This is a genomic window from Lutibacter sp. B1 (assembly GCF_012524075.1).
Lineage (GTDB): Bacteria > Bacteroidota > Bacteroidia > Flavobacteriales > Flavobacteriaceae > Lutibacter.
Genome location: NZ_JAAZUI010000015.1, coordinates 1 through 57,671, shown reverse-complemented (window position 1 = coordinate 57,671; position 57,671 = coordinate 1). Strand labels below are relative to the sequence as shown.

Annotated in this window: 55 protein-coding genes, 2 tRNA genes and 1 pseudogene (1 of these 58 running past the window's edge); 26 read left to right on the top strand and 32 right to left on the bottom strand. The window is 30.1% G+C overall.

The genetic code is table 11. From position 1 onward, the window contains the following. Window positions 1-1,367 carry the 3' portion of an alanine--tRNA ligase gene (gene alaS, locus HGB55_RS10085; protein ID WP_168816771.1) on the top strand. 1,246 nt of this gene lie to the left of the window's left edge, so 1,367 of the gene's 2,613 nt are visible here — the last part of the coding sequence; the start codon falls outside the window, past its left edge; the stop codon is at window positions 1,365-1,367. A 71-nt stretch (window positions 1,368-1,438) separates the two neighbouring features. Next, window positions 1,439-2,383 (top strand): GSCFA domain-containing protein, encoded by a 945-nt coding sequence (locus HGB55_RS10080; RefSeq protein ID WP_168816770.1) that lies wholly within the window; start codon window positions 1,439-1,441, stop codon window positions 2,381-2,383. Between the two features lie 83 nt (window positions 2,384-2,466). On the opposite strand, the gene HGB55_RS10075 is transcribed toward HGB55_RS10080, so the two are convergent. The 6 genes from HGB55_RS10075 to HGB55_RS10050 form a co-directional block, all read right to left on the bottom strand. Next, the gene (locus HGB55_RS10075) at window positions 2,467-3,861 is read right to left on the bottom strand and encodes an efflux transporter outer membrane subunit (protein ID WP_168816769.1); all 1,395 of its coding nucleotides are present in this window, start codon (window positions 3,859-3,861) and stop codon (window positions 2,467-2,469) included. Window positions 3,862-3,871: 10 nt separating this feature from the next. After that, window positions 3,872-7,015 (bottom strand): efflux RND transporter permease subunit, encoded by a 3,144-nt coding sequence (locus HGB55_RS10070; protein WP_168816768.1) that lies wholly within the window; start codon window positions 7,013-7,015, stop codon window positions 3,872-3,874. Window positions 7,016-7,049: 34 nt separating this feature from the next. Further along, a complete protein-coding gene (locus HGB55_RS10065) occupies window positions 7,050-8,138 on the bottom strand; it encodes an efflux RND transporter periplasmic adaptor subunit (RefSeq protein WP_168816767.1) in 1,089 nt (362 codons plus the stop codon). A gap of 22 nt (window positions 8,139-8,160) precedes the next feature. Next, on the bottom strand, window positions 8,161-8,649 hold the full coding sequence (locus HGB55_RS10060; protein ID WP_168816766.1) for a GbsR/MarR family transcriptional regulator: 489 nt from the start codon (window positions 8,647-8,649) through the stop codon (window positions 8,161-8,163). A gap of 141 nt (window positions 8,650-8,790) precedes the next feature. Next, the gene (locus HGB55_RS10055; RefSeq protein WP_168816765.1) at window positions 8,791-10,065 is read right to left on the bottom strand and encodes an amidohydrolase; all 1,275 of its coding nucleotides are present in this window, start codon (window positions 10,063-10,065) and stop codon (window positions 8,791-8,793) included. Between the two features lie 168 nt (window positions 10,066-10,233). Next, window positions 10,234-10,545 carry a rhodanese-like domain-containing protein gene (locus HGB55_RS10050; protein WP_168816764.1) on the bottom strand — a complete coding sequence of 104 codons (312 nt, stop codon included), beginning with the start codon at window positions 10,543-10,545 and terminating at the stop codon, window positions 10,234-10,236. A gap of 211 nt (window positions 10,546-10,756) precedes the next feature. On the opposite strand from HGB55_RS10050, the gene HGB55_RS10045 reads away from it, so the two are divergent. Continuing rightward, window positions 10,757-11,527, top strand: a complete 771-nt coding sequence (locus HGB55_RS10045) for a M48 family metalloprotease (protein WP_168816763.1) — start codon at window positions 10,757-10,759, stop codon at window positions 11,525-11,527. A 48-nt stretch (window positions 11,528-11,575) separates the two neighbouring features. Here HGB55_RS10045 and HGB55_RS10040 read toward each other — a convergent pair whose 3' ends face one another. Continuing rightward, window positions 11,576-11,977 (bottom strand): ankyrin repeat domain-containing protein, encoded by a 402-nt coding sequence (locus tag HGB55_RS10040; protein WP_168816762.1) that lies wholly within the window; start codon window positions 11,975-11,977, stop codon window positions 11,576-11,578. Between the two features lie 270 nt (window positions 11,978-12,247). Here HGB55_RS10040 and gpmI point away from each other — a divergent pair, with 270 nt between their 5' ends. Next, a complete protein-coding gene (gpmI, locus tag HGB55_RS10035) occupies window positions 12,248-13,765 on the top strand; it encodes a 2,3-bisphosphoglycerate-independent phosphoglycerate mutase (RefSeq protein ID WP_168816761.1) in 1,518 nt (505 codons plus the stop codon). A 12-nt stretch (window positions 13,766-13,777) separates the two neighbouring features. Beyond that, complete coding sequence (locus tag HGB55_RS10030) at window positions 13,778-14,308, top strand: thioredoxin family protein (protein WP_168816760.1); 531 nt, start codon at window positions 13,778-13,780, stop codon at window positions 14,306-14,308. A gap of 58 nt (window positions 14,309-14,366) precedes the next feature. Here the strand turns inward: HGB55_RS10030 and HGB55_RS10025 are convergent, their stop codons facing one another. After that, window positions 14,367-15,638, bottom strand: coding sequence for an acetyl-CoA hydrolase/transferase family protein (locus tag HGB55_RS10025; protein WP_168816759.1), 1,272 nt, complete (start codon window positions 15,636-15,638; stop codon window positions 14,367-14,369). 161 nt (window positions 15,639-15,799) lie between these two features. Between HGB55_RS10025 and map the strand changes: the two genes are divergently transcribed. Together map and HGB55_RS10015 are read left to right on the top strand one after the other, a co-directional pair. After that, window positions 15,800-16,609, top strand: a complete 810-nt coding sequence (map, locus tag HGB55_RS10020; RefSeq protein WP_168816758.1) for a type I methionyl aminopeptidase — start codon at window positions 15,800-15,802, stop codon at window positions 16,607-16,609. Further along, entirely contained in the window at window positions 16,609-17,370 is a 762-nt protein-coding gene (locus HGB55_RS10015; protein WP_168816757.1) for a class I SAM-dependent methyltransferase, read from the top strand. The genes map and HGB55_RS10015 overlap by 1 nt, the downstream gene beginning before the upstream one ends. Window positions 17,371-17,376: 6 nt before the next feature. Here HGB55_RS10015 and HGB55_RS10010 read toward each other — a convergent pair whose 3' ends face one another. Beyond that, a complete protein-coding gene (locus tag HGB55_RS10010) occupies window positions 17,377-18,366 on the bottom strand; it encodes an FAD:protein FMN transferase (protein ID WP_168816756.1) in 990 nt (329 codons plus the stop codon). 144 nt (window positions 18,367-18,510) lie between these two features. Here HGB55_RS10010 and HGB55_RS10005 point away from each other — a divergent pair, with 144 nt between their 5' ends. Further along, window positions 18,511-19,356 carry an OmpA family protein gene (locus HGB55_RS10005; protein WP_168816755.1) on the top strand — a complete coding sequence of 282 codons (846 nt, stop codon included), beginning with the start codon at window positions 18,511-18,513 and terminating at the stop codon, window positions 19,354-19,356. Window positions 19,357-19,423: 67 nt separating this feature from the next. On the opposite strand, the gene HGB55_RS10000 is transcribed toward HGB55_RS10005, so the two are convergent. From HGB55_RS10000 to HGB55_RS09970, 7 genes are all read right to left on the bottom strand, one after another. After that, on the bottom strand, window positions 19,424-19,801 hold the full coding sequence (locus HGB55_RS10000) for a Na(+)-translocating NADH-quinone reductase subunit F (protein WP_168816754.1): 378 nt from the start codon (window positions 19,799-19,801) through the stop codon (window positions 19,424-19,426). 70 nt (window positions 19,802-19,871) lie between these two features. Next, window positions 19,872-21,182, bottom strand: a complete 1,311-nt coding sequence (gene nqrF / locus HGB55_RS09995) for an NADH:ubiquinone reductase (Na(+)-transporting) subunit F (RefSeq protein ID WP_168816753.1) — start codon at window positions 21,180-21,182, stop codon at window positions 19,872-19,874. Between the two features lie 2 nt (window positions 21,183-21,184). Continuing rightward, the gene (nqrE, locus tag HGB55_RS09990) at window positions 21,185-21,895 is read right to left on the bottom strand and encodes an NADH:ubiquinone reductase (Na(+)-transporting) subunit E (RefSeq protein WP_168816752.1); all 711 of its coding nucleotides are present in this window, start codon (window positions 21,893-21,895) and stop codon (window positions 21,185-21,187) included. Window positions 21,896-21,956: 61 nt separating this feature from the next. Continuing rightward, complete coding sequence (locus HGB55_RS09985; protein WP_168816751.1) at window positions 21,957-22,604, bottom strand: NADH:ubiquinone reductase (Na(+)-transporting) subunit D; 648 nt, start codon at window positions 22,602-22,604, stop codon at window positions 21,957-21,959. A gap of 3 nt (window positions 22,605-22,607) precedes the next feature. Then, window positions 22,608-23,354 (bottom strand): Na(+)-translocating NADH-quinone reductase subunit C, encoded by a 747-nt coding sequence (locus tag HGB55_RS09980; RefSeq protein WP_168816750.1) that lies wholly within the window; start codon window positions 23,352-23,354, stop codon window positions 22,608-22,610. Between the two features lie 3 nt (window positions 23,355-23,357). Further along, window positions 23,358-24,557 (bottom strand): NADH:ubiquinone reductase (Na(+)-transporting) subunit B, encoded by a 1,200-nt coding sequence (locus HGB55_RS09975; RefSeq protein WP_168816749.1) that lies wholly within the window; start codon window positions 24,555-24,557, stop codon window positions 23,358-23,360. A gap of 4 nt (window positions 24,558-24,561) precedes the next feature. Next, window positions 24,562-25,911 (bottom strand): Na(+)-translocating NADH-quinone reductase subunit A, encoded by a 1,350-nt coding sequence (locus tag HGB55_RS09970; RefSeq protein ID WP_168816748.1) that lies wholly within the window; start codon window positions 25,909-25,911, stop codon window positions 24,562-24,564. 191 nt (window positions 25,912-26,102) lie between these two features. Here HGB55_RS09970 and HGB55_RS09965 point away from each other — a divergent pair, with 191 nt between their 5' ends. Both HGB55_RS09965 and apaG read left to right on the top strand, forming a co-directional pair. Then, the gene (locus tag HGB55_RS09965) at window positions 26,103-27,347 is read left to right on the top strand and encodes a DUF5103 domain-containing protein (protein WP_211047381.1); all 1,245 of its coding nucleotides are present in this window, start codon (window positions 26,103-26,105) and stop codon (window positions 27,345-27,347) included. A 56-nt stretch (window positions 27,348-27,403) separates the two neighbouring features. After that, window positions 27,404-27,790 (top strand): Co2+/Mg2+ efflux protein ApaG, encoded by a 387-nt coding sequence (gene apaG / locus HGB55_RS09960; RefSeq protein ID WP_168816747.1) that lies wholly within the window; start codon window positions 27,404-27,406, stop codon window positions 27,788-27,790. Between the two features lie 13 nt (window positions 27,791-27,803). Here the strand turns inward: apaG and HGB55_RS09955 are convergent, their stop codons facing one another. Continuing rightward, complete coding sequence (locus HGB55_RS09955; protein WP_247649201.1) at window positions 27,804-28,508, bottom strand: NRDE family protein; 705 nt, start codon at window positions 28,506-28,508, stop codon at window positions 27,804-27,806. Between the two features lie 105 nt (window positions 28,509-28,613). On the opposite strand from HGB55_RS09955, the gene pruA reads away from it, so the two are divergent. Then, on the top strand, window positions 28,614-30,332 hold the full coding sequence (gene pruA / locus HGB55_RS09950) for an L-glutamate gamma-semialdehyde dehydrogenase (RefSeq protein ID WP_168816746.1): 1,719 nt from the start codon (window positions 28,614-28,616) through the stop codon (window positions 30,330-30,332). 295 nt (window positions 30,333-30,627) lie between these two features. Here pruA and HGB55_RS09945 read toward each other — a convergent pair whose 3' ends face one another. Both HGB55_RS09945 and rsmG read right to left on the bottom strand, forming a co-directional pair. Further along, window positions 30,628-30,807: a hypothetical protein gene (locus tag HGB55_RS09945; RefSeq protein WP_168816745.1), complete on the bottom strand. Its 180-nt coding sequence runs from the start codon at window positions 30,805-30,807 to the stop codon at window positions 30,628-30,630. 65 nt (window positions 30,808-30,872) lie between these two features. Beyond that, window positions 30,873-31,499: a 16S rRNA (guanine(527)-N(7))-methyltransferase RsmG gene (gene rsmG / locus HGB55_RS09940; RefSeq protein WP_168816744.1), complete on the bottom strand. Its 627-nt coding sequence runs from the start codon at window positions 31,497-31,499 to the stop codon at window positions 30,873-30,875. Between the two features lie 151 nt (window positions 31,500-31,650). Between rsmG and HGB55_RS09935 the strand changes: the two genes are divergently transcribed. The 5 genes from HGB55_RS09935 (at window position 31,651) to HGB55_RS09915 (ending at window position 36,595) form a co-directional block, all read left to right on the top strand. Next, window positions 31,651-32,748: an acyl-CoA desaturase gene (locus tag HGB55_RS09935; RefSeq protein WP_168816743.1), complete on the top strand. Its 1,098-nt coding sequence runs from the start codon at window positions 31,651-31,653 to the stop codon at window positions 32,746-32,748. A 10-nt stretch (window positions 32,749-32,758) separates the two neighbouring features. Then, entirely contained in the window at window positions 32,759-33,946 is a 1,188-nt protein-coding gene (locus HGB55_RS09930) for a pyridoxal phosphate-dependent aminotransferase (protein ID WP_211047380.1), read from the top strand. 447 nt (window positions 33,947-34,393) lie between these two features. After that, the gene (locus HGB55_RS09925) at window positions 34,394-34,699 is read left to right on the top strand and encodes a hypothetical protein (protein ID WP_168816742.1); all 306 of its coding nucleotides are present in this window, start codon (window positions 34,394-34,396) and stop codon (window positions 34,697-34,699) included. A 108-nt stretch (window positions 34,700-34,807) separates the two neighbouring features. Then, window positions 34,808-36,124, top strand: coding sequence for a phosphoribosylamine--glycine ligase (locus HGB55_RS09920; protein ID WP_371807813.1), 1,317 nt, complete (start codon window positions 34,808-34,810; stop codon window positions 36,122-36,124). 15 nt (window positions 36,125-36,139) lie between these two features. Continuing rightward, window positions 36,140-36,595: a GNAT family N-acetyltransferase gene (locus HGB55_RS09915; RefSeq protein WP_168816741.1), complete on the top strand. Its 456-nt coding sequence runs from the start codon at window positions 36,140-36,142 to the stop codon at window positions 36,593-36,595. A 46-nt stretch (window positions 36,596-36,641) separates the two neighbouring features. Here the strand turns inward: HGB55_RS09915 and HGB55_RS09910 are convergent, their stop codons facing one another. Beyond that, on the bottom strand, window positions 36,642-37,385 hold the full coding sequence (locus tag HGB55_RS09910; protein WP_168816740.1) for a DUF2490 domain-containing protein: 744 nt from the start codon (window positions 37,383-37,385) through the stop codon (window positions 36,642-36,644). A gap of 126 nt (window positions 37,386-37,511) precedes the next feature. Here HGB55_RS09910 and HGB55_RS09905 point away from each other — a divergent pair, with 126 nt between their 5' ends. The 7 genes from HGB55_RS09905 to HGB55_RS09875 all read left to right on the top strand — a co-directional run bounded on the left by HGB55_RS09905 (window position 37,512) and on the right by HGB55_RS09875 (window position 44,535). Beyond that, window positions 37,512-37,712 carry a dodecin family protein gene (locus HGB55_RS09905; RefSeq protein ID WP_168816739.1) on the top strand — a complete coding sequence of 67 codons (201 nt, stop codon included), beginning with the start codon at window positions 37,512-37,514 and terminating at the stop codon, window positions 37,710-37,712. A gap of 186 nt (window positions 37,713-37,898) precedes the next feature. Next, on the top strand, window positions 37,899-38,774 hold the full coding sequence (locus HGB55_RS09900) for a site-specific DNA-methyltransferase (RefSeq protein WP_168816738.1): 876 nt from the start codon (window positions 37,899-37,901) through the stop codon (window positions 38,772-38,774). A gap of 50 nt (window positions 38,775-38,824) precedes the next feature. Further along, window positions 38,825-39,925 (top strand): hypothetical protein, encoded by a 1,101-nt coding sequence (locus HGB55_RS09895; protein WP_168816737.1) that lies wholly within the window; start codon window positions 38,825-38,827, stop codon window positions 39,923-39,925. Then, window positions 39,926-40,846 carry a DNA adenine methylase gene (locus HGB55_RS09890; protein ID WP_168816736.1) on the top strand — a complete coding sequence of 307 codons (921 nt, stop codon included), beginning with the start codon at window positions 39,926-39,928 and terminating at the stop codon, window positions 40,844-40,846. A gap of 84 nt (window positions 40,847-40,930) precedes the next feature. Beyond that, the gene (locus HGB55_RS09885; RefSeq protein WP_168816735.1) at window positions 40,931-42,976 is read left to right on the top strand and encodes a thioredoxin domain-containing protein; all 2,046 of its coding nucleotides are present in this window, start codon (window positions 40,931-40,933) and stop codon (window positions 42,974-42,976) included. A gap of 24 nt (window positions 42,977-43,000) precedes the next feature. Further along, window positions 43,001-43,807 (top strand): mechanosensitive ion channel family protein, encoded by an 807-nt coding sequence (locus HGB55_RS09880; protein ID WP_168816734.1) that lies wholly within the window; start codon window positions 43,001-43,003, stop codon window positions 43,805-43,807. A gap of 56 nt (window positions 43,808-43,863) precedes the next feature. Then, on the top strand, window positions 43,864-44,535 hold the full coding sequence (locus tag HGB55_RS09875) for a hypothetical protein (RefSeq protein WP_168816733.1): 672 nt from the start codon (window positions 43,864-43,866) through the stop codon (window positions 44,533-44,535). Here the strand turns inward: HGB55_RS09875 and tsaB are convergent. The 10 genes from tsaB to cyoE all read right to left on the bottom strand — a co-directional run bounded on the left by tsaB (window position 44,532) and on the right by cyoE (window position 51,749). Further along, window positions 44,532-45,209: a tRNA (adenosine(37)-N6)-threonylcarbamoyltransferase complex dimerization subunit type 1 TsaB gene (gene tsaB / locus HGB55_RS09870; RefSeq protein ID WP_168816732.1), complete on the bottom strand. Its 678-nt coding sequence runs from the start codon at window positions 45,207-45,209 to the stop codon at window positions 44,532-44,534. The two genes, HGB55_RS09875 and tsaB, sit on opposite strands and share 4 nt — an antisense overlap. Before the next feature lie 106 nt (window positions 45,210-45,315). Beyond that, complete coding sequence (locus HGB55_RS09865; RefSeq protein ID WP_168816731.1) at window positions 45,316-46,686, bottom strand: TolC family protein; 1,371 nt, start codon at window positions 46,684-46,686, stop codon at window positions 45,316-45,318. Between the two features lie 91 nt (window positions 46,687-46,777). Next, on the bottom strand, window positions 46,778-46,987 hold the full coding sequence (locus HGB55_RS09860; RefSeq protein ID WP_168816730.1) for a hypothetical protein: 210 nt from the start codon (window positions 46,985-46,987) through the stop codon (window positions 46,778-46,780). Window position 46,988: 1 nt separating this feature from the next. Further along, window positions 46,989-47,504 carry a DUF420 domain-containing protein gene (locus HGB55_RS09855; protein WP_168816729.1) on the bottom strand — a complete coding sequence of 172 codons (516 nt, stop codon included), beginning with the start codon at window positions 47,502-47,504 and terminating at the stop codon, window positions 46,989-46,991. 3 nt (window positions 47,505-47,507) lie between these two features. Beyond that, on the bottom strand, window positions 47,508-48,137 hold the full coding sequence (locus HGB55_RS09850) for an SCO family protein (RefSeq protein WP_168816728.1): 630 nt from the start codon (window positions 48,135-48,137) through the stop codon (window positions 47,508-47,510). A 2-nt stretch (window positions 48,138-48,139) separates the two neighbouring features. Continuing rightward, window positions 48,140-48,793, bottom strand: coding sequence for a hypothetical protein (locus tag HGB55_RS09845; protein ID WP_168816727.1), 654 nt, complete (start codon window positions 48,791-48,793; stop codon window positions 48,140-48,142). A 59-nt stretch (window positions 48,794-48,852) separates the two neighbouring features. Beyond that, window positions 48,853-49,206, bottom strand: coding sequence for a cytochrome C oxidase subunit IV family protein (locus HGB55_RS09840; protein WP_168816726.1), 354 nt, complete (start codon window positions 49,204-49,206; stop codon window positions 48,853-48,855). A gap of 18 nt (window positions 49,207-49,224) precedes the next feature. Further along, entirely contained in the window at window positions 49,225-50,205 is a 981-nt protein-coding gene (locus HGB55_RS09835) for a cytochrome c oxidase subunit 3 (protein WP_168816725.1), read from the bottom strand. Between the two features lie 54 nt (window positions 50,206-50,259). Then, window positions 50,260-50,841: a cytochrome c oxidase subunit 3 gene (locus HGB55_RS09830; RefSeq protein WP_168816724.1), complete on the bottom strand. Its 582-nt coding sequence runs from the start codon at window positions 50,839-50,841 to the stop codon at window positions 50,260-50,262. Window positions 50,842-50,843: 2 nt separating this feature from the next. Next, entirely contained in the window at window positions 50,844-51,749 is a 906-nt protein-coding gene (gene cyoE / locus HGB55_RS09825; protein ID WP_168816723.1) for a heme o synthase, read from the bottom strand. A 178-nt stretch (window positions 51,750-51,927) separates the two neighbouring features. Between cyoE and HGB55_RS09820 the strand changes: the two genes are divergently transcribed. Both HGB55_RS09820 and HGB55_RS09815 read left to right on the top strand, forming a co-directional pair. Further along, a tRNA-Gly gene (locus HGB55_RS09820) sits at window positions 51,928-51,999 on the top strand. A gap of 20 nt (window positions 52,000-52,019) precedes the next feature. Further along, window positions 52,020-52,105 (top strand) — tRNA-Leu (locus tag HGB55_RS09815). 233 nt (window positions 52,106-52,338) lie between these two features. Here HGB55_RS09815 and HGB55_RS15590 read toward each other — a convergent pair. Next, complete coding sequence (locus HGB55_RS15590) at window positions 52,339-52,500, bottom strand: hypothetical protein (RefSeq protein ID WP_371807814.1); 162 nt, start codon at window positions 52,498-52,500, stop codon at window positions 52,339-52,341. A 4-nt stretch (window positions 52,501-52,504) separates the two neighbouring features. Continuing rightward, window positions 52,505-52,891 (bottom strand): annotated as a pseudogene (locus tag HGB55_RS15510) (type I restriction endonuclease subunit R); the annotation flags it as partial. A 546-nt stretch (window positions 52,892-53,437) separates the two neighbouring features. On the opposite strand from HGB55_RS15510, the gene HGB55_RS09805 reads away from it, so the two are divergent. Then, window positions 53,438-57,671: PKD domain-containing protein (locus HGB55_RS09805; RefSeq protein WP_168816722.1), on the top strand; the 4,234-nt coding region annotated here is incomplete at its 3' end.

Sequence of the window (57,671 nt, the reverse complement as noted above, 5' to 3'; positions counted from 1 at the left end):
TGTCAGAAAAAGGTATGACACTAAATGAAGTTGAATTTTCTGCTGAATTAGAAAAACAAAAAAATCGTTCAAGAGCCGCTGCTGTAGTTGAGACTGATGATTGGGTTATTTTAAATGAAGATGACGAAGAAGAGTTTATTGGCTATGATACGCTTGAAGCAAATGTAAAAATTATACGATACAGAAAAGTATCTTCTAAAAAAGAAGGAGATTTATATCAATTAGTTTTTAACATGACTCCTTTTTATGCTGAAGGTGGCGGACAAGTTGGTGATAAAGGTTATATTGAAGCACCTAACGGAAATGTTATTTACATTGTTAATACAAAAAAGGAAAACAATTTAATAATTCATTTTGCTGAGAATTTACCTAAAGACCCAACTCAAACTTTTAGAGTTGTTGTAGATGAAAAACAACGTTTTAGAACCGCTTGCAATCATTCTGCAACACATCTTTTACATCAAGCTTTGAGAGAGGTTTTAGGAACTCATGTAGAGCAAAAAGGTTCGGCAGTACATTCAAAAAATTTACGTTTTGATTTTTCTCATTATGCTAAATTAACTGTTGATGAGCTTCGTGAGGTTGAAGATTTTGTAAATGCGCGTATTGAAAGTAAAATTCCACTGCAAGAATACAGAAACATACCAATGGAAACAGCTTTAAATAAAGGCGCAATGGCTTTATTTGGCGAAAAATATGGCGATACGGTTCGTGCTATTCAATTTGGAAATTCAATAGAACTTTGTGGTGGTACTCATGTGCAAAATACAGGAGATATCTGGCACTTTAAAATTGTATCGGAAAGTGCAATTGCTGCAGGTATTAGACGTATTGAAGCCATTACCGGTGATGCAACCAAAGATTTCTATTTTGAAACCAACAGAGCCTATTATGAAATAAAAGATTTACTTAAAAACGCTCAAAATCCGCAAAAAGCAATTATTGATTTACAAGAAGAGAATGTAACACTTAAAAAACAAGTTGAAGCACTTTTAAAAGAAAAAGCTAAAAACTTAAAAGGAAGCTTAATTAACGAAGTTGAAAGCATTAACGGCGTTAACTTTTTAACTAAAAAACTGGATTTAGACCAAAATAGCATTAAAGATTTATGTTTTGATTTAGGCAATGCTATTGATAACCTATTTTTATTAATAGGAACTGAATCTGAAGGTAAAGCCTTATTAACGTGTTATATTTCTAAAAATTTAGTTGAAGAAAAACAATTAAATGCAGGACAAGTAGTTCGTGAGCTTGGAAAATTAATTCACGGTGGTGGAGGCGGACAATCTTTTTATGCTACCGCAGGCGGTAAAAACCCGGAAGGAATTGAACAAGCTTTAAAAGAAAGTAAGAGATATATTGTTTAATTATTAAAACAGTTAAACGCATAAAAACCGTCATGCTGAACTTGTTTCAGCATGACGAAAATTGTCTATATATGAATTTCAGAACCAATATACAACTTCAAAAAGAACGTAATTTAATAGATTACAATTCAAAAATAGTATTAATTGGTTCTTGTTTTTCTGAAAATATCAGCAATAAATTACGATATTTTAAATTCAATACATTTAGCAATCCGTTTGGCATTTTATACAATCCAAAAGCCATAGAAAACGTAATTACCAATGCTATAAATCAAAAAATATATACTGAGAAAGATATTTTTCAGCTAAATGAACGTTGGCATTGCTTTGAGGCACATTCCGATTTAAGTAATACAAACAAAACTGTATTACTAAACAATTTAAATACTGCGATTAACCTAACAAACAAACAATTAAAAAATTCAACTCACCTTATAATTACTTTAGGAACTGCTTGGGTGCACCGATTTATTGAAACAGACACCTTTGTTGGTAACTGCCATAAAGTTCCTCAAAAAAAGTTTTTAAAAGAGTTGCTTTCAGTTAAAAAAGTTATTGAAAGTTTAGAAAATTTAATCGAACTTATTAAAAGTATAAACCCAACTATTAACATTATTTTTACGGTAAGTCCTGTTAGACATCTAAAAGATGGTTTTGTTGAAAATACACAAAGTAAAGCGCATTTAATTTCAGCAATTCATCAAGTTAAAGATAAAAGAAATCAGGTTTACTACTTTCCTTCGTATGAAATTATGATGGATGATTTACGTGATTATCGTTTTTATAATAACGATATGGTTCACCCAAATGAAACGGCTGTAACTTATATTTGGGAACAATTTCAACACGTTTGGTTAAATGAAAATACAACTTCAATTATGAAAGAAGTTGATACTATTCAAAAAGGATTGGCGCACAAACCTTTCAATCCAAATTCTGAACAACATCAACTATTTTTAGCAAATTTACATCAAAAAATAACTGTACTTGAAAAACAATTCGGTATTCATTTTTAAGAATGTAAAACAAAAAAGAAGAGGGAATTACATACGTAATTTCCCCCTCTCAACATCAATCAACTATGATTTTTTAGTATACTTTAATAACCGCCACCCAATGAACGATATAATGTTATTATAGCATTCATTTGGTTGTATTTGTTAGTAATATATCCTAATTCAGTATTTAGTGCATTGTCCTTAGCTGTTAAAACTTCCAAATAATTCACCATTCCGTATTGTAATAACTCATCAGAATAATCAGCAGCCTGTGTTAAAACATCTAACTGATTTTTTCTTATCGATAATTTTTCGGTTTCATTTTTATAATCTGCCAATGCATCTGAAACTTCTTTTCCTGCCAACAACAATGTTTGCTTAAATTCTAAATATGCTTTTTGTTGATTTGCCTGAGCAATTTCATAATTGGTTTTAACTCTTCTTTGATTAAAAATAGGTTGTGTTAAACCGGTTAAAATTGATGAAAAAAGCGAGTTTGCATCAAACCAATCATCTAATTCAATACTTTGAAAACCTCCGGAAGCGTTTACATATAATGAAGGGTAAAAGTTACTTCGGGCAACATTGGTTAACTCAAAATTTCTTCTAAAATTAAGCTCTGCAGCTACAACATCTGGTCTGTTACTTAATAATAAAGCAGGTACACCCACTTCTACATCTGCATTAATTTCTTGAGCATCAAAAGTACTTCTTTCAATAATTCCGGGTGTTCTACTTAGTAAAATACTTAACACATTCTCTACAACTTTTACATTATATTTTAAATCTTTCAATATAATTTCGGTTGCATATTTTTGTGCTTCTGTTTGTTTTACCGATACTTCAGTAACAATTCCTGCTGTTTTTAAAGCTTTAATAGTTTCTACACTTTCAACTCTGTTAATCAATGTTTTTTCTGCAACTTTCACTTGAGCATCCAAAGCCAATAATTGATAATAAGTTGAAGCAATATTTGCAACTATTTCAGTTTGAATTGCTTGCTGAGCGGCAACTGTTTGTAAATATTTTGCAACTGAAGCTCTTTTAGAACTTCTAATTTTTCCCCAAATATCGGCTTCCCAAGATATTTTTGAAGTAAAATCAAATTGATCTATAGATCCACTAAAAAAATCGCCATACAAACTATTTTTTTGATAATATTGACGCGTAACCGAAGCGTTTCCATTTATTGAAGGAAAGTAGCCTAACTTACCTTGCTTCATATTTTCTTCGGCAGCAATTAAATTTTGAAGGGCAATTTTCACATCATAATTATTGGTTAAACCTTCTTTAATATATTGTTGTAACAAAGAATCGGTAAATAATTTATCCCAAGAAATTGAGGCTAATGATGTACTATCTAATGCTTGTTCTGTTCTGTATAAATTATCTGTTTCAACTTCCGGGCTTTTATAGTCTTTCGCTACAAAGCACGATTGCAGTAATACACTTGCAATTAAAACAATAACTAATTTTGATATATTTTGTTTTCTCATTTCTATATTTTTATAAAATTTCAGGATCGTCTTCACTTGGTTTTTTCCCTATATATTCCTGTATACTTTGGAAGATTACAAACAATACCGGAATTACTAAAACTCCTAACAATGTCCCAATTAACATACCTCCTGCTGCACCTGTACCAATAGATTTGTTACCTACAGCACCAACACCTCCTGCTAACGCTAAAGGAAGCATCCCAAAAATAAAGGCAAATGAAGTCATTATAATAGGACGTAAACGAGCTTTCGCTCCTTGTATAGCTGATTCGTATAAAGATAATCCGTGACGCCTTCGCTGTAAAGCAAATTCAACAATCAAAATGGCGTTTTTAGCTAATAAACCTATTAACATAATTAATGTAATTTGGAAATAAATATTATTTTCTAATCCTGCCATATTTATAAAAGCAATGGCTCCAGCGACTCCCACAGGTAAAGAGAATAATACTGAAAGAGGCAATACATAACTTTCATACTGTGCTGCTAATAAGAAATAAACAAATATTAAACTTAATACAAATACCCAAGTTGATTGTCCTCCAGAAATTATTTCTTCACGTGTCATCCCTGAGAATTCATATTTATAGTTTGTAGGTAAATGCTCTGCTGCTACTTCTTCAATAGCTTTAATTGCATCTCCTGTACTATAACCCGGATTTGATTTACCCGTAATGTTAATCGATTTTAATAAATTATACCGTGATACAAACTCCGGTCCATAAACTCTTTTTAAACTTACAAACTGACTAATAGCAACCGATTCATTATTCGCATTTCTAACAAAAACACTATTTAATGTTTCCGGAGTTTCTCTATCTTCTGGTTTTGCCTGAATCATTACACGATATTGTTTCCCAAATCGGTTAAAATCTGTAGTGTATAAACCTCCATAATAACCTTGAAGCGTATTAAATATTTCGCCTACTGTAATACCAGCATCTTTAATTTTTTCCACATTAATATCTAATTGATATTGTGGAAAATTAGGATTAAAACTGGTCATTGCATACTGTATTTCTGGTCTTGAATTTAAGTGCTTAAGGAAATTCCCCGAAACAGCACTCATATCAATCCAACTATCTTCTCCTTTATCCTGCAATTTTAACTCAAAACCATCTGATGAACCAAACCCTTGCACACTTGGAGGGCTAAAAAACAGCAATTTTGCATCCTTAATTTGTGCCGTTTTACCAAAAAGCTGACCAATTACTGCTTGCACAGACTGATTATCTTCTTTTCTTTGATCCCAATCTTTTAGTTTAATAACCGAAAAAGCATATGAGCCACCATTAACTCCATTTAACAAACTAAATCCAACAATATTCATTCTAGCTTCAATAATATCCATAGAAGCTAAAATAGAATCATATTTATTTACCACTTTTTGAGTTTGCTCTATAGTTGATCCTGGCGTTAAAGAAATATCACTAAATATAATTCCTCTATCTTCGGCTGGTATAAATCCAGTTGGAGTATTCTTAAAAAAGTATAATCCAATACTTGAAACTAATACTATTAATAATACTGCTAACCATTTTCTATTCAAAAATGTTTTTAAAATATTGGTGTATTTTTGATGCATAATTTCAAATCCAGTATTGAAAGCTGTGAAAAACCGTTTTTGAAGTCCTTCTTTTTTATGTTTAGAATCATGTTGAGGTTTTAAAAATAATGCACATAAAGCAGGACTTAAGGTTAATGCATTTACCGCTGAAATAACAATAGCAATAGCTAATGTTATTGCAAACTGTTGGTAAAAAATACCCGATGAACCTTTAATAAATGTTACAGGTATAAATACTGCCGACATTACCAGTGTAATAGAAATAATAGCTCCAGTAATCTCACTCATTGCTGAAACTGTAGCTTCTTTTGATGATTTTGCACCTTGATCTAGTTTTGCATGCACAGCTTCAACTACTACAATTGCATCATCAACCACAATACCAATCGCCAAAATTATAGCAAAAAGGGTTAGCATATTAATGGAATACCCAAACAATTGCATAAAGAAAAATGTACCGATAATAGCTACAGGTACTGCTATAAGTGGAATTAATGTTGATCGTAAATCTTGAAGAAAAATAAATACAACAATAAACACTAAGATAAATGCTTCTATAATAGTTGAAATTACTTTAGCTATTGATGCATCTAAAAATGATTTTACGTTATATGGAATTATATAATCTATTCCTTTTGGAAAGTCAACTTTTGACTGTTCCATAATTTTTTCTATTTCAGTAATTATATCTCGTGCATTTGATCCTGAAGTTTGAAAAATACTCACAGCAACACCTGGTTTTCCCATCCCCATGTTTTTTGCACCATAATTAAAAGCACCAAGTTCTACTGTTGCAACATCTTTTAATCTTAAAAAAGATCCTTTACCCGTTGATTTTATAATGATATTTTCATACTCTGAAACTTTTGACAAACGCCCTTTGTATTTAATTGTATATTCATAAATACCATTAGCATTTTCGCCAAATTTACCTGGAGCAACTTCAATATTTTGTTCTCTTAATGCAGCCTGAATATCTGAAGGTATAATATTATACATTGCCATTTTTTCAGGATTAATCCATATACGCATGGAATAATCTTTTGCTCCAAAAACATTTACCTGACCAACTCCTTTTACTCTTTGTAACTTAGGTACTAAGTTTATTTTAGCATAATTTTCAACAAAAGTTTCATCGTAATCTTTATTGTTTGAATACAATGAGAAAAACATTAAAGCACTTGTTTGACTTTTAATGGTAGAAACTCCTGTTTGTACCACAACTGAAGGCAGCTTACTTGTAGCTCTCGAAACACGATTTTGAACATTTACAGCTGCAATATCTGGATTTATCCCTTGCTCAAAATACACATTAATACTTGCTCTACCGTCGTTACTGGCTGTTGAAGTCATATAGGTCATTCCTTCTACACCATTTATTTCTTCTTCAAGAGGAATAATAACACTATTTAGTACAGTTTCTGCATTAGCTCCTGTATAATCTGCGCTTACCTGAACGGTTGGAGGTGCAATTTCAGGATATTGTTCTATAGGTAAGGACATTAATCCTAATACACCTAAAATTGTTATTATAATAGAAATTACCGTTGATAGTACGGGTCTTTCAATAAATTTTTTTATCATAATCAAAAATTATTGGATTATTTATTATTTTATTTTAAAGTGATTTAGGAGATATTTCTTGTCCATCAACTAATTTTGAAACACCTTCAACAACAACCGATTCTCCTTCTTCTATTCCACTTGAAATTATATAGTCTAAATCCTTTGTTCCAACTACCTCAACAACTTTTTCAGTTACCTTATTACCTTCACCTACAACAAATAAATGATATTTACCTTGTCTATCAAATACAGCAATCTGAGGAATTAAAATAACCTCATTTTGAACGAAAGGAATTCTAATGATACCACTACCTCCACTTCTTAAAACACCTTCCGGGTTTGGAAAAACAGCTCTACACTCGGTACTTCCTGTCCTTTGGTTTATTAAACCGCTGATAGTTTCTATTTTACCTTTATACTCATATATAGAATTATCAATTAAAACAAGGGAAACTTCCGGTATTTTATTAATTTTTTCTTTCATGGTTTGCCCTGCAAATGTTCTGCTAAAATCTAAAAGTTCTTTCTCATTCATTGAAAAATACGCTCTAACCATTTTTGTGTCAGATACTGTGGTTAAAGGCTCTACAATAGCACTACTCACAAGGCTTCCTTCTCTATATGGAAGACTTCCTATAACACCATTAACAGGACTCGTAATATTTGCATAATTAATATTAGCTACTATACTACTATAATTACTTTTAGCTTGAGCTAAATTAGCTTTAGCTGTTTCTAATTGTACTTTACTTATTATATTTCTCTCTACCAATGGTATTAAACGATCAACCTCTACTTGAGCTACATTAATTCTGGCTTTTGCAGCAGCAGCATCTTGACTTAGCGATTGCGTTTCTAACTTAAAAAGTAATTGGCCTTTTTTTACCGGTTGCCCTTCATCAACGTATATTTTTTGAATAAATCCACTTACTTTTGGTCTAATTTCAACATTTTGCTGCCCTTCTAAATTTGCAGAATATTCCTGATTTACAACAGCATCTTGTTTTTTAACAGTTTGTACAGCTAAAGGCATTGGTCCCATTGCTGCTTTTTGAGCTGGTTCATTATTTTTACAACTTGCAAAAACAATAACCGACAAGGCTACAATAGCATATTTAAATGTAATTTTATTAGTTTTCATTATTTGTCATTATTTATAATCGTTAGTATATTTTTTTTAATTCGGCTAAATGGCTTATCATTTTATTAATAAACTCTATGTACTGCTGGTTAAATTCTAGTCCTAAATTATTCTCATTATATTTTTTATTAAATTTTATAATCTTTTGCTTATAATCTTGTACTTTTTGATGATTACTTTTTTCTTTTTCCCATAAATCAATTTTTTCTTCTAACCTTGAAATAACATGGTTAGGTGATATTGTGAAATGTCTCTTTCTATCTCCACATCTTGTATAATATGTAATTCTCTCCATAGACTGAAGTAAATGTAAATTTGTAGAAATTGAACTTTTACTTGCTTCTAATTTTTCTACGAGCTCTTCAAAAGTTGCTCCCTCTATACCACTTAATATTAAATAAACAGCAATTCTTGCAGCTAAAGGTGGTAAATTATCACTGCTCTCAAAATGTACCCCAAGCTCTTCTACCAATGCTAATTTTTCTTTTATTAAATCTTCTTCAGAAATCATTACAAAAATTTTGACAAAAAAAGTTTTTAGTTCGGAATAAAACGAACTAAAAAAATGTTAAATTTTTATTAAATCTGATGACCCCTTAACGTTAAAAAAGCCCACATAATGTGGGCTTGGTGTATTTTACAGATGTTTTTCTTAACTACCAGTATAATCCAATACCAAATTAACAAAAGATTTAACCCCTAATTTTAGACCACTTTCATCAATATAAAAATCTGGTGTGTGATGTGAAGCAGCGTCTTCTTTCTTAACATCTAAAGGCTTTCCTCCTAAAAAGAAATAAAATCCAGGAATTTCTTTTTGAAAATAAGAAAAATCTTCAGCACCAGTAACCGCATTTATTAAGTGAACATTATTTTTACCTGCAGCTTTTTGTAATGAAGGCAACATTTTATTCACTAAATCCACATCATTATAAGTTATTGGCAACCCTCCTTCTATAGTAATCTCTGCCTTTGCACCATAAGCTTCTGCAATAGCAGGCACCCTTCTTAACATTTCTTCATTCAACTTTATTTTCATAGCTTCATCTAATGTTCTAATAGTTCCTATCATTTCAACCTCTTCAGGTATAATATTATTTCGCACACCTCCTCTAATTAAACCAACAGAAATAACAGCGGCTTCTTTAGTTAATTCGGTGTCTCTACTTATTATAGTTTGTAACCCATTAATTATTTGGGCTGAAACCACAATTGGATCTACTCCTCCCCAAGGTCTTGATCCATGCGTTTGTTTCCCTTTAACTTTAATTACAAAACGTTGAGCCGCAGCCATTGTACCTGCAGGTTTGTACTCAATTATACCAACATCAGTTCCAGAACTTATATGCAATCCGAAAATGGCTTCAACCTCAGGATTTTTTAGCACTCCTTCTTCAACCATCATTTTAGCTCCTCCATTTTCTCCCGGTGGTGGACCTTCTTCTGCAGGTTGAAAAATAAATTTGACAGTCCCTTTTATATCTTTTTTCATTTTAGAAAGAACTTCTACTGTTCCCATTAATATAGCTATATGTGTGTCGTGACCGCAAGCGTGCATTACACCAGTTTCAATACCATTATAATTACTTTTGACTTTTGATGCGAAAGGTACATCAACTCTTTCAGTTACTGGCAAACCATCAATATCAGCCCTTAGAGCAATTACCGGTCCCGGTTTTCCTCCTTTTAATATTCCTACAACTCCAGTATATGCTATTCCTGTTTGAACCTCTAAGCCCGATTTCTTTAAAAAATCAGCTATTTTTTCAGAAGTTTTAAACTCTCTGTTAGACAATTCTGGATTTTCATGAAAATACCTTCTCCATTCTATTACTTGAGGTTCTACATCAGATATAAGAAGATCAATATCTTGAGAGTAAGCTTTGAGTCCAATAAAAACAAGAAAAAATAAAAACATTTTATTCATAATATATATTTTTAGTAAAAATATAAAAACATTCCTTTTTACATGTAAAATAGTCATAATTTTTACATAAACACTAAATTATTTATTTATTAATAAGTATTTTATTAAATATATGTTAATAAAAAAGGGGAGCAAATGCTCCCCTTTTTTTATATTTTTTACCAATAATTAATTCACAAACTTAGCAACGTTTTGCCAAGGTCCGCCATTAATAACATCAATACCGTGTTGCTTTAAAAATGAAGTTGCTTGCCCACTTCTGGCTCCACTTCTACATACGGCAATTATTTTCTTATTCATTGCTTTAATCTGATTAACTTTTTGTGGAATTGTATCTAAAACAATGTTTTTAGAACCATTTACATGACCACTTTTAAATTCCTCAACTGTTCTAACATCTATTACAACTGCACCCTCTTTTAAATAATCCTCAATAGATGCCCCACTGTTTCCTCCTCCAAATAAACCGAAAAAACTCATTTTAAATTATTTTTAAATTTGGCGCAAATATAAGTGATAATATACGAATATCAGTAACTCTGGTTACTAATTATTCTTTTTTAACCAATGAAAAAGAACTATTTATGCCTAAACAACATTGAAAAATACCAACCTTTTATCTTTTTTTTAAAATTTTTCATTTGATATACAAATAATTAACTTTGTATATTTACAAAAAAATCAACTAAAAATGAGAAAAAGAAATACAAAAATCAACCTTTTAATAGGAGTAGCTATTGTTTTGTTTACGCTATTTAAATACTATTCAAATAGTGAAGTTAATGAATATACAGGTAAAAAACAGCATATATCCATGACTTCAGATGAAGAAATTGCTATTGGATTACAAAGCGCTCCAGAAATGGCACAACAACATGGCGGATTATATCCTGATCAAAACTACCAGAAATTTGTAGACCAAGTTGGTCAAAAATTGGTGAATAGCAGCGTAGCCAATCAAACTCCATATAAATACGACTTTCATTTGCTTAGAGATCCTGAAACAATTAATGCTTTTGCATTACCTGGCGGACAAATATTTATAACTTACGCTTTATTTTCAAGATTAGAAAATGAAGATCAATTAGCCGGAGTTTTAGGGCATGAAATAGGACACGTTGTTGGACGGCATTCTGCAGAAAGAATGGCAAAACAAGGATTGACTCAAGGTATTTTAAGTGGTGTTGCTGTTGGGTTTGATCCCAGCACTGCTGCCGGAGCTGCTGCAATTGCAAATGTTATAAATATGAGTTATGGAAGAGATGATGAATTGGAAAGTGATGAATTGGGTGTTAGATTCATGATTGATGCCGGATATAATCCAATCGAGTTGATTGGCGTTATGGAAATACTTAAAGAGGCTGCAGGACCTAACAGAACTCCTGAAAGAATGAGCACACACCCTGATCCTGAAAATAGAATTGAGAAAATTAAAGAAGCAATAGAAAAATATCAAAAATAAAATTAAGGCTGAATTAAAATTCAACCTTAATTATTTATTTAAACAAATCTATTTTTTATTTTTTTTCATTTCCATAGCTTTTTTAATAATATCATAAGCTTCTGTAGCATTAGACATTTTAGCGTAATCTAAAGCAGTATAACCTCCTCTATCTGATTTTATTTTAAGTTTTGCACCACTCTTAATTAATAAAGTAACTATATCAACTTTATTATGGCGTGCAGCAAACATTAATGGAGTTAAACCTGTAGATTTTTGATTAATATCTTGCCCTTCTTCAATTAGTGCTTTTACGGCATCATAATCTCCCATTTGTATTAACTTACAAAATGGATTGACATTCGTATTATAAATAACCGAATTTATTTCATCATTTACTATTGAATTTTCTGATTTTGCAAAACCAAAAGTAAATGTTAATAAAGCAATTAATAAAACTAGTTTTTTCATAATAATATTATTTTAGGTTAATGTGGTTTTATACTATAAAGACTCTAAAAAGAAGATTTTGTTATACTTAAAACTGTTAATTAACAACTCTTTAACTTTCGGTTGATGTGAAGTTTACAAAAACTGATGTAAGAAGCACAAACTAAATAAATTAAAACAAAACTTTCTAAATCGTTTTAGTAACTTTAACTATAATTAACAGCCAATTAAATGATGTTAAACGTATTACTTTGTATATTTGGCATACAAAAAAACTAATACATATTTATAATGAATAAGAAAGTAATTTTAATGATTTTAGATGGCTGGGGAATAACACAAGATCCTAAAGTATCTGCAGTTTTTAATGCTAAAACTTCTTTTATTGATAGTTTATATCCTAAATATCCTAACGCAAGTTTACGTACAGACGGCGAACATGTTGGTTTACCTAAAGGTCAAATGGGTAATAGCGAAGTAGGACATATGAATTTAGGTGCCGGTAGAATTGTTTACCAAAACTTGGTTAGAATAAATATGGCTGTAGAAAACAAAACATTAGGAACTGAAAAAGTATTACTAGATGCGCTTTCTTATGCCAAAGAAAATAATAAAAATATTCATTTATTAGGATTAGTTTCTGATGGAGGAATTCATTCTCATATTGATCATTTAAAAGGTTTATTAGATGTTGCAAACGAAAATAATGTTAAAAACATATACTTACATGCATTTACTGACGGAAGAGATTGCGATCCAAAATCGGGTAAATTCTTTATAAATGATATTCAGGAATACATGAATAATACAACCGGTGAATTGGCTTCAATAACTGGACGCTATTTTGCTATGGACAGAGATAAAAGATGGGATCGTGTAAAAATAGCTTATGATGCTGTTGTTAATGCTACAGGAATAAAATCTACCAATGCTATTAAAAGTATTGAAGAAAGTTATAGCAACGATGTAACTGATGAGTTTATAAAACCTATTATAATGACTGATGAAAATGACACACCTAAAGCTAAAATAGAAGCTGATGATGTTGTTATTTTCTTTAATTACAGAACAGATAGAGGTAGAGAACTAACGCAAGTACTTAGCCAAGAAGATTTACCGGATTTTGGTATGAAAACTTTACCGCTTTACTATGTTACAATGACCAATTATGATGAAACTTTTAAAAACATCAAAGTAATTTACAATACCGATAATTTAGAAGAAACTTTAGGTGAAGTATTGGAAAAAGCCGGTAAAAAACAAATAAGAATTGCCGAAACCGAAAAATATCCACACGTAACTTTTTTCTTTTCAGGAGGAAGAGAGCAAGAATTTAAAGGTGAAAAACGCCTTTTATGTCCATCACCAAAAGTTGCAACATACGATTTAAAGCCTGAAATGAGTGCTTATGAAATTAGAGATGCTATTATTCCTGAATTAAATAAAAAAGAAGTTGACTTTGTTTGTTTAAACTTTGCCAATGGTGATATGGTTGGGCATACAGGTGTTATGGAAGCTGCCATTAAAGCTTGTGAAGCAGTTGATAAATGTGTAGAAGATGTGGTTACAACTGCTTTAGAGAATGATTATACCACCATTATTATTGCCGATCACGGTAATTGTGAAACCATGATAAACCCTGATGGAACACCAAATACAGCACATACAACAAATCCTGTTCCTTTAATTTTAGTTGATAAAGATTTAAAAGAAATTAAAGATGGTGTTTTAGGAGATGTTGCTCCAACAATTTTAAAATTAATGGGAATTGAACAACCTAAAAAAATGACTCGTTATTCTTTAGTTTAAAAATTAAAATACATGAAAAAAACAATTTTACTATTTATATTAATTACAACTATAATTGGCTGTACTGCTCAAAAAAAGGATGTTACAGCTGTTAAAGACGCATCTGGAAATTTAGTAGGTGTAGCCAATAAAGAAAGCTTTTTACAAGAACCTTTTAATAAATGGTTTACACCAAATTATGATATTTATAAGATTGATGAAGATGTGCTAAATAGTTTAAAACCTCTTTTAAAAGATATTCATATAAAAGCCTTTATGGGAACTTGGTGTGGAGACAGTAAAGAACAAACTCCTGTTTTTTATAAAATTTTAGACGCTTCTGACTTTAATTATAAGAACCTCCAACTTATTACTGTAAACAGAAGTAAAGAAACTCCAGATAATTTACAAGAAGGATTCAATATTGAAAGAGTACCTACTTTTATTTTCTATAAAAATGAAAAAGAAATAGGTAGAATTGTAGAATATCCTCAAGAATCAATTGAAGCCGATATGCTAAAAATTGTAAGTGGACAACCTTACAAACATTCATACGAAGATTAATTGTTTAAATATTTTTGTGAAAAAGCCATTATAAAATTTTATAATGGCTTTTTTTATTTTAATACTTGAAAGCTTCAAAATATTCTCGTTCTATTGCCTCCCTATGATCTGGATGTGCAATTCTAATTAATTCGCTTGCTCTTTGCTCAATAGTTTTACCATACAAATTAGCCACACCATATTCGGTAACAATATATTGTACATGTGCTCTTGTTGTTACAACACCGGCGCCTTTATATAAAAATGGTACAATTCTACTAATTCCTTTTTTTGTAGTTGAAGATATCGCTATTATAGCTTTACCTCCTTCACTTAATGATGCACCTCTTATAAAATCCATTTGACCACCAACACCGGAATATAATCTTGTTCCAATTGAGTCTGCGCAAACTTGACCGGATAAATCAACCTGAATCGCTGAATTTATTGAAACCATTTTAGGATTTTGTTTAATAACATAAACATCATTTACATAATCACATGATCTCATTTCAATAAAAGGATTGTCATCAACATAATCATACAAACGTTTTGTGCCAGCCAAAAAAGTAGCTAAAGTTCTTCCAGCTCCAACACCTTTATAGTTTCCGTTTATTACATCATTTAAAATTAAATCGATAACACCATCAGAAAGCATTTCAGTATGTATACCTAAATCTTTATGGTTTCCCAGTTTATATAAAACTGAGTTTGGTATGGTTCCAATACCCATTTGCAAAGTACTTCTATCATCAATTAACTCAGCTACATAATCACCTATTTTATCTTCCACCTCAGTAGGTGCAGGAATTATAAACTCAGGAATTGGCGTATTCACTTCAACAAAAGTATTCAATTCAGAAATATGGATAATTCCTTCACCATGAACTCTTGGCATTTGCTCATTTATTTGAGCTATTACATGTTTTGCATTATTTATAGCTGCCACCGTTGCTTCTACAGAAACTCCCAAAGAACAATATCCATGTTTGTCTGGAGTTGAAACCTGAATTAAGGCTACATCAATTGGAAGAATATTTCTTTTAAACAATAATGGCACTTCACTTAAAAAAACCGGGGTATAAGAACCATTTCCTGCTTTTAAAGTGTGACGTACATTTTTACCAATAAAAAATGAATTTACATGAAAGCTATCTCTATACTTTGGATCTGCATAAGGAGTTTTTCCTTCAACATGTAAATGGCATACTTCTACATTTCTAAGTTCCTCGTGCCGGGCAGACATGGCGTTGATTAATTCCTGTGGAACTGCCGCTGCAGCCTGAATATACACTCTGTCGTTTGATTTTATAACTTTTACAGCTTCTTCAGCCGTTACTGCTTTATACATAACTATAATTCTAAAATTAGATATCAAATTTACAAATCATTTTAACCAAAAACCCTGTCAAAAGTCACTTTATGGCACAACAATAGTTGTGGTAAATAACATTTATCAAACTTTGAAATTATTTTTTTTAAAGTACCTTTGCGAAATAATTCTGTGAATACATGATAAAAATTAAAACTCGCGAAGAAATTGAGTTAATGCGTGAAAGTGCACTTATAGTATCAAAAACTTTAGGTATGCTTGCTAAAGAAGTAAAACCAGGAGTAACTACATTATATTTAGACAAACTTGCAGAAGAATTTATTCGTTCTCATGGAGCTTATCCTAGTTTTTTAGGATTGTACGACTTCCCTAACAGTTTATGCATGAGTCCGAATGCGCAAGTTGTACACGGAATTCCAAATGATAAACCGTTAGAAGACGGAGACATTATATCAATTGATTGTGGTGCTTATAAAAACGGATTTCATGGTGACCATGCTTATACTTTTGAAGTTGGAAATGTTACTGAAGATGTGAAAAAGCTATTACAAGTTACTAAAGAAAGTTTATATATTGGAATTCGTGAATTCAAGGCAGGTAATAGAGTTGGTGATGTTGGTAGTGCCATTCAAAATTATTGTGAAAAACACAACTATGGAGTTGTTAGAGAATTAGTTGGTCATGGAGTAGGTAGCGAAATGCACGAAGATCCTGAAATGCCAAATTACGGACGTAGAGGTAGAGGTAAAAAATTTATTGAAGGTATGGTTGTAGCCATTGAACCAATGATAAATTTAGGAACACATAGAATAACTCAACTTAAAGATGGGTGGACTATTTTAACCAAAGACGGAAAACCTAGTGCTCACTTTGAACACGATGTTGCTATAGTGAATGGAAAACCGGAATTACTATCAACCTTCAAATATATTTATGAAGCCTTAGGTATTGATAGTAATGAAGAAGATGAGTTTAGAGAAAATCTTTAATGAATCTTTTTAAATTTATATTAAACAATATACCTCGCCCAATTTTAATTAAAGTTAGTTATTGGGTTAGACCATTAATTTCAATTTATTTAAAAGGCAATAACTATACTGACCCTATTGATGGCAAAAGTTTTAGAAAGTTTTTACCTTATGGCTATGAAAAACAACGCTTAAATGTTTTATCTCCAAGCACACTTTCGTTAGAAAGACACCGATTGCTTTGGCTGTATTTAAAAAATGAAACTGACTTTTTTACAACTCAAAAAAAAGTGTTGCATATTGCTCCTGAGCAATGTTTTTTAAAAATTTTTAAAAAACAAAAAAACTTAGATTATATTACTGCCGATTTATATTCTCCAATAGTAGATATTAAAGCCGATATTTGTGATTTACCATTTAATGATAATAGCTTTGATGTTATTTTATGCAATCATGTTTTAGAACATATTGAAGATGACCATAAAGCAATGAGTGAACTATATAGAGTTTTAAAATCCGGTGGTTTGGGGATTTTTCAAATTCCACAAGATTTAAACAGAGAAAAAACCTATGAAGATTTTTCAATAACTTCACCTGAAGAAAAAGCAAAACATTTTGGACAATATGATCATGTTAGAATATATGGTAAAGATTATTTTGACCGCTTAAGAAATGTTGGTTTTAAAGTTCAAGAAATTAATTATTCCAAAGAACTAACTGAAGAACAAATTACTAAATACTGTTTAACTAAAGGAGAAATATTACCTGTTTGCTTTAAATAAGTGAGATTAATTATCGAAATTCTCGGTTTTGAACGTTTTTAAATTGCCATTTTCATCAGCAAAAATTAAAAATGCTTTTAACTCGGTGTGATTTTCTAAAAACTCTTTTGATTTTTCCAATCCCATTGCCATTAAAGCTGTAGCATAAGCATCAACATCTGCACAATCTAATTTTGAAATTACTGATGCACTTAACAAATTACTCTCGTTTGCATAACCTGTTTTGGTATTAATGGTATGCACATATTTTTTTCCATCTTCAGCAATTCTGTATTTTCTGTAATTACCCGAAGATGCAATAGATTCGTTATGTAATTGAATAGTAGTTGCAAAAGAACGTGTTCCGTCAAAATTAGGGTTTTCAATAGCAATTCTCCAAGGCACACCTTTATCATTAATGCCTCTTGCTCTTATTTCACCACCAATCTCAACCATATAATTTTCAATTTCTGATTGTTCAAAAAGCTTTCCAATATCATCCACTAAAGAACCTTTAGCTATAGCATTAAAATCAAAATAAATTTCAGGATACAATTTTTGCACCTTTTTATCTATCAGGCTTACTTTATTAAAACCTACATATTTTAAAAGTTCTTTTATTTTTACAGAGTCTAAGTTTTCTATTTTATCTCCAGGTCCAAATCCCCAAGCGTTTACCAAAACACCTACTGTTGGATCGAACATACCATTGGTTTCTTGATAAATTTTTTCAGATTTATAAAATACTTCTTCAAAAATTTCATCAACAATAATTGTGGTATCGCCTTTGTTTATTTTTGAAATGTCCGATGTAGATATATATGTGGAAAGAGAATTGTTTACTTTTTTTATAATACTATCAATCATAGTATCAAATTCTACATCATCTTTGTTATCTAAATATCGAATTGAAAAAGTGGTTCCAATTGCATTGCCTTCAATAGTTTTTAAGCTATTCTCTTTATTTTTACAAGAAAGAAAAATAAAAACCATCAAATACAAAATATATCTTTTCATTTTCTGTTATTTATTAATAAACACTATAATTTAAGCCTGTAAATATAAGATTTTAAAATTTCTTAAATTCATCTTAAATTATTTAGTAAATGTAAAACTTTAACATCTTTTTTCTAAATTTGTTCACATTAAATAATTAAAATTATGAGAAAAATATTTGCGTTAATGATTTTAGCATCTGTGATGCTAAGTTCATGTGTATCACAAAAAAAGTATACCGAACTAGAAGATTCACTTACTAAAAAAAGCCAAGAACTTGTTGATGTTAAGGCTGATTTAATGAAGTGTAAAGTTGAAAATGAAGGTAGAGTTGTTGCGCTTCAACAACAAGTTGAAAGTCTAAAAAAAGACAAGGACAAAACATTAGAGTATGTTGATAATTTAACTGTATTATCTAAGTCTGCATCAGATAATATTAAAGAAACATTATCACAAATGGCTAAAAAAGATGAGTACATTCAACATATTCAAAAAGCCATGAATCGCAAAGATTCTATCAATTTAGCTTTAGGATTTAAATTGAAAAGTGTCCTAAAAGAAGGATTTAATGATGAAGACATTGTTGTAGATGTTGAAAAAACAGTAGTTTATATTTCAATTGCTGATAAACTTTTATTCAAAAGCGGTAGTGCTACAATATCTAATGAAGCAAAAAGAGTGTTAGGTAAAGTAGCTGAAGTTGTAGGTGCTCAACCTGATATGGAAGTTATGGTAGAAGGTTATACCGACAATAAACCAATAAGTACTGCAGATATGAAAGACAACTGGGATTTAAGTGTTAAACGTGCTACATCAGTTGTTAGAGTATTACAAGATGATTTTAACATTGACCCTAAACGTTTAATTGCTGCAGGTAGAAGTGAATATCTGCCATTAGAAACCAATGATACTGTTGAAGGTAGAGCAAGAAACAGAAGAACGCGTATTGTTTTAATGCCTAAATTAGATCAATTCTTCGATTTACTTGAAAGCAAAGTTGAAGTTAAATAACATATATTTTAAAACAAAAAAAGCTCGCTAATAGCGAGCTTTTTTTGTTTTATACAAAGTGTTGTTATTAGTTTAATTCAACATCCAACAATTGTAATCCTTCGTATTGTAATAAATATTCTTCATCTTTTTTTGGAGGTTCTCTTTTGTTTATCACACTTCCTAATCCTACACCTGCAAATAAAACTTTTGCATTGTTTTTTCTTGCATGATTTTTGAAAGTTTCCATCCAAACCACATCAAATGTTATAGGTCTCTCAGTTATTTCAGATGTTTTCACTATTACAAAATATCTCTCGTTATTTTTATCAATACAAACAAACTGAGGGTGTTTTTTTAATTTACTATTAATTGCAATAAACTCAAAACCTCTTCTTTCTAGATCCTTTCCAACTATATTCATCGCTAAATTGTGTAATTCTTGATTTGTAAGTGATCTTCCCATAATATTTAAAATAGGTTCATAAAAAAATCCGATACAAAGGTATCGGATTTTATTTTATAATTTATTTAGATTAACCACCAAAGTCGTCAAATCTAATATTTTCATCTGGTAAACCAAAATCTTGTCCCATTTTTTCAACCGCTTTATTCATTAATGGAGGACCACAAAAATACAATTCAATATCTTCAGGAGAGTCGTGTTTTGATAAATATTGGTCAATTACAGCATTATGTACAAAACCTGTAAAACCATCTCCTTCAGCATCATTTACATCTTTTTTGTTTACCCAATTATCTTCAGGTAATGGCTCTGATAATACTACATAAAACTTAAAGTTAGGAAAAACTTTTTCTAATTGATGGAAATGATCCAAGTAGAATAATTCTCTTTTAGATCTACCACCATACCAATAAGTTACCTTTCTATTTGTTTTTAATGTTTTAAATAAATGATACAAATGTGAACGCATTGGAGCCATACCGGCACCACCGCCAACATATAACATTTCAGCATCAGATTCATTTATAAAGAACTCACCATAAGGGCCTGATATAGTAACTTTATCACCAGGTTTACGTGAGAATATATATGATGATGCAATACCCGGATTTACATCCATCCAAGCATTTTTAGCTCTATCCCATGGTGGTGTAGCAATACGTACATTTAACATTATTTCTCTTCCTTCTGCAGGATAAGAAGCCATTGAATAAGCACGCTCAATAGTTTCAGGGTTTTTCATAACCAATGGCCATAGACCAAATTTATCCCATTCTTGTTTAAACTTATCTGGCGTTTCATGCTCATCAGGGTGTGCTGTAATATCAATATCAGAATATTTTATTTCGCATGGAGGTATCTCAATTTGAATATATCCTCCTGCTTTATAATTCATATCCTCCGGAATTTCAACAACAAATTCTTTAATAAAAGAAGCTACATTATAATTTCTAACAACAGTTGCTTCCCATTTTTTTATACCAAACACTTCTTCAGGAATAGAAATATCCATATCCTGTTTAACTTTTACCTGACAAGCTAAACGAGCTCCTGCTAATAATTCTTTTCTAGTAAAATGAGGTGTTTCTGTAGGTAATGCTTCGCCACCTCCAGAATGCACATGACATTCACACTGGATACAAGTACCACCGCCACCACAAGCTGATGGTAAAAATATTTTAGCATTTCCAAGAGTAGATAATAAAGATCCTCCTGAAGCTACTTCAATTTCTTTTTCTCCGTTAATTTTAATTTTTACAGGGCCTGATGGTGCTAACTTTTCTTTCACAACCAATAATAATGCAACCAATAACAGTGTTAAAACTAAAAATGCTATTACTGTTGCAACAATTGTACCTATAGTATTTACTGCTAATATCATGTTTATTCTTTAATTTCTTTTTGATTATTAGCTAAATCATTAGCCTCTTTAGTTGTCTCTACTTGTACAGTTTTTGTTTCAGCTTTTTCTTCATCACCTCCTGTTAACATTCCTCCAAAACTCATAAATCCTATCGCCATTAATCCTGTAATTATAAAAGTAATTCCTAAACCTCTTAATGGCCCGGGTACATTTGAATATCTAATTTTTTCACGAATTGCTGCAATAGCTAAAATTGCTAAAAACCAACCAATACCTGAACTAATACCATAATTAAAAGCTAAACCTAAAGATGGTATTTCACGAGATTGCATAAATAGTGAACCTCCTAAAATAGCACAGTTTACAGCTATTAAAGGCAAAAAGATACCTAATGAGTTATATAATGCCGGAGAAAATTTCTCAACTATAATTTCAACTAATTGTACCATTGTAGCAATGGTAGCAATAAACATTATAAAAGATAAAAAGCTTAAATCGTATTGAGCATATTCAGGGCCCAACCAAGCTAAAGCGCCATCTTTTAATATATAAGTATCTAACAGCCAGTTTAAAGGAACTGTAATTGCCATTACGAAAATTACTGCAGCTCCTAAACCTACTGCGGTTGACACTTTTTTAGATACTGCAAGGTATGAACACATTCCTAAGAATGTAGCAAACACCATGTTATCTACAAATATTGACTTAAAAAATAATTCTATATGTTCCATATATTTTAGTTTTCAGTTTTCAGTTTTTCAGTAAATTAATTACTGTAACTGAGAACTAATTTTAATGCTCTTCTATTAAATCTGTATTTTTATAACGCTGTACCCATATAATAATTCCTACAGTAATTAAAGCCATTGGTGCTAATAGCATAAAACCATTATTTTCATAACCAAAGGCATAAACACCTGTTTTTTCTATAGGATCTCCTAAAACTCTAAATCCTAATAAAGTACCAGATCCTAAAAGTTCTCTAAAAAACCCTACTATTATTAAAATTACTGCATATCCTAAAGAGTTTCCTATACCATCTAAGAAAGATCTCCAAGGTCCGTTAGCTAAAGCAAATGCTTCAAAACGCCCCATAATGATACAGTTGGTAATAATTAAACCAACGAATACAGAAAGTGTTTTACTTAATTCGTAAGCAAAAGCTTTTAACACTAAATCAACAATAATTACAAGAGCTGCAACTACAATTAATTGTACTATAATTCTAATTTTTGGAGGAATGATGTTTCTTAATAATGATATAACAACATTTCCAACTCCTAATACAAATAATACTGCAATAGACATTACAATTGATGCTTTTAACTCAGCTGTAATTGCTAATGCAGAACATATACCTAATACCTGAATGGTAATTGGGTTATTATCTGCTAAAGGATCTTTAATTAATTTTGCGTCTTTTTTCGATAAAAGTCCCATAAATTATTGCTTTATTGTTTTTAAATATGGTAGATACATTTTTAAATCTTTTTTTAACATAGCTGCTAAACCATTCCCTGTAATTGTTGCTCCAGCTATTGCATCTACTTCAAAATCCGTTTTATCCATGTTTTTTGGATCAGCATTCCCTTTAGCTACAGTAATTCCTTTAAAACTATCTCCATCTAAAATATGCTCTCCGGTAAAATCATCCATAAAAAAACGTTCTTTAATATTTGATCCTAATCCCGGTGTTTCACCAGCATGATCAAAATAAACTCCTTGTACCACTAATTGATTATCTAGTGCTACATATCCCCAAATAGCATCCCACAAACCTTTACCTCTAACAGGAATTATATAAAAATCTCTTCCATCTTTATTTCCTATAAATAATGGTAATCTACGCTTATAGGTAGCTTTTTTTGCTAATTCAGCTTCTTTTTTAATATCAATTAAATATGCCGTACTGTCTTCTACTGCCTCCGTTCCGGTTATTACTAATTGTTTAGTTATGTATTTAGAGAATTCATCACCAACAATATCTTTTGAAACAAATGAAACACTACTTTCATCATTTTCATTAACTCCCATTGCGTATAAAATATTCTGTTGCTTTTCAATACGTTTATTTTCAGAAATTTTATCACTTAATGATGAAGCTACGTAAGCTAATAATATTCCTACAACAAGTACCATTCCTGTTGCAAACAGTACTGTATATACGTTACTTTCAGTATTTTTTGCCATTTGTTAAGCTGTTTTTACTTTTAAACGTTTTAATCTTCTTTTAACGTTACCTTGAACCACATAATGGTCAATTGTTGGAGCAAATACATTCATTAATAGTATTGCTAACATAACGCCTTCCGGATATGCAGGATTGAAAACACGAATCATTATTGAAAAGAATCCTATTAAAAATCCATAAATCCATTTTCCTTTAGTAGTTTGAGAAGCTGTAACCGGATCTGTTGCCATAAAAACAATTCCAAAAGCAAAACCTCCCAATAATAAATGATGCCAATATGGCGTGTTCATTAAAGTATAAAATTTAGTTCCTTCTTGAATCCAACCAAAATCTACAACACTATTGAAAATTAATCCCATTACTATTGCTCCAATAACTGATGATAACATGATTCTCCAACTACCAACTTTAGTAAATATTAAAAACAATCCTGCCAATAATATTAAAAATGTTGATGTTTCACCAACTGACCCCGGTATAAAACCGAAAAACATATCTGAAACTGAGTATCCAAGATCTGTTCCTTGTGCTAGGCTTCCTAAAATAGTTTCACCTGAAACGGCATCGAGATTGGCTCCTTCAATAATTTGGTTAGCTCTTTCTGCAGCTCCTGTAACCCAAACTTTATCACCACTCATCCAAGTTGGATAAGCAAAGAACAAGAATGCTCTAATAACTAAAGCCGGATTTAAAATATTCATTCCGGTACCACCAAAAACTTCTTTTCCAATTACTACTCCAAAAACAACTGCTACAGCAAGCATCCATAAAGGTATATCTACAGGAACAATAAGAGGAACTAACATACCTGTTACAAAATATCCTTCTTCAACTTCGTGTCCTTTAATTATTGCGAAAAGAACTTCAATACCTAATCCAACAACATAAGAAACAATTATAAGAGGTAATAACTTTAAAAACCCAATCCAAAATGCATCCCAAGATAAAAAGTCTACCGGCTCTCCAAAAGCTTGAAAATGCTGATATCCTGTATTGAACATTCCAAATATTAAACAAGGTATTAAAGCTAACACAACAATTGTCATTGTTCTTTTTAAATCATCTGCCGCTCTAACATGACCACCAGAGTGTGTAGTGTCATTAGGTGTGTATAAAAAAGTATGAAGTGCTCCAAAAGCAGGTGCCCACTTTTTACCTTTACCTTTTTCTTTTATATTATGTAATTTTTCTTTTAATCCCATAATTTTATCCTATTTCTTTTAACATTAAGTCTAAACCTTTTCTTATAATTTCCTGATGTGGTTGTTTAGACACACAAATAAATTCTGTTAAAGCAAAATCTTCAGGTGCTACTTCGTACATTCCTAATTTTTCCATTTCATCTAAATCTTGATACATGCAAGATTTTAGAATTTGCATTGGATAAATATCTAAAGGAAAAACTTCTTCATAAGAACCTGTAACCACAAAAGCTCTATGCTCACCGTTTGTATTTGTATTTAAATCGTATTTTTTATTAGGAAATAACCAAGAAAAAGTTAAAGCTCTTGTTGTTGATATTTTTTTGAAAACAGGTTTATTCCAGCCAAACATCTCATAATCGTCACCTTCAGGTATAACAGTAACTATATTATCGTAATAACCTAAATTCCCTTTTAAATCTTTCGCTTTACCTGTTAGTACATTTCCGCTAATAATTCTTTTACTTACTTCATTAAGTTTACCCTTAACAATTGAATCTATAGAAGCTCCTATTTTTGTTTTGTAATACTTTGGAGCTTTAACTGATGAACCTGCTAAAGCAATAACACGCTCAGCATTAAATTTGCCTGTTAACAATAATTCTCCAATAATTACTAAATCCTGAGGAGTAACAGTCCAAACAACTTCTCCTTTATTTATAGGATCTATTTTTGCAATTTGTGTACTAACATTTCCAGAAGGGTGTGGACCTGAAACTTTATGTAAAGTAATATTATTTAGCCCTGCAAATTGAGAACTGGAACTTTTACCAACCGAAACATGAACTTCTCCCTCAGTAAGTTTACTTAATGCAGTAACTGCAGCTTGTAATTCTTTTTCTTTACCTTCCAAAACATAATCATAATCAGCAGCTAAAGGTGCACTGGCGTATGCAGACACAAATATTGCCTTTGGCGTTTTAGTTGGGTTTGCAATTACATCATACGGTCTTTGCTTAATAAACGGCCAGCAACCGGCCTCCAGCAAATGACTTTTAACTTCTTCAGCTTTCATTGCTTTTGGATCTTTAATTCCAAAATCAACAAATTGCTGTTCGTTATCAGCTTGAATTTTGAACGCTAATATTTTTCTCTTTTCTCCACGAATAACATCAACCAATTCACCACTAACAGGCGAAGGAAATTTAATATCTTGATTAGCTTTGCTGTAAAAAACTGATTGCCCAGCTTTTAACTTTTCGCCAACTTTTAATGATAATTTTGGAATGATAGAGTGGAAATCTTCAGGTTTTAATGTGTATACATTACTAGATATTGCATCCTCGGTAACTTTCTCGGCTTCACCTTTCAGCTTAATATCTAATCCTTTTTTAATTCGAATGTCTTGTGACATATTTTAAGTTTATTTAATAGTCTTAGAAAACTGAGCAAAAATAAGAATTTATCATGTAGTTTATAACATTTTTTTTAATTTTTTATGTAACAAATATCAACTTGCTTTATCAATCTCAGTTTTATTACCTTTACAATTATATTTTTGGTATAACATTTGCTAAATTAACATCAACACTAATTCAATTTATCTTGAAACATCTTTTATTGTTTATTTGTGCATTCTTCCTATTTCAAATTGGTTTTTCTCAAACCCATTATTTTGAATCAGAAAATATTAAAACCATTATTTTAAAACCAACTTCAGTAAATAATTACGCGCCAATTATTGAACTTGGAGAAAAACTGACACTTAGTTTTGACGATTTAAATGCTGATGAACATGATTATACTTACAAAATAGAACATTGCACTTTTGATTGGCAACCTTCAAACTTAACTGATTCAGAATTTATTGATGGCTATGCTGAAGATAGAATAAGAGACTATGAGAATTCTTTCAACACATTACAACCTTATACAAATTATACCTTAACAATTCCCAATGACAATACACAAATTAAAATTTCGGGGAATTATACAATCTCTGTATTAAATGAGGATTCTAAAATTGTTTTTAAACGTAAGTTTATTGTTTACGAACCTGTTGTAACTGTTGGAGTTTCAGTTTACAGAAGCAGAAATATTAGTTATATAAACGAAAAACAATCTGTAGAATTTGTTATTAATCACCCTAATTTCACCATAAATAACCCAAGCGAAGAAGTTAAACCCGTTATACTTCAAAATAACAATTGGCAAACTGCAATTACAGGATTAAAACCTCAATTTTACAGAGGAAACGAATTGCTTTATAAATACAACAAAGAAACCAGTTTTTGGGGAGGAAACGAGTTTTTGTATTTTGACACTAAATCTATCCGAAATACAACATTAAACATTGCTAATATTGAACTTGGTGATGATTTATACAACACCTATTTATATACAGATGAAGAGAGAATTGATCAACCTTACACACGTTTTCCCGATATAAACGGGAATTTTATTCTCCGAACTCTTGAAAGTGATTATACCAATACCGATGCCGATTACAGTTGGGTTCATTTTTCTCTTGAAACATTGGAGGATCTTACAGGAAAAGAACTGTTTATTCATGGAAATTATAATAACTGGCATTTAGGAGAATCAAACAAACTAACATATAACCCAAAAACCGGTTTGTATGAAGCTACTTTATTATTTAAACAAGGATTTTATAATTATCAATATGTAACAAAAGACAAAAATGGTATTATAAGTAATCACGATATTGATGGTTCTTTTTACCAAACCGAAAATGATTACACCGTAATTGTTTACTACAAAAAGTTTGGAAGTAGATACGATAAAGTGATTGGTGTTGGATTTGCAAATTCCGAAAAAATAAACAACTAAGTTTTGATTTAATAATTTTACTATCTTTGAAATGAAAAACAAAGTAGTAAACTACTATGGTACAACAAGTAACAAATGGAATTAAAATTTCAGTAATTTCTAAATTTGAAGGCACCAGCTATAGAAATTACAAGCTTTATTTTGCCTTTTCTTACCAAGTTACCATTGAAAATCAGAGTAACGATACCGTTCAACTTTTAGAACGTCATTGGAAAATTTTTGATTCTTTAAATAATACCGAAATTGTTGATGGTGTTGGTGTTATTGGCAAAAAACCTATTTTAAAACCATCGCAAATACACACTTACAAATCCAATTGTTTTTTAACTTCTCCTATTGGAGCTATGAATGGTTTTTATAATATGGTTAATTTTACTACTACCAGAACATTTAAAGTATATATTCCTACGTTTCAATTAATGGTGCCAAACATCAGTAATTAAAAAATAAAAACTGCTACCTTAAAACCAGATTAGAAATTTCTCTCTTAACAACATCTTCATAATACATCTCAACAGTGTTTCTATCTTTTCTTACTGAAGTAATACTCACAGTTTCAACATAAGAACGCTTCATTAAAACAGCTTGTTTTTTATCTCCAATTTCAGAATGATGAAATTCCAAAATCCTATTTAGCGTAAATTCATTGGTATCAATCCAATTACTAAACCATTCTTTTCTTAAATTTTTAACTTCATCAGTATATAAAGTTGAAGAAGCCCAAATTTTAGGTTCATTTTTTAGTTTTTTAAAATACTTCTGCTTTTCATCCCAAATCCATTCAAATAAGTTTATTTCATTTTTACTCCAATCAATAATAACCATAGTAAAAGGCTCAACCCCTCTCAAATCCATATTTTCAATAAACTTATTGTTATCTCCTTCTTTTAAAAGTTCTTTCGCAATAACACCTCTACTTTTAGTGTAGCTATCTTTTCTTTTATGTTTTTTAAAAGCTCCGTTTAAAACACAAACCAATTTCTTTTTTGAACTAATACCAATCCAAGTTCCTCCAGCCAATTTATCTTTTGGAAAAAGCATTTTGACCCCATCTTCTTCATAAATTTTAGGATGAAAAGTTTCTCTTTCTTTTTGTTCATCTCTGTTAGAAGTTAATATAAAATCATTGTTTGATAAAGGCAAAAAAGTAACGGTACACATGCTGTTAAAATTAAGATACAGAGTATTGGTTTATTCCTATAAAAGTCGTTTCAATTTCGTAACTTTGTTAGCAAATTTAAATTAAAAAACTTAAAAATAAATACAATGGCTTCAGGATTTTATAAAGTACCAAAAGCAGTAAATGAACCTGTTAAATCGTATGCTCCGGGAACTCCAGAGCGAAGAGCTTTGTTAGATACATACAAAAAAATGTATAACGAACAAGTTGATATTCCATTTTATATTGGAGGAAAAGAATATAAAACAGGAAATACTATAGATATTCACCCTCCACACGATCATAAACATTGTGTTGGAAAATATCATACTGCCGATAAAGAGCATATTGAATTGGCCGTTAAAAATGCTGTTGAAGCTCGTGTAAAATGGGCTGCTACAAGCTGGGAACACAGAGCTGCTATATTTTTGAAGGCTGCTGAATTATTAGCAGGACCATTCCGTAATAAATTAAACGCTGCAACAATGATTGCACAATCTAAAAACGTATTTCAGGCAGAAATTGATTCAGCTTGTGAATTGATTGATTTTTTCAGATTTAATGTTGAATTTATGACTGAAATATACAGCAATCAGCCACAATCTGCTCCCGGAATATGGAACCGAATGGAATACCGTCCGTTAGAAGGTTTTGTGTATGCAATTACTCCTTTTAATTTTACATCAATTGCAGGAAACTTACCGGCTTCACCGGCTTTAATGGGTAATGTTGTTATTTGGAAACCTGCAAGATCTCAAGTTTATTCAGCTCAAGTAATTATGGAACTGTTTAAAGCTGCAGGATTACCGGATGGTGTTATTAATATGGTAACAGGAGATTCCGGCACAATTACAGATGTTTTATTGAATAATCCGGATTTTGCAGGTGTTCATTTTACAGGATCTACACCAGTATTTAACAGTTTTTGGGAAACTATTGGTAAAAATGTAGGCAAGTATAAATCGTACCCTAGAATTGTAGGTGAAACAGGAGGTAAAGATTTTATTTGGGCACATCCAACAGCTAATGCTCAAGAAGTAGCCACAGCAATTTCAAGAGGTGCTTTTGAATACCAAGGTCAAAAATGCTCTGCTGCATCTCGTGCTTATTTACCAAAAAGTTTATGGGAATCTATTAAAACATCAATCGAAAAAGATATTGCTTCCTTTAAAATGGGAGCTCCTGATGATACCACTAATTTTATCAATGCTGTAATTGACAGAAGAGCTTTTGATAAACTATCAAGTTATATAGATAAAGCAAAAGAAGATGCTGATGCTGAAATTATTATTGGAGGAAACTATGATGATTCTGTAGGTTATTTTATTGAACCAACTGTTATTTTAACTACAAATCCTCAATACAAAACAATGAGTACCGAATTGTTTGGGCCTATCCTTACAATTTATGTTTACGAAGATGAAAAATGGGAAGAAACTTTAGACCTAGTTGACAAAACCAGTGAATATGCTTTAACAGGAGCAATTTTTAGTGGAGACAGATATGTGATTGATATAGCAACAAATAAACTAGAAAATGCAGCAGGTAACTTTTATATTAATGACAAACCAACAGGAGCTGTTGTAGGACAACAACCGTTTGGTGGTGCCCGTGGTTCCGGAACTAACGACAAAGCAGGTTCTGTTTGGAACTTATTACGTTGGGTAAGCAACCGTACAATTAAAGAAACTTTTGTACCTCCAACAGATTACAGATACCCATTTTTAAAGGAAAGCACTATTGAAACTGTTGAAAAAGAAGTTGAAAGTGCCGTAGAAAAATTGAAAGAACTTGGTAAAGATTTAAAGAGCAAGTTCAAAAATTAACAACAATAAAAAACTCGCCTTTCGGCGAGTTTTTCTTTACTAATGTTTAAACATTTTATTATCGCGTATGTTTATTTATAAACTCCATCATTTCATCCAATTTAATAAGGGTTTTTAGATAAAATAAAGATAAAGCAACAAATTAGTTCATTTTTGATAATAAAATTTCTTTATATGTAAATTAATTAAGTTTTTTTACAAAAAATCACTTAATCATTATCATAACCACAAAATTACAAAGTGCAATAATAAATTTTTTATTTTAAAAATATGTAACTAATATCACTTTTTTTACTTACACTCCTCTTATTTTATCTACATCTGGTAACAAACCCACTAATTCTTGAGGGCTATGAATTAAAACAGGTATATGTTGTGGGCATAAATAAAAATAACTATCCTGGTAATAAAATTTAGTTACCGGTATTTCTTCTAAAGTTTTTTTGCAAACTAGGCACTCTTTTTTGTGTTCCATAAATATCATTTTATAAAAGACAAATTTATCTTTTATTTTTTATAAAAAAGATAACAAAAATCATATTATTTCTTTTTTATTGGAATATGTACCACTTTTTTTGTGTCAAAAAAATCTTCTTGGAAAAAATCTGTTAAATTATACAAAGTTGCTTTGGGAAAATTAACTAGTTCATCTGTTAAATCTCCTCCTTTTAAATATAAAATACCATTTTTTAAGGTGTGCTTTTGTTTTTTAGAAATTTTATCGCGTGTCCATTTTACAAAATCATCCATTTTAGTAACTGCTCTTGACACTACAAAATCAAATTCATCTTTAACCAATTCTGCTCTAACATGCTCAGCCTTCACATTTTTTAAACCAAGAGCTTTAGTAACCTCATTTACAACTTTAATTTTTTTTCCAATTGAATCAACTAAATGAAATTCAGTTTCAGGAAATAAAATAGCTAACGGAATTCCCGGAAAACCTCCTCCGGTACCAATATCTAGTATTTTAGCATTTGGTTTAAATGGTTGTACTTTAGCAATTCCTAATGAATGTAAAACGTGTCTTATATATAATTCATCTATATCTTTTCTCGATATTACATTGATTTGTTCATTCCAATAGGTATATAATTCTTCTAATTTAGAAAATTGTGCTACTTGATTGTCCGATAAATTTGAAAAGTATTTTAAAATTACTTCCATATATGTATATTTATTGCAACAAATTTACAGTTTCTTAAATAAAATTAACATCTTTCAAAAAAATGTTATTTTTTTCCCAAAATTTCTTTTACGAAATATAAATGGCTTATTTTTGGCGATAATTTATCTTTTATGATACTTAAATAAAATTATGATTAACAACACAATAAGCTTTTCAAGAATAGATAAAGCAAAATTTTTTAGGACTCTTAACAAAAGAGTAAATTCTCATTTTAAAGAAAATAAAATTAAACGAACAGGAAACTGGAAATTGTATACAAAAGCCATTATTATGTTTAGTTTGTTTTTAGTGCCTTTAATTTTGATATTAACAGTTTCAATGCCTCAATGGGTATTACTTTTATTAACAGTAGTTATTGGAGTAGGTTTAGCCGGAGTTGGAATGAATGTAATGCACGATAGCAACCATGATTCTTTTTCAAGCAAAAAATGGGTAAATAAATTAATGGGAAGCAGTATTTATATACTTGCCGGTAATGTATATAATTGGAAAGTGCAACACAATGTATTGCACCACACTTTTACTAATATACAAGGACATGACGAAGATATTGATGCAGGTAGGATAATCCGTTTTTCAAAACATGCTAAATGGCTACAAGTTCATAAATTTCAAAAGTATTATTCCTTTTTTTTATATGGATTATTAACTATTAATTGGGCTATTACTACCGATTTCAAACAAATGCGCAGCTATTTAAAACGCAAACTTTCTTATGGAGAATTTCCTAATCCTGCTAAAGAATGGACAGTTTTAATAATTACAAAAATAATTTACTACTTACTTTGGATTGTACTTCCTATAACTGTTTTAGACATAGCTTGGTGGAAAGTATTAATTGGATTTTTTGTGATGCATTATACTGCCGGAATGATTTTAAGTGTGGTTTTTCAATTAGCACATATAGTACCAAAAACTGAAATGCCTTTACCAAACAAAGAAGGAAATTTAGAACACACTTGGGCTGTACATCAATTATATACAACATCAAATTTTGCTCCTACTAATAAATTTGTTTCTTGGTATACCGGAGGTTTGAATCATCAAGTTGAACATCATATTTTCCCGCATATTTCACATATTCATTATAATAAAATAGCTAAAATTGTTAAAGAAACAGCTTTAGAATTTAATTTACCTTATAACGAATATAAAACCATGCGAAAAGCTATTATCGAACATTTTAAACAACTAAAAACTCTAGGTGTAGAACCAGCCTACGCCTAAACTTTATGTTATGAGCAATCAACTATCAAACAGAATTAACAGTTTACCAATTTCAGCAACATTGGCTATGGCAGCCAAAGCAAGAGAATTAAAAGGACAAGGAAAAGACATTATTAGTTTGAGTTTAGGAGAACCAGACTTTAATACTCCTGAATTTATTAAAGAAGCCGCTATACAAGCTATTCACGACAATTACAGTTCATACAGCCCGGTTGATGGTTATATGGATTTAAAACAAGCTATTTGTAATAAATTTAAGCGCGATAATAATTTAGATTATAAACCAAGTCAGATTGTAGTTTCAACAGGAGCAAAACAATCAATTGCTAACGTAGCACAAGTTTTGTTAAATCCTGGAGATGAAGTTTTATTACCAGCTCCTTATTGGGTAAGCTATTCTGCAATTACAATTTTATCTGAAGCTACTTTTAAAGAAATCCCTTCTACTATTGAAACTAATTTCAAAATTACTCCGGAACAATTAGACGCTGCAATTACGCCAAAAACTAAAATGATATTTTTTAATTCACCTAACAACCCAAGTGGAACAATTTACAGTGAAGATGAATATAGAGCTTTAGCAAAAGTATTAGAAAAACACCCGAATATTTATATTTTATCTGATGAAATATATGAACATGTTAGCTATGGCGAACCTGTTTTTAGTTTTGCAGCTATTGAAAATATGTACGACAGAACAATTACAGTAAATGGTATTGCAAAAGCTTTTGCAATGACCGGTTGGAGAATTGGTTATATAGGAGCACCTGAATGGATTGCAAAAGCTTGTACAAAAATGCAAGGGCAAATTACTTCAGGAGCTAACTGTATTGCACAGCGCGCAACTATAACAGCTTTAGAAGCGCCTATTTCTAAAATACAATACATGGTTGACGAGTTTCATAAACGTAGAGATATTGTTTTAGAATTATTAGGAGAAATTGATGGGTTTGAATTGAATATTCCTGGAGGTGCGTTTTATGTATTCCCAAATATTTCGGCTTTCTTTGGAAAAGAAATTAAAGGACATAAAATTGAAAACGCAGCAGATTTTTCTCTATTCTTATTAGCAGAAGCAAATGTAGCAACCGTTTCAGGAGAATCATTTGGAGCGCCAGAATGTATAAGAATGTCTTATGCTGCTTCAGAAGAGCAACTTCGAAAAGCCATTAAACAAATAAAAGAAGCTTTATCATAATAGCTTATATTTTAATGTTAAAAAAAGGAGGTGAAAATTACCTCCTTTTTTTTATAAATACCTTCTTTTAAAGCATTAAAACATACTTCATTTTTATAATTTTTTTTTAAAAGATATTTCAATTTATTCTATATTTGTACTGCTTTACAATGTATTGTAAGCAATATATACAATGCAATAAATTAATTTAAAGATTCAAGCTTTTGAAAATTAAGAAGTCATATTCAAAAGTAACCATACAAATAAGGTATTGAATCATAGGTTAACTTCTACAAAAGTCAAAATAGTATTTCTACTATTTAATGACATAATAAAACGTTTATTTTTTTGTTGGTAGGAATAATCCAGATTTTATATCTGCAATTCTTGGTATATGCAAAATAAAATAAATGGTATTTAAATTTAAAACTAATCTAAAAATAACTATTAATTAAAAATTAAAAAGAAATGAAAGCAATTATTTTATTTTTTACAATGGTATCGTTTGCCTTTGTTAATCAAACAGAAGAAATTACAACAATTAAAGCAACTTACAACGGTTATGATGAAGGAACTTATTATTTTACTGATGAAGATGAAAACAATTATTACTTTGATAGTATTGAACCTGAAGCATTAAAAAAATACGACTTAACAGATGAGGAATTTATTGGAAAAACTTTTAATGTAACCTATAAAGTAGTTACAAAAACCGATGAATTTGATGAAGAATTCGACTCATTTGTTATTGTAAAATTACAATTAGTAGAATAATTTGATTTAGGGAGGTTTAAACCTCCCTAAATATTTTAACTTATATTGTTAAAGTAAAAATTACGTTTAATATTAAAAAAACTTTAAAATAAATTAGTATTAATTTAAGTGAAAACAAACACAAATCAATCTAAAGACCAAAAAAATACAAAAAGAAATTTTTTAATAATTTCTAGATGGGGAGAGTTTTTAGATATTGCTTACGCCATCTTATTAGAAGGCAATAATGTTAAAATGTATATTGAAGATAAAGGCTCAAAAGAAATAGGTTACGGGTTTGTACCTAAAGTGCAAGATTGGAAAAAACATATGGAATGGGCTGACATTATTATTTTTGATTATACAGGCTATGGAAAAGTTTGCGAAGAATTAAGAGCATCGGGTAAATTAGTATTTGGAGGTAGCCAATATACTGACAGGCTCGAATTAGATAGAAATTTTGGACACTCTGAACTCCAAAAACACAAAGTAAAAGTGCTTCCTTCAAAAGAATTTTTCAATTTTGAAGATGCTATTGATTACGTTAAAAAAAATCCGGATACTTATGTAATTAAACCCTGCGGTGAAATACAAGAATTAAAACAATTACTATTTGTAGGAAATGATGATGAAGGATTGGATGTTATTCGTGTTTTAAAAGCCTATGAAAAAACTTGGGGAAATAAATTCGGAAATTTTCAATTACAACGAAAAGTAAAAGGTGTTGAAGTATCTGTTTCTGCATTTTTTAACGGAAAAGAATTTATACTTCCAATAAATATCACATTTGAACATAAAAAATTATTCCCTAAAGAACTTGGTGTATCTACCGGCGAAATGGGATCGAGTATGTTTTGGGCTAAAAATTCTCCTATTTTTGATCACACTCTAAAAAAATTAGAAGCTACTTTAGAAAAAAATAACTTTTTAGGTCATATAGATATTAACTGCATTGTAAATGGAAATGGTATTTATCCGTTAGAGTTTACTTCCAGATTTGGTTTTCCTCAAGTATTTATTCAAAGAGCCGGCATAAACGAGCCTATTGGCAATATGCTTTATAAAATTGCCAAGGGAGAAAAATTTACAATAAATGTAAAAAAGGGATTTCAAGTTGGGGTTTTTATGGTAGTACCTCCATTCCCTTATGATGACAAAAAAAGTTTTAATCTTTTTTCTAAAGATTCAGTTGTAATTTTTAAAAAAGAAGTAAAAGAAGGCATTCACCCTATGCATTTAAAAAAGGTAAATGACGAATGGCTTATAACAGGTAATACAGGTATCGCTTTACTAGTTACCGGAACAGGTATTACCATGAGAGATGCTCAAAAAATGATGTATAATAGAGTTAGCAATGTAATAGTTAACAATAGTTATTACAGAACTGATATCGGTGATAGATGGTTGGAAGACTCCGATAGACTTTGGTCTTGGGGTTTATTATAATTTTTTATAAAAACTATGAATAATACGTTTAGCTGTATTAAAAATTCTCCGGAACAATTCTTTACTATTTTACCTCTTGACTGGCAAAATGTTATTGTACCACAATGGGATAATTTCAAAAAAACATCTTCAATATATGTTTTTAAAGAAAATAATAAGGTTATTGCTGGCGGAATTGTTTTTGAAAAAAGTCATCCAAATATGAATGATTTTGAAAAACAGCACCAGAAACTATATGATGAAGGTTATTTTTATTTGGGTTTTATATGGGTAATTCCTGAAAAAAGAAATCAGCAATTAGCTTCAAAGTGGTTAACTAAACTTAAAGAAGAAACTAAAAATCAAAAATACTGGTTAACTATTGAAGAAGAGTCTCTAAAATATTTTTATAAAAAAAATGGATTCGAATTAATTGCCAAAAGTGAAGATTTTAATTATAAAGAATGGATTTTTATTTTTAATCCGGAATAAAACTTACAGTATAAAAAAAGAGGTTATTTTACAGCCTCTTTTTTTATTATTTCTTTTTAGTTAAATCAAAATCGTAACTTAATGTAACGTGTAAAATATTGTTTGAAACAAATTTTTCTGGATTCGACTTAAAATAATATCTACCATAACCCAACCATATTTTAGAATTATCCAATAATTTATATCCCAACAAAGCTTCAAAATTATTTTGATCAAAATCAGGTTCATTTAAACCTGTAGTAAATCGTATTCTAATTTCGTTTGAAAGCTTTCCTAAAATGTACTGCTCATTTTTTAGTTTAAATAAATTAAATGTTACCTGAAGCCTATAACGTAACCTTTGAAAATACTTTGATCCTTCAATTTTATTTGGAGTAACATCTTTATTTATCAAATCTAACGTACGTTCTTCAAACATTAATCTATTATTAAAAGTTGTATTTCCAACTTTTGAGTTAACCGTTATATGTTGCCACCATCTATTTTCATCTCTAGTTATTGATGCATGTGAAGCGCCGTGAGCATAATACTTATACAACATATATCCGGCACCAATACTTACATTTTTGTTTATTTGATAGTTTACACTTGGGCTAATTAAAAAAGCTTGTGTATTTTTTAAAAACCCAACACGTCTCTGCTGAATTAAATTCCCAACATAAAATTTATTTGATAATTTAAATTTGTTAGATAATGTAAACCACGAGCCATTTTCTTTAAAAACTTCTATTTGAGATTTTACATCTTGTGCAGCTAGTACTAAAAATAGAATTAAAATTAGTTTTTTCATTTTAACTATTTACTTAAACAAGCGTGCAAAGGTAAAACATTATGTAATGTATTAACTGAGATTTGTCAGGTATAAATTATTTATTTTGTATATTTAAACTTATTATTAATTTAAAAAATATTTGTTATGGCTGTAATGAAAGTTATTGAAGTAATGGCTAACTCCGAAAAAAGTTGGGAAGATGCTACAAAAAAAGCTGTTGCACACGCAGCAAAAAGTGTTAAGTATATCAAATCAGCATTTGTGCAATCACAAAGTGTAGTTGTTACCGATGGAGAAGTTGAAGAGTTTAGAGTAAATGTAAAAATTACTTTTGAAGTTAAATAACCTCAATTTAAATCTACAAAAAAGGCGCTTTATTTCAAGCGCTTTTCTTTTTTAAAATATTAAAATATAAATTAATGCACCGTGTGTTATATATCTTTCTATTACTTTTATTAATTAGTTCTCGTCAATATAGAAAAAGGACAAAAGAAACTTCAAGCTTTAGAAAAATAAAGGTAATTTCGCAATATGGATACAAAACATAAAGTGATATTTGGTAATTGCATGAGTATGGCAGAATTGTCAGACCAAAGCATTCATTTTATAGTTACTTCACCACCTTATTTTAACGCACCATTTGACTATAAAGGGCTTTTTGAAAATTACGAACAATATCTTGGTGTGATAAGGAAAATGGCAAAAGAAGCATACAGAGTTTTACAAGAAGGTAGAATTTTTGCGTTAAATATTGATGACATGCTCGTAGATGGGAAAAAATACCCAATAACAGCAGATGCAATTAAAATATTTCAAAATGTAGGTTTTAGATATAGAGATAAAATAGTTTGGAAAAAACCAGATGGTTATTTAAGAATAAGTAGGAGAAGTGGGGTTTTATTAAAAAACCCATATCCAATGTATTTTTATCCTGACAATTTATTAGAGAGTGTTATTATCTTTCAAAAAGGAAAATTTAATTATCATTCCATTTCAAAGGAAATTAGACAAAAATCTAAAATTGATACAAAAGAATTTCAAAGCAATGGTTGGTATAAAACCATTTGGGAAATTACAAATGTTTTGCCTGGTTCAAAGCTTGAAAAAGGAGTTGCTGCTTTTCCTGATGAACTTGTATATAGACTTATAAAATTGTTTTCATACTATGGCGAAACAGTACTTGATCCATTCCTTGGTAGTGGAACAACTATGAAAGTTGCAAAAAAATTAGAGAGAAACTCTGTTGGTTTTGAAATTATTAAAGATTTAGAAAGTGTAATACGAAAAAAAACTGAATTTAAAAATGAAGTTAATCCTAATATTTTTAAAGTCATTGAACGAGATAAGGGAAAATATAGGTTTGTTACTTTAGATTATATTGAGAAAAAGAAAAATGGTAATAATTAATTAAAAAGAATATTTTTAAAAATATAATATTTTTAAGGAAATATATAAAGATGAATATAAGTGCTAAAATAACTGGTATTGAATACCAAAGTAAACTGATAAGTGAATTAAAAGTGTTTGATATAAAAGATTTTAATATAAATAATCTCCCAGCAAGTTCTATCGTAAAAGACGGCAGTTTTTCTTTTGGAATATCTAAATGGGTTTCGCCTAAAAGAACACGTTCATACCCATATGAAAGAATCTACAACACTCTTGGTAATTCAAAAAAGATTACTGTAATTCCTATCATAAAAGACGAAGGGAAACGTGGCGACAGAGATTTTATACAATGGGATACCGTCTCGTTAATGAGTTTACTTGATGTTTTTGTAATTTTTGCATACTATGAAAGTGCAGAAAAACACACAACAAAAGAAAATAAGATAACAAGTCAACTATTTGACAATGATTTGGTTATATCAAAAATAACAGAAATTAAAAGTTATCACAGCTCAGCATTACATTGGAACTTAAAAGAAATTGAATATTCTTTTCCAAAATTAATTCAAAAAGTAAAATCGTCATATAAACAAATTGGTATTCGCTTGAACGTAGAATTTCACAATGAACAAGGAATTGATAGATTTGCTAATCAATTTATTAATGGCGTTAAGGATTTTATGTCAGCATCACGACAGAAAGCAAAAGATGCACAAAATCGAGAAATGCAAACAATTCAACCGAAAGAAGTCTTATCAACGCATACAAAAGCCACAATTACAATAGAGAATTATCTTGGCGGAAAATATTATTTCACAACTGACGAAATAAAAATTGAAGGTAGAAACATTTTCCTTATCGAATGTAAACATTCTATAAATTCACTATTGCCAAGTATTGGAGATATTAAAGACGGGTTGTTAAAAATGATATTATACACGAACCTAAAAAAAGTAAAAATTGATTATGTTGAATATAATCCAATACCTGTCATCAAGCTTACTTCAAACAAACTACAAGGTAGTATTTTATCATCTGAAAATACTGATAAAATAAGTAGTTTCATTTCAAAACAAGCATTTTCAAAAAAACAAAAATCAATAATTGAAAATCTGTTTCTAGAAGCAAAAAAAAATAATCTACTTATTAACATTGAAAAAGCTGAGTAAATGATAAAAAGTCCTTTAAGATATCCTGGTGGGAAAAGTAGAGCTTTAAAAATTATTTCACCCATTATTCCTGAATTTAAAGAATTTCGAGAACCCTTTGTTGGTGGTGGCTCTGTTTTTGTTTATCTAAAACAAAAATATCCAAATAGAACTTATTGGATAAATGACTTATATTCTAACTTGTATCATTTTTGGAAACAAACGCAAGAAAACCTTGATGAATTAATTGAACAAGTTTATAATTGGAGAAATGATTTTAAAAACGGAAAAGAACTACATAGATATTTATTAGATAATATTGATACATTTGATGAATTGAAAAAGGCATCTGCATTTTTTGTGTTTAATAGAATTACTTTTTCTGGAACAACAGAAAGTGGTGGTTTTTCAAAAGCCGCATTCGAAAAGAGGTTTACGATTTCAAGTATAGATAGAGTAAAACTTCTCTCATCCATTTTAGATGACACAAGTATTACAAATTATGATTATCAAAAAGTAATTGAGAAAGAAGGAGAGAATGTATTTATTTTTCTTGACCCACCATATCACTCTGCAACAAAATCAGCGTTATATGGAAAAAATGGAAATATGCACAAAACATTTGACCACGAAAGATTTGCTCATGTTTTAAAAAATACTAATCACAAATGGTTAATAACATATGATGATAGTAAATATATTAAAGATCTCTTTTCGTTTGCAAATATAAATGAATGGAATTTGACATATGGAATGAGAAATGTAAATAAAAATAGCAATCAAAACGGAAAAGAATTATTTATAAGTAACTATGAATTATTTGAAAACGAGGCTAAATTTGAAAGAACACTATTTGATGAGGTAAAAGAAATACTGCCGAAAACAAAATCTATACCTAATGCGGGTTATTGCAAAAAGTCAGAAATTTATACGAGTAAATAAAATTAGTGATGCATTGAATAGCTAGTACATTTATTCTCACACTATGCATAGCCAAACCGTTGTAAAAATCAAAACGGAAATAAAATGTCTGAACACAAATACACCAACAGTTTAATAAATGAAACGAGTCCATACTTATTACAACATGCCCATAATCCGGTTGATTGGAAAGCTTGGAATGAAGAAACCCTTGAACTAGCTAAAAAAGAAAATAGGCTTATTATAATCTCAATAGGATATTCATCATGCCATTGGTGTCATGTAATGGAGCACGAAAGTTTTGAAGATGAAGAAGTGGCTGCGGTTATGAATCAACATTTTATCAATATTAAAGTTGACAGAGAAGAAAGGCCCGATGTAGATCAAATTTATATGAATGCAGTTCAATTAATGACCGGTAGTGGTGGATGGCCATTAAACTGTATTGCTTTACCCGATGGAAGGCCTATTTGGGGTGGTACTTATTTTCCAAAAGCAAACTGGATCAATGCGCTTCAACAACTACAAAAACTTTATATTGAAAAGCATAACGATGTGCTCGATTATGCCGAAAAGCTAACACAAGGAATTAAAAACTCCGATTTGGTTCCTTTTAATAGTAACCAAACCGAATTTACTTTTTCTGATTTAAAATCTTCTATTGAAGAATGGAAAAAATATATGGATTTTGAATTAGGAGGAAAAAATAGAGCTCCAAAATTTCCAATGCCTAATAATTATCAATTTCTGTTAAGGTATGCTATTCAAGCAAATGATAACGAAATACTAAACTATGTAAATACATCTTTAACCAAAATGGCTTACGGTGGTATTTACGATCAAATTGGTGGTGGTTTTTCTCGATATTCTGTTGATAAAAAATGGCACGTGCCACACTTTGAAAAAATGTTGTATGACAACGGGCAATTAGTAAGTTTATATGCTGAAGCCTATCAAGCAACAAAAAAACCTCTTTACAAAAATATAGTTTATCAAACTTTAGATTTTATAGAGCGTGAATTATTGAATAACGAAGGTGCTTTTTACTCTTCATTAGATGCCGACAGTTATAATTTTGAAGAAAAATTAGAAGAAGGCGCTTTTTATGTTTGGAAACAAGAAGAGTTAAAATCAATTTTAAGTAATGATTTTGAGTTGTTTTCAGATTATTACAATATAAATAGTTATGGTTATTGGGAACATAACAATTATGTTCTTATCAGAAAAATTGAAGATGATGAGTTTTCAAAAAAACACTCAATTCCAGTTTCAAAATTAGAAGAAAAAGTAACTTTTTGGCAAAAAACACTTTTAAAAGAACGAACAAAAAAACAAAGACCGAGATTAGACGATAAATCGTTAACATCGTGGAATGCCTTAATGCTAAAAGGATATATTGATGCGTATAAGGTATTTAACGAACCTCATTTTTTAGATATTGCACTAAAAAATGCCAAGTTTATTTCTAAAACTCAACTTTACGAAAACGAAAATTTAAATCATTCTTATAAAAATGGTAAGAGTACTATTAATGGTTACTTAGAAGACTATGCTACTGTAATTGATGCTTATATATCGCTATACGAAGCCACTTTAAACGAAAATTGGTTAAACACAGCGAAACAATTAACCGACTATACGTTTGATCATTTTTTTGATATCGAAAAATCTATGTTTTACTTCACCTCAAATGAAGATACTGATTTAATAACACGAAAAATGGAAATTGAAGACAACGTTATACCTGCTTCAAACTCCATAATGGCAAATAACTTATTTAAATTAAGTCATTATTTTTCTAACAGTTATTATTTAAAAGTAAGTAAACAAATGCTGCATAATATTAAAGACCGAACTTTACAATACGGTTCCGGATTCTCAAACTGGTTACAATTGTTGTGCAATTTTGTGGGTGATTATTATGAAATAGCCATTTCTGGAAAAGATGCTTTAAACAAACTTCATCAAATAAATCAAACGTATATTCCTAATAAATTGATTGCAGGAAGTTTAGATAAAAGTAATCTCCCATTAATGGAAGGTCGTTTTAACAAAAATGAAACACTTATTTATATATGTGTTGATGGAGCTTGCCAATTGCCTGAAAAAAGTACTTCCAAAGCAATCGATCAATTGAATATTAATTTTTAAATTTACATCAAAAATAAAAATATTATGAATTTTCAAAAGTACTTAGACTTAACACTTGAATTTATTAAAGCCAATATTGGAAATGTAATTGTAGCAATTCTTATTTTAATTATTGGGTTATGGTTAACTAATAAAATTGTAAAACTGACTAAAAAAATAATGGCCAATAGAGGTGTTGATATAACACTTCAAAAGTTTTTAGGTGATTTATTGGGATGGACGTTAAAAATCCTTGTTTTTATTACAGCTATTTCTCAAGTTGGTGTTGAAACAACTTCATTTATTGCCATTTTAGGTGCTGCTGGTTTAGCCGTAGGATTAGCTCTACAAGGTTCATTAGCCAATTTTGCAGGCGGTGCTTTAATCATGATTTTTAAACCTTTTAAAGTAGGCGATCTAATTGAAGCGCAAGGAGAAATAGGTGTTGTAAAAGAAATTCAAATATTTGTAACTAAACTTACATCACCTCAAAACAGGTTAATTATTATACCTAATGGTGCGCTATCTAACGGAAATATTGTAAATTATACTGAAGAAGGAAAATTACGTGTTGACTTAACTTTTGGTGTTAGTTATGATGCTGATATTAAACAGACAAAAGATGTTTTAATGAAAGTGTTGTTAGATAATCCAAATGTTTTGAAAGATCCGGCACCAACCGTAAATGTATCTGAATTGGCAGACAGTTCTGTTAATTTTGCTGTACGCCCTTGGGCAAATGTAGCTGATTATTGGGGCGTTTATTTTTCAACTATTGAAGAAACTAAAAAAGCATTGGATAAAGCAGGTATTGAGATTCCTTATCCACATCAAGTAGAAATAAAAAGATAAGCACCTTTACCTTTGTGGTATTATTTTTGTACCTTTTCTTTTAAAATATATAAAATATGAAAACTTTTTTAACTTCAATTTTTTGGATGTTATTTCTACCATTGATTGTAAATGGACAAATTAATAACGAAGAACTTGTTAACTACTCTAATAGTTTTAAATCTTTTGATTTAAGAGATAAAAATTTAAAAGGAAGTACTTTTATAAATCAAGAACTGCTTCCGGCTAAAGTTTCTAAAACTAATAAAGTTTACTCAATGAGGTATAATGCTTACGATGATGCTATGGAAGTTGAAGAAAATGGCAAATTGTTTTATTTAAAAAATCAATTTAATTCTGCTATAACTTTTGAAACACTCAACAAAGTATATCAACTTTTTAGTTATACTGAAAATAATTTAAAAAAGTCAGGATATTTTGTGGTTTTAAATAGTGGAGATAAAATTACTTTACTGTTAAAAGAAAGAATTAAATTTTATGATGAAGTTAAACCAAGAACAGGTTATGATAAATACCAACCACCAAAATTAAAAAGAGAAAAAGACCAATTTTATTTCAGTTATAATAATAATATGGCAATTGAATTACCAACTAAGAAAAAAGGGTTCTCTTCTATATTTAAAAATAATCAAAAAGCTGTTGAAAGTTATATATCAAAAAATAAACTAAATATAAAAAAGGATAAAGATATTATTCAACTATTTGAGTATTATAATTCATTAAATTAAAGTTGTTTTTTTGATTTAGTTACCACAAAATCTTTTAAATAAAACGGTTCAAAATAAGCGACATCTTCAATCTCGTTTTTTTTATATTTTTCATACGATATGGCTGACATCTCATTTGCTGAAGGAAATTTACCCTCAACAAAAACAGCATTTTCATGTTTTAAAATTTCTTTACATTTATCAACACCATAGCCTAAAAAATAAACCTTTTTTTTATCTAAATATTCGTTAAAAGAAAACTTATCAATTATTTTAGCTTTTACGTCTTCAATAACTTCATATTTATTACTTAAAACACAGCAGTATACTTCCATTCTTCTTGCATCAATCAAAGGGATTAAATAACCTTCAGTAATAGCTTCCGATTTTGCTAAAGACACTAAAGTATGAACAGAAATTAAAGGAATATTTAAAGCAAAACACAATCCTTTTGCTGCAGAAACTCCAATTCTTAACCCTGTGTACGAGCCTGGTCCTTTACTAACTGCGATAGCATTAATCTCATTCATTTCCACACCAGCCTCTAAAACAACTTCTTTAATAAATTCATGTAATTTTTCAGCATGCGAATAAGCACCATCATTCAATTCTTTTAAAGCAATAGTTTTACCGTCTTTTGCTAAACTAACGGAACAATTTTTTGTTGCTGTTTCTATATTTAATATAAATGCCAATTTCTGAATTTTTAAAAAAACAAAGATACTTAATTTGATAACTACTGTAAAACAAAAAATCCAACTAAAAAGTTGGATTTTTTGTTTGAAAAATTCAATATAAATTTTAGTTTATAACTATAGGTATTCCATAATAGTATTCTAATAATTTTGTTCTAAATACAAAGTTATATTTTGCATTTGCCAAAGTTGATTGTGCATTTACCAGTCTGTTTCTAACCTGATCAAAATCGAAAGAGGTCATAACTCCTAAGTTGTAACTTTCCTGAGCATTTTTAAACGACTCTTGTTGGGCTTGTAATGATGTTTGAGCTGAAATAAACTGATTTAATGCAGCTTTTGCATCCGCATAAGCTTTTTCAATATCTTCACGTAATTTAACTTGTTTGTCTAATAACTGTAACTCTGCTCTTTCTTTATTGATTTGAGCTTTTGCAACACTTGATTTTGTTTGAAATCTGTTAAAAATAGGAATGTTTAATGACAGTCCAATATTGTACCCTAAATTATCCTCTAACTGCTGTCCAAATCCATTAGATTGATAAACAATTTCATTGGTCTCAGGATCAATAACTGCTCTTTCGTCTTTTTGCCCTTGTGCGTGTTGATAAGATGAACCAACACTCGCCCCTAAAGAAAGTGATGGATAATAAGCACCTTTAGCAATTTCTATCCCCAAATCAGAATTTTCAACAGTTATTTCTGCGCTTTTAATTTCAGGTAAAATACTTAAGGCTTTATTATAAATATCATCTGTATCATTATAAATTAAAGAAGCTGAATTAAGGTTTATTTCAACATCCTCTACATCAAAACCTTTATGCGAAATTTGAAGTATTTGTGCCAAACTTAATAATGAAAGATCTAAGTTATTTTTAGCGGTAGTAACTTGTTGATCATTATTAGCTAAAGTTGCTTGCGCTTCTAATAATGTTGATTTTGGCTCGGTACCTGCATCAACAAGGCTTTTAACTTTTTCTAATTGGCTTTTGCTTATATCTACTTGATCTTGAGCTATAATAAGACTCTCTTTATATAACAACACATTTAAATAAGAATTAACAATATATAACATAATGTTATTTTTATTTTCTTCTAAGTCAAAACCTGCAGCTTCAAGGTTTTTTTGAGCTTGTAAAATATTTTTTTTGTTTCTGTTTCCATTATACAAAGTAACACCGGTATTTATTCCAAAGCTATTAGATCTACTATCAATAGAAACACGACCTCCATAATTATCGATATAAGAACCGAAATTAAAATTTTGAGATGCTGATGCACTCAAAGACGGATAAAGATTCCCTTTTGCTGAAACTATGTCTTCCTCTATTAATTCGTTACTTAATTCTTGTTGTTTGATTGAAAGATTATTTTCCAGAGCGTAATCAACACATTCTTGAAGCGTCCATTTTTTATCTTGCGCATTTGCAGTAATTACTAATACAAACGCCAAAACAGTAACAATTTTTGTTCTCATTATATTTAATAGAGTTTTTATGGTTAAGCTGATTTTGTTATATGACGACTAAAATTATTATTTGTTACACTTGTAGCCTCTTATAGAAATGTTAAATTTTATTTTTTCTTTTATTTTTAATGATAAAATAAAGCAAAGCGCCAACTAACAAATATGGAAAAATCATTAAATATAATATTCCGGAATTTAATCCTTCAGCTTCTGAAGCATTTCCACTTTCTACAACAGCCTTACACATAGCACATTGCGCATTTAAAAAATACGAAGTAAATAAAAATACTATACTTAAAGTTTTTTTCATTTTAATAATATGGCGAAATCATAATATAAACTACCACACCCGTAACTGCAACATATAACCATAATGGAAATGTAATTTTTGCTATTTTTTTATGAAGTTCTATATCATTGGTAATGGCTCTCACATACGTTATTAGTACAAATGGAATAACGGCTATAGATAAAATAATATGGCTTATTAAAATAAAGTAATATGCTATTTTTTCAGCACCTTCTCCTCCAAATTTTGTTGATGTAGATGTCATATGGTATAAAACATACATCACTAAAAACAATATTGAAAGCATAATAGCTGTTTTCATCAAATTTTCATGTAGTTTTACTTTTTTATTTTTAATTGCCCAAACAGCCAAACTTAATACAAAAGCAGTTATCGCATTAATTACTGCATAAATTGGCGGTAAAAATACCGGTAACTCTAAGTCTATTTTTATGCCAAATAAAATGGCTACGGCTACAGGAATGGCTATAGATAAAATAATTATCCACTTATTGTATTTTTTTGCTTCTGTATTCATTAATTATTCTTTTAATAAAATTTTAATATCTTCTTTTATCATTTGTACACCTTTTGGATCTAATCCGTCATAAAAAGCAATTGGGTTTCCAAATTCATCTTTTCGAGAACGAATATTTCCTTCTTTATCAATTAAAGCAAACATACCTGAATGTTCAAAACCACCTTCAGCTTCGCTGTTTTTACCTGCATATAATGTAAAACCATTATTTGCCAACTCATAAATCTTATCTTGATTACCGGTTAAAAAATTCCAAGTTTTTAATGTTGCTCCATGCGATTTTGCATATTCTTTTAAAATCTCAGGTGTATCGTGCTTTGGATTGATACTGAATGATGCTATTCCAAAGTTTAAATTTCCGTAAAATTCATTTTGAATTTTCACCATATTCTCATTCATTCTAGGACAAATAGTTGGGCATGTTGTAAAGAAGAATTCAACAACATACACCTTATTTTTATAAAATGAATTTGTAATTACTTCACCGTTTTGATTGGTAAACTCAAAATTAGGCACTTCTCCAATTTTAGTCAGTTTTGGGTTGTTAAATTTATTTACAATTTTAGGTACTGCATAAATACCAAAAATAAGTATTATAAAAGCTACACCTATGTATGAATATTTTTTCATCACCTCTAATTTTCTCTTTTTTTACGCGCTTCTTTTTCGGCAGATTTTTTTAATTGATAATAAATAATATCAATATCATCTTTCATTTTATTTTTTAATGTAGAAATTGATTTCATACTATAACCGTATAATTTTCCATCAGAAGTATCTTCATCATCTTTTCTACCTCTCAATCTTAAATTCATATCAACAATATACGCATTTTCTGAATACGAGTTATTATCTAAAACATAAGGGGTGTTTAAACTATTAAAAATCAGCTGAATAGTTGGTTTGTTAGCATATACAAACTGCCATTTACTAATATCAGTATACGCTGAAAGCTCTTCTATAACAGATTTATATTGTTGCTGAGTTCCTTCTGGTAAAATAGCAACAACCTGAAATAAAGGTTTCTGATAATATCTTTTGTAAATTGTTTGATTTAAGTTAAACATACTGCCTTTAGCAGTATTAATTTCATCACCTAAAAAACACAAGATAGTCAGGTTATTTTCAAATGAAATTTTATGCAAAGAGTCTATTTCCTTTACATCAATAACGTTTTCTGTTAGAATTGGCAAATTAGCATATTTATAGATACCCTTTGATAAGAATATATAAAATACCAAAGGCAAAATAAACAAACTAAAAAGTACCCAAAATTTATTCGATTTCATTTTACAAAATTAAAAAAGGTGGTTTAAAAACCACCTTCCTCCATATTATTTTTATTCAATTAGTAGTTCCATTTTGTTAATGGACCTAATACATCTCCAATATAATTTCCTTCAATCAACAGCAACGTAGCTAAATAAGAAATTAAAAAAACTCCTGTCCAAACTACTGCTCTTCTTAAATTCTTTTTCTCATCAGCCATATGCATAAAAAACCAAGTAATATAATAAGCTTTTACCAAAGTTAAAACAAGAAAAATTATATTTAAAGGACTTGTACCAAAAACTCTGCTTAAATGGAGTGAATCCGGTTTTTCAATTCCTAAAATTACTTCAACTATTGTAACAACAGAAAGTATACCAAATACTTTCCAAATTAATTTTGTGTGCGATGTATGTTCTTGTGCGTGTGCCATTTTAATATCTTTTTTGAATTAAACTAAGTAGAAGAATGTAAATACAAACACCCAAACTAAATCTACAAAATGCCAATATAATCCAACTTTTTCAACCATTTCGTAATGCCCTCTTTTTTGATAAGTTCCAATAATTACATTAAAAAAGATGATAATATTAATTAAAACTCCAGTAAAAACGTGAAATCCATGGAATCCTGTTATAAAGAAAAAGAAATCGGCAAACAAAGTTTTTCCATATTCATTTACTTTTAAGTTAGCACCTTTTACTACTACTTTAGCTTCGTTTAAATAAGCCATTGCCTCTTCGCGAGGTATTATTGTTTTGGTTTTGGTTTCAGCATTAATTTTTTCAGTTCTAATTGTAATATCAGGGTTTGCTTTAAAACCTTCAATTACTTCATTTACAGAAAATGGGGGTAAAGCAGCTTCTTTAACAAACCATAAACCTTTATCTTTTGTATGTTGAGTTCTTTCAGAATGAGATGCTATTGCAAACTTTTCTAATTCAATTTGATGACCCGAAGCATCTACAAACTGAATGATTTTACCATCATTTAATTGAACTGCACCATAACTTCCTCCAATAAAGTTTTTCCATTCCCAAGCTTGAGATCCTAAGAATATTAACCCGCCAATAATGGTTAGCAACATATAAAATGTTACTTTCTTTTGTTTCATTTGACGACCAGCATCAACTGCCAATACCATTGTAACCGAAGAAAATATCAGAATAAAGGTCATAAATGCCACATAATACATTGGCGCATGTACACCATGTAAAAATGGAAAGTGAGTAAAAACTTCATCGGCTATTGGCCAAGATTCAATAAATTTAAAACGTGTTAAACCATAGGCGGCTAAGAAAGCTGAAAATGTAAGAGCATCTGATAAAATGAAGAACCACATCATCATTTTACCATAACTTGCACCTAACGGCTTGTTGTTTCCTCCACTCCAAGTTTGCCCATTAGTTTCAGTAGCAATAGTTGCTTCCATAAAAGTTATGTTTTTGATTTTTAGTTATAGTTTGCCAAAAGTACATAATTTTTATTATCTAATAAAATAGAAAAATAAAAATAGGTAAATCCATAGTATATCTACAAAATGCCAAAAAATAGCACCCAGTTCTAATCCTAAAAAATCTACTGATGAGTACTTTTTATTGAAATGATTGTATAAAACTACCAATAACACAATTAATCCTGCAAAAATATGCGCTAAATGTGCTAACGTAATTCCATAAATAAATGAAGATTTTACGGTACTTTTCTCACCGGCAAAAACCAAACCAGCATTAAATAGTTCTTTAAATCCTTCAAACTGAAAAAACACAAATCCAACACCTAAAATAAGAGTTGATACTAAAAAAACAGTTGTTAATTGCCTGTTGTTTTTTTTAATAAAATTTTTTGCTAAAAAAAAAGTTATACTACTTAATACTATTAAAGTTGTGCTTATATAAAATGCGTTTGGTAAATCAAAAGACACCCAATCACTTCTTTTTCTACTAACTACATACGCACTTGTTAAACCGGCAAACATCATAGTCATACTAATCATAGAAACCCATAACATTGGTTTTGCTGATTTCCTTTTTGCTTTTTTTAATTCTTTATCTAACGATTCTTTCATTTTTAATGTAAAAATTTATCTACAACGTAGATTATTTGTATTAATGTTATGTATAACACACTTGATAACATTAATTGTCTTGCTTGTTTGTCAGTTTGTTTTTTATACAATTTTATGGCATAAAATAACATTTTTCCTCCTAATAATGCTAAAATAACTGCTGTAACCGGGTAAATATAAAAACTTCCTGTTAATTTAAAAGCAGGAATTACAGATACTATTATTAAACAAACGGTATAAATAATGATTTGCACTACCGCTTTTTTATTTTTTTGCCCCATTGGCATTAAATTAAAGCCGGCTTTTTTATATTCATCATATTGTAACCAAGCAATTGCCCAAAAATGTGGAAATTGCCAAAAGAACTGAATTAAAAATAACATTCCCGGTTCTACAGAAAAATGATTTGTAGCTGCTACCCAACCTAACATAAACGGGATAGCTCCAGGTATTGCACCTACAAAAACCGCCAGTGGAGTTACCGATTTTAAAGGTGTATACACACTTGTATATAAAAATATTGAAATTGCCCCAAATAAAGCACTTTTAGGATTTATAGAATATAAAATAGCTAAACCTAAAATTGTAAATGCAATTGCTATAACTAAAGCTGTTGAAACATGCATTCTACCGGTTGGTAGTGGCCTATTTTGGGTTCGTTTCATAAGCGCATCGGTATCTTTTTCAATAATTTGATTAAAAGCATTAGATGCTCCAACCATTAAATATCCTCCAATAGCCAATAAAACCAGTGTTAAAATTTTAATTTCTTCTGCCGCTAATAAATATCCTGCCAAAGATGAAAATACAACACTTAATGATAATCCAACCTTTGTTAGTTGCTTAAAATCATTAATTACTGTTGAAAAATTCACTTTTTTAGGAATCGAATTTGAACTTACTTGCATTAAATTTACTTAAAATTAGTGCAAATATATTTTATTATTAGAGAATTACAACCTTAAAATAAGCTGATTAAAAAAAATATTCAAATAAATTCGAAAAAAGTCTTTGGATTTAATAGAATTGTTTTAAATTTGCCCTCGCATTTGAGCATAACAAATGTTAGTTCTTAAAAATATGACTGCGAAAGTAGCTCAGGGGTAGAGCATCACCTTGCCAAGGTGAGGGTCGCGGGTTCAAATCCCGTCTTTCGCTCTACAATATATAATACCAATGCAGAAGTGGTGGAATTGGTAGACACGCTGGACTTAAAATCCAGTGGACAGTAATGTCCGTGCGGGTTCAAGTCCCGCCTTCTGTACTAAAACTCTTGTTAATCGTTTGATTTTCAAGAGTTTTTTAGTTTTTATACTGATAGATTTACTGACAAATTTTTTTAATATTTATAATTTTCCTTTTCTGTAATCTAAAATAGATTGATAATCTTCAACTAATTATCAAAACCATTTATAAATATTTCAACAAAATTCATTACTTTTTTAAGAATAGCATCACCAATCTTTTTTCTTTTTAGCACCGATGGTTTACCTCCTTCTATAAGTCTAAAACTTCATCTCTAAGAGGTTCACGTTCGGCAAATAAATAATCTTCAATTAACTTTTGAGTTTTGTTGGAAGATAATTTTTCGTCTTTCACCAATTCATTAAATGCTTTTTGCTGTTCATCACTCCAGAATTTATCGAACTCCTGAGGGATGGTATCAATGTCTTCTATTGCAGGTAAATTTTCTAATTAATTCTCGTTTACTCCTCAAATGAGCTTCACCAGCTATTAAATCAAGTACTTCTTTTTTCTTTTTTTCTTGATCTCCTTTCTTAGCTTCTTTTAAAATAGCTAAGAGTTTTAGTATATAGGTTACGTTAATTTCGTCTCTATGAATTAATTCTAATTCAAAATCAACATCTTCTATTATGGATACTTTTTCTTTATTATGATCAAAATTTACTTTTTGCCATAAGTCTAAATATTTACTTCTAAAATCATTGAATAATTCTTCACTCATTGCAATATCTCCCCAATCAAAATCGGCAAAAGTTGCCATTGTATTTTTAAGACGCATTAGTGTCCTAAATGCATGGGTAAATGCTAATTCATCTTCTTAACTTATTAAATTATTTACACTATTAACTGATGGTGTTATCTTTAGTAATTCAATATATGCTAAATTTAATTTATAGTGAGTGCTTCTACCACTACCTTTTACAATAAAAACTCTCATTTCTTCTAATGTTTATAATTACTTGTATAAAATAGATTAGCCAAGCTGTTATTTCATTTTACTTTTTATGAACAATAAATTTCATTATTTATGATTCAGAAAGTACACTTTTATTTTCTTTAAATAAAACCATAATTTCAAAAAACTTTTTTACAAGGAATTTCCTCAAAAATGACTTTGATAGATCGTGGTTTTGAGTCATATAGATTATGATAATAGTTGTATTTAAGGTAATTTAAGCTTTTTGTGTTGTTAAATTAGCATTTTATTGTAATTTTTTAACACTTCATCTATTTTTAGATTGAAGTATAATTTAATATTATACTTTTGTTGTTAACAAGTACACAATAAAAAAAAGAAAAAAAGATTAATTTTTTTAATTATTGACACAGACCTACTCTTATTACATTACTTATGAAGAAAAACTACCTAATTAACCAATCTCTTAAAAGCTTTTTAGTTTCCAAAGGAGGCTTTAATAAAATAAGTAATTATTTTTCTTTAATAACTTTTATTACACTATTTTTAATATCATCCAGTGCTTTTTCACAAACAGCATCATTCAACTTTGTAACTAATCAAACTTGTTCACCTGTTACAGCAAGTTTTACAGATACTTCGGTAGGAGCTACTTCTTGGGAATGGAATTTAGGGAATTCAAATACTTCTACAGTTAAAAATCCTTCAGCAAACTACTCACAACCAGGAACGTATACTGTTACACTAACAATTAATGGAGGAGGAAGTGCTGAATTGGTTTCTACACAAACTATTTCTGTGTATCCGTCTCCATATCCATCTTTACCTTTAACATTGACAGGTTGTGAACCTTTTACTACCACTTTAACCGCTGAAGCTACACCTGTTGTTGTCGAATCATTTGATATAAGTGGCACACCTGTTGGGGGAATAACAGGAGGTGATATATCTTCATATACTTTTGATTTTTTAGGAGTTTTACCAACGGTTACTCAAGCTTCTCCAACATTGAATCTTACAGATTTAGAAGAAGGAACTTATGACGTATTACTAACTGTTGAGGATGTTAATGAGTGTTCAGAAACAATATTTAAACAAGGGGCAATTATAGTATACCCTAAACCTACAGCCGACTTTACTTTTGTGAAAGAGAGTATTTGTGGTTTAGGAGAAGTTACATTTTATGGAAATACTACAATTAGTTCTGGTAGTGTAGTAGATTATTCTTGGGAGATTGATGGAGTTGAAGTTTCAACAGCTCAAAATTTTACACATAATTTTACTGCAGCAGGAGATTATGATGTTACATTTACGGCTATCTCAAATGATTTATGTAGTTCAGACCCTGTAACAAAACAAATTTCTTTTAATGTAGGTAGTGCTACCGACTTTTCTTTTGTTGGAGAATGTGCAGGAGTACCAGTGGAATTTACGGATGATTCAAGTGCAGATGCAGTAAGTTGGGAGTGGGATTTTCAAGATGATGGTACAATAGATTCTACTAATCAATCACCTAATTTTACATATGATTCACCTGGAAATTATACTGCAAAATTAACGACAACTTTTTCTGACGGATGTATAATATCTACAACAAAAGATGTTTTAATTAGTGGTGCTACAGCTACTTTTACGTATGCTACTACTAGTGCATGTTCACCAGACTATACGATTAATTTTACAGACACTTCAACAGTTTCAGGAACAACAATAGATACTTATGCATGGGATTTTGGAGGTGGAAATACATCAAGTTTAAAAGATCCAGCATTTAATTTTAACGGTTCTGGTTCATTCCCTGTTACTTTAACCGTAACTACAGTAAATGGTTGTACCAATACTATAACCACAGATGTGGATATACCAGAAACTGCTGTAGATTTTGAATCAATTAGCTTAGAAGGTTGTGTTTCAGTTCCAAGAGAGTTTTCAGTTATTTACACAAATAGTTCGGATCCTATTTTAACTTATGCTTGGACTTTTGGAGATGGAGGAACATCAACTAATGCAAATCCGACTTATACATATTCAGCAGCAGGAGAATATGATGTGTCATTAACAGTTACTACTACAAATGGATGTACATTAACCAATTCAAAAACTGATTATATTGAAGTAGGAGAAGAGCAATCTATCACATTTACATCCGATAAAATTGAATATTGCATCGATGAGTCTATTCAACTAACTGCTGCTATTACAAATTTAACAGATCAGATAGAATGGGATTTTGGAGATGGAAATGTAATAATGACTGATGTTGATAGTGTAACAGAAAGTACAACTAGCCATACTTATGATGCTACAGGGACATATACAATTTCGGCTACTGCTATTTATAACGGTTGTGAATCAGATGTTTACGAATTGAATGTATTGATTTTACAACCACAGGCAATTTTTACAGCGTCTTCTTATTCTGAATGTATAGCGCCATCATCTGAAATTACATTTACTAATAATAGTGTAGTTGATAATATAACTCCTATATATTTATGGGATTTTGGAGATGGAACTACATCAACAGATGAAAATCCAACTCATAGCTATAATGTAGAAGGAGATTACGCTGTTACACTTACAGTTACTGATTCAGGTACTGCAGCATGTGAAGATACCATAACAGCTAATATATATGTTACGACTTTTACACCAGTTTTTATTATTTCTGACACTTCGCCTATTTGTGCAGGAAGTTCTTTAGACTTTACACATCAATTAGCTTTACCAGAGAATGCATCTTCTAACTTTAGTGCAGCCAGCTATGCATGGGATTTTGGAGATGGAAATACATCAACAGATGAAAACCCAACCCATACTTACGACACACCAGGTCTTTATACTGCAACTTTAACAGTCATAGAAGAACATGGTTGTGAGGAGATATATACATATCCAACAAATATTGTGGTAAATGGACCTATTGTAGATTTTTCTTCCGCACCTTCACCTGTTTGTGCAGGTGGTATTGTAACATTTACATCTAGTGTTACGCAAAGAAGTGGTAGTCCAGTTGATCCAGCTACTACTTTTCATTATGCGTGGGATTTTGGAGATGGAAATACATCAACAGATGTTAACCCAACTCATAGCTATAGTTCTGGAGCAGATTATACTGTTACACTTACAGTTACAGATGATCAAGGGTGTTCCAGTACTAAAATTTCATCTGCAAATGTTCGTGTGCCTGTTCTTACTGCAGGTCTTACAACAACTAAAAATATTTATTGTGTTGATACAGATATTACTTTTACAAGTACTTCAACAGTTAGTTTTGGAACTATTGATTTTTATGAATGGGATTTAGACGGTGATGGTATTTATGAAACATCAGGAAATGATACTAGCCAAATTTTAAATTTTGATATAATTGGAGATAAAACAGTTAACTTAAGAGTTACAAATGATATTGGTTGTGAAGATATTATTTCAAAAACAATTTCAGTTGTTGATGATTATGTTGATATTGTTATTGCTGATACCAACCTAGGTTGTGCACCTGCGCAAGCTCAATTTTCAACAACAGACCCAACAGGTGTTGTAGCGTCATATTTTTGGGATTTTGGTGATGGGTATACTTCAACATTGCAAAATCCAAGTCATTTTTATGCTTTACCTGGAGATTATACAGCAACATTAACAGAAACTTTAACTGGTGGATGTATAAAAAGTAGTACTGTTGAAATATTTGTTGATGGGCCGAGAGGAGATTTCCAGTTTGATACAACTCCGGGTTGTGCACCTCATGATGTTACTTTTAAAGTAGATAATCTTTTTGGAGTTGATGGTTTAGTGTGGGATTTTGGTGATGGTAATACCGTTTCAGAGACTATTGCATCGGGAGTTACTTCTTCTACAATAACACATACATATACTACTTATGGTAGTAGGTTGCCAATTATTATTTTAAATAGTCCTGCCTGTGGAAGTTATTCATATGTGTATGGAGATAATCTTAGAACAAATACAACTGAAAAACCTATTCCTAATTTTTCTTTTACTTCAGTTAGTGGAGAGAGTTGTGAAAGTTCTAGTATTCAATTTACTGACGAATCAGAAAAAGTTGATCCTCGCTATCCAATTTCTGTTTGGAATTGGGACTTTGGTGATGGTAATACATCTAATCTTCAAAATCCAATACATATATATACAGCATCAGGTACATATACAATTACTTTAACTGTTGGAAATGGACTTGTTTCTGGATGTGATGCAACAATTTCACAGGATATTACTGTAAACGCATTACCTGATGCAGTTGCTACACCAACAGCACAATATATTTGTTCTACGGATTCTAATGTAGATATCGTTCTTACAAGTTCACTTGCAAATACTACATTTGATTGGACACGTACTAGTCCTTCTGGTATTACCACCACACAACCAACAAGTGGTACAGATGTTGCAATTGGAGGTAGTATTCCAAGGAGTACATTTACCAATACAACCAATGCTCCAATAACAATAACGTATACAATAACGCCTATAGGTCCATCACCTACATATTGTATAGGCGACGATATTACAGCAACAGTAACCGTAAACCCAACACCAACGATAAGTAGTGCTGCTACAAAAACTATATGTGATAGTACAGATTTAGATTATGACATTACTTCTGCAACAACAGGTACAACATTTACGTGGACAGTTTCAGAAACTACAG

Excerpts from the sequence above, each read along its gene's own strand:
- HGB55_RS10080 (WP_168816770.1), top strand. The coding sequence starts at position 1,439 with ATGAATTTCAGAACCAATATACAACTTCAAAAAGAACGTAATTTAATA.
- HGB55_RS10075 (WP_168816769.1), bottom strand. The coding sequence starts at position 3,861 with ATGAGAAAACAAAATATATCAAAATTAGTTATTGTTTTAATTGCAAGT.
- HGB55_RS10070 (WP_168816768.1), bottom strand. The coding sequence starts at position 7,015 with ATGATAAAAAAATTTATTGAAAGACCCGTACTATCAACGGTAATTTCT.
- HGB55_RS10065 (WP_168816767.1), bottom strand. The coding sequence starts at position 8,138 with ATGAAAACTAATAAAATTACATTTAAATATGCTATTGTAGCCTTGTCG.
- HGB55_RS10060 (WP_168816766.1), bottom strand. The coding sequence starts at position 8,649 with ATGATTTCTGAAGAAGATTTAATAAAAGAAAAATTAGCATTGGTAGAA.
- HGB55_RS10055 (WP_168816765.1), bottom strand. The coding sequence starts at position 10,065 with ATGAATAAAATGTTTTTATTTTTTCTTGTTTTTATTGGACTCAAAGCT.
- HGB55_RS10050 (WP_168816764.1), bottom strand. The coding sequence starts at position 10,545 with ATGAGTTTTTTCGGTTTATTTGGAGGAGGAAACAGTGGGGCATCTATT.
- HGB55_RS10045 (WP_168816763.1), top strand. The coding sequence starts at position 10,757 with ATGAGAAAAAGAAATACAAAAATCAACCTTTTAATAGGAGTAGCTATT.
- HGB55_RS10040 (WP_168816762.1), bottom strand. The coding sequence starts at position 11,977 with ATGAAAAAACTAGTTTTATTAATTGCTTTATTAACATTTACTTTTGGT.
- gpmI (WP_168816761.1), top strand. The coding sequence starts at position 12,248 with ATGAATAAGAAAGTAATTTTAATGATTTTAGATGGCTGGGGAATAACA.
- HGB55_RS10030 (WP_168816760.1), top strand. The coding sequence starts at position 13,778 with ATGAAAAAAACAATTTTACTATTTATATTAATTACAACTATAATTGGC.
- HGB55_RS10025 (WP_168816759.1), bottom strand. The coding sequence starts at position 15,638 with ATGTATAAAGCAGTAACGGCTGAAGAAGCTGTAAAAGTTATAAAATCA.
- map (WP_168816758.1), top strand. The coding sequence starts at position 15,800 with ATGATAAAAATTAAAACTCGCGAAGAAATTGAGTTAATGCGTGAAAGT.
- HGB55_RS10015 (WP_168816757.1), top strand. The coding sequence starts at position 16,609 with ATGAATCTTTTTAAATTTATATTAAACAATATACCTCGCCCAATTTTA.
- HGB55_RS10010 (WP_168816756.1), bottom strand. The coding sequence starts at position 18,366 with ATGAAAAGATATATTTTGTATTTGATGGTTTTTATTTTTCTTTCTTGT.
- HGB55_RS10005 (WP_168816755.1), top strand. The coding sequence starts at position 18,511 with ATGAGAAAAATATTTGCGTTAATGATTTTAGCATCTGTGATGCTAAGT.
- HGB55_RS10000 (WP_168816754.1), bottom strand. The coding sequence starts at position 19,801 with ATGGGAAGATCACTTACAAATCAAGAATTACACAATTTAGCGATGAAT.
- nqrF (WP_168816753.1), bottom strand. The coding sequence starts at position 21,182 with ATGATATTAGCAGTAAATACTATAGGTACAATTGTTGCAACAGTAATA.
- nqrE (WP_168816752.1), bottom strand. The coding sequence starts at position 21,895 with ATGGAACATATAGAATTATTTTTTAAGTCAATATTTGTAGATAACATG.
- HGB55_RS09985 (WP_168816751.1), bottom strand. The coding sequence starts at position 22,604 with ATGGGACTTTTATCGAAAAAAGACGCAAAATTAATTAAAGATCCTTTA.
- HGB55_RS09980 (WP_168816750.1), bottom strand. The coding sequence starts at position 23,354 with ATGGCAAAAAATACTGAAAGTAACGTATATACAGTACTGTTTGCAACA.
- HGB55_RS09975 (WP_168816749.1), bottom strand. The coding sequence starts at position 24,557 with ATGGGATTAAAAGAAAAATTACATAATATAAAAGAAAAAGGTAAAGGT.
- HGB55_RS09970 (WP_168816748.1), bottom strand. The coding sequence starts at position 25,911 with ATGTCACAAGACATTCGAATTAAAAAAGGATTAGATATTAAGCTGAAA.
- apaG (WP_168816747.1), top strand. The coding sequence starts at position 27,404 with ATGGTACAACAAGTAACAAATGGAATTAAAATTTCAGTAATTTCTAAA.
- HGB55_RS09955 (WP_247649201.1), bottom strand. The coding sequence starts at position 28,508 with ATGTGTACCGTTACTTTTTTGCCTTTATCAAACAATGATTTTATATTA.
- pruA (WP_168816746.1), top strand. The coding sequence starts at position 28,614 with ATGGCTTCAGGATTTTATAAAGTACCAAAAGCAGTAAATGAACCTGTT.
- HGB55_RS09945 (WP_168816745.1), bottom strand. The coding sequence starts at position 30,807 with ATGGAACACAAAAAAGAGTGCCTAGTTTGCAAAAAAACTTTAGAAGAA.
- rsmG (WP_168816744.1), bottom strand. The coding sequence starts at position 31,499 with ATGGAAGTAATTTTAAAATACTTTTCAAATTTATCGGACAATCAAGTA.
- HGB55_RS09935 (WP_168816743.1), top strand. The coding sequence starts at position 31,651 with ATGATTAACAACACAATAAGCTTTTCAAGAATAGATAAAGCAAAATTT.
- HGB55_RS09930 (WP_211047380.1), top strand. The coding sequence starts at position 32,759 with ATGAGCAATCAACTATCAAACAGAATTAACAGTTTACCAATTTCAGCA.
- HGB55_RS09925 (WP_168816742.1), top strand. The coding sequence starts at position 34,394 with ATGAAAGCAATTATTTTATTTTTTACAATGGTATCGTTTGCCTTTGTT.
- HGB55_RS09915 (WP_168816741.1), top strand. The coding sequence starts at position 36,140 with ATGAATAATACGTTTAGCTGTATTAAAAATTCTCCGGAACAATTCTTT.
- HGB55_RS09910 (WP_168816740.1), bottom strand. The coding sequence starts at position 37,385 with ATGAAAAAACTAATTTTAATTCTATTTTTAGTACTAGCTGCACAAGAT.
- HGB55_RS09905 (WP_168816739.1), top strand. The coding sequence starts at position 37,512 with ATGGCTGTAATGAAAGTTATTGAAGTAATGGCTAACTCCGAAAAAAGT.
- HGB55_RS09900 (WP_168816738.1), top strand. The coding sequence starts at position 37,899 with ATGGATACAAAACATAAAGTGATATTTGGTAATTGCATGAGTATGGCA.
- HGB55_RS09895 (WP_168816737.1), top strand. The coding sequence starts at position 38,825 with ATGAATATAAGTGCTAAAATAACTGGTATTGAATACCAAAGTAAACTG.
- HGB55_RS09890 (WP_168816736.1), top strand. The coding sequence starts at position 39,926 with ATGATAAAAAGTCCTTTAAGATATCCTGGTGGGAAAAGTAGAGCTTTA.
- HGB55_RS09885 (WP_168816735.1), top strand. The coding sequence starts at position 40,931 with ATGTCTGAACACAAATACACCAACAGTTTAATAAATGAAACGAGTCCA.
- HGB55_RS09880 (WP_168816734.1), top strand. The coding sequence starts at position 43,001 with ATGAATTTTCAAAAGTACTTAGACTTAACACTTGAATTTATTAAAGCC.
- HGB55_RS09875 (WP_168816733.1), top strand. The coding sequence starts at position 43,864 with ATGAAAACTTTTTTAACTTCAATTTTTTGGATGTTATTTCTACCATTG.
- HGB55_RS09865 (WP_168816731.1), bottom strand. The coding sequence starts at position 46,686 with ATGAGAACAAAAATTGTTACTGTTTTGGCGTTTGTATTAGTAATTACT.
- HGB55_RS09860 (WP_168816730.1), bottom strand. The coding sequence starts at position 46,987 with ATGAAAAAAACTTTAAGTATAGTATTTTTATTTACTTCGTATTTTTTA.
- HGB55_RS09855 (WP_168816729.1), bottom strand. The coding sequence starts at position 47,504 with ATGAATACAGAAGCAAAAAAATACAATAAGTGGATAATTATTTTATCT.
- HGB55_RS09845 (WP_168816727.1), bottom strand. The coding sequence starts at position 48,793 with ATGAAATCGAATAAATTTTGGGTACTTTTTAGTTTGTTTATTTTGCCT.
- HGB55_RS09840 (WP_168816726.1), bottom strand. The coding sequence starts at position 49,206 with ATGGCACACGCACAAGAACATACATCGCACACAAAATTAATTTGGAAA.
- HGB55_RS09835 (WP_168816725.1), bottom strand. The coding sequence starts at position 50,205 with ATGGAAGCAACTATTGCTACTGAAACTAATGGGCAAACTTGGAGTGGA.
- HGB55_RS09830 (WP_168816724.1), bottom strand. The coding sequence starts at position 50,841 with ATGAAAGAATCGTTAGATAAAGAATTAAAAAAAGCAAAAAGGAAATCA.
- cyoE (WP_168816723.1), bottom strand. The coding sequence starts at position 51,749 with ATGCAAGTAAGTTCAAATTCGATTCCTAAAAAAGTGAATTTTTCAACA.